This window comes from Allobosea sp. BE125, from assembly GCF_031456075.1.
Classification (GTDB): Bacteria; Pseudomonadota; Alphaproteobacteria; order Rhizobiales; family Beijerinckiaceae; genus Allobosea.
Genome location: NZ_JAVDTY010000005.1, coordinates 282,402 through 336,832, shown reverse-complemented (window position 1 = coordinate 336,832; position 54,431 = coordinate 282,402). Strand labels below are relative to the sequence as shown.

At 64.9% G+C, this 54,431-nt stretch carries 57 protein-coding genes, 2 tRNA genes and 1 pseudogene (2 of these 60 cut by a window edge); 39 read left to right on the top strand and 21 right to left on the bottom strand.

Annotation, left to right across the window (positions count from 1 at the left end):
- Window positions 1-2,765 carry the 5' portion of an efflux RND transporter permease subunit gene (locus J2Y55_RS14430; protein ID WP_310154187.1) on the bottom strand. The gene continues 421 nt to the left of window position 1, outside the view, so 2,765 of the gene's 3,186 nt are visible here — the first part of the coding sequence; it begins with the start codon at window positions 2,763-2,765; its stop codon lies off the left edge, out of view.
- Window positions 2,766-2,836: 71 nt separating this feature from the next.
- Entirely contained in the window at window positions 2,837-3,994 is a 1,158-nt protein-coding gene (locus J2Y55_RS14425; protein WP_310154186.1) for an efflux RND transporter periplasmic adaptor subunit, read from the bottom strand.
- Window positions 3,995-4,223: 229 nt separating this feature from the next.
- Between J2Y55_RS14425 and gatB the strand changes: the two genes are divergently transcribed.
- The 4 genes from gatB to J2Y55_RS14405 all read left to right on the top strand — a co-directional run bounded on the left by gatB (window position 4,224) and on the right by J2Y55_RS14405 (window position 7,117).
- The gene (gatB, locus tag J2Y55_RS14420; protein WP_310154185.1) at window positions 4,224-5,705 is read left to right on the top strand and encodes an Asp-tRNA(Asn)/Glu-tRNA(Gln) amidotransferase subunit GatB; all 1,482 of its coding nucleotides are present in this window, start codon (window positions 4,224-4,226) and stop codon (window positions 5,703-5,705) included.
- Window positions 5,702-6,208 carry a GNAT family N-acetyltransferase gene (locus J2Y55_RS14415; RefSeq protein WP_310154184.1) on the top strand — a complete coding sequence of 169 codons (507 nt, stop codon included), beginning with the start codon at window positions 5,702-5,704 and terminating at the stop codon, window positions 6,206-6,208. The genes gatB and J2Y55_RS14415 overlap by 4 nt, the downstream gene beginning before the upstream one ends.
- Window positions 6,205-6,534 carry a hypothetical protein gene (locus J2Y55_RS14410; RefSeq protein WP_310154183.1) on the top strand — a complete coding sequence of 110 codons (330 nt, stop codon included), beginning with the start codon at window positions 6,205-6,207 and terminating at the stop codon, window positions 6,532-6,534. Before J2Y55_RS14415 ends, J2Y55_RS14410 begins: the two co-directional genes overlap by 4 nt.
- A gap of 94 nt (window positions 6,535-6,628) precedes the next feature.
- On the top strand, window positions 6,629-7,117 hold the full coding sequence (locus tag J2Y55_RS14405) for a GNAT family N-acetyltransferase (protein ID WP_310154182.1): 489 nt from the start codon (window positions 6,629-6,631) through the stop codon (window positions 7,115-7,117).
- An 18-nt stretch (window positions 7,118-7,135) separates the two neighbouring features.
- Here J2Y55_RS14405 and J2Y55_RS14400 read toward each other — a convergent pair whose 3' ends face one another.
- Window positions 7,136-7,711: a hypothetical protein gene (locus tag J2Y55_RS14400; protein ID WP_310154180.1), complete on the bottom strand. Its 576-nt coding sequence runs from the start codon at window positions 7,709-7,711 to the stop codon at window positions 7,136-7,138.
- Window positions 7,712-7,887: 176 nt separating this feature from the next.
- Here J2Y55_RS14400 and J2Y55_RS14395 point away from each other — a divergent pair, with 176 nt between their 5' ends.
- Window positions 7,888-8,595, top strand: a complete 708-nt coding sequence (locus J2Y55_RS14395) for a glutathione S-transferase N-terminal domain-containing protein (protein ID WP_310154178.1) — start codon at window positions 7,888-7,890, stop codon at window positions 8,593-8,595.
- Window positions 8,596-8,729: 134 nt separating this feature from the next.
- Here J2Y55_RS14395 and J2Y55_RS14390 read toward each other — a convergent pair whose 3' ends face one another.
- A complete protein-coding gene (locus J2Y55_RS14390) occupies window positions 8,730-9,137 on the bottom strand; it encodes a DUF2147 domain-containing protein (RefSeq protein ID WP_310154176.1) in 408 nt (135 codons plus the stop codon).
- 355 nt (window positions 9,138-9,492) lie between these two features.
- Between J2Y55_RS14390 and J2Y55_RS14385 the strand changes: the two genes are divergently transcribed.
- Complete coding sequence (locus J2Y55_RS14385; RefSeq protein WP_244546197.1) at window positions 9,493-9,762, top strand: SEL1-like repeat protein; 270 nt, start codon at window positions 9,493-9,495, stop codon at window positions 9,760-9,762.
- Between the two features lie 101 nt (window positions 9,763-9,863).
- A complete protein-coding gene (ndk, locus tag J2Y55_RS14380) occupies window positions 9,864-10,286 on the top strand; it encodes a nucleoside-diphosphate kinase (protein ID WP_310154174.1) in 423 nt (140 codons plus the stop codon).
- A gap of 123 nt (window positions 10,287-10,409) precedes the next feature.
- On the opposite strand, the gene J2Y55_RS14375 is transcribed toward ndk, so the two are convergent.
- Window positions 10,410-10,838: a MerR family transcriptional regulator gene (locus tag J2Y55_RS14375; RefSeq protein WP_092165058.1), complete on the bottom strand. Its 429-nt coding sequence runs from the start codon at window positions 10,836-10,838 to the stop codon at window positions 10,410-10,412.
- Between the two features lie 118 nt (window positions 10,839-10,956).
- Window positions 10,957-11,778 (bottom strand): MipA/OmpV family protein, encoded by an 822-nt coding sequence (locus tag J2Y55_RS14370; protein ID WP_310154171.1) that lies wholly within the window; start codon window positions 11,776-11,778, stop codon window positions 10,957-10,959.
- 176 nt (window positions 11,779-11,954) lie between these two features.
- On the opposite strand from J2Y55_RS14370, the gene J2Y55_RS14365 reads away from it, so the two are divergent.
- Both J2Y55_RS14365 and J2Y55_RS14360 read left to right on the top strand, forming a co-directional pair.
- Entirely contained in the window at window positions 11,955-14,042 is a 2,088-nt protein-coding gene (locus tag J2Y55_RS14365; protein ID WP_310154169.1) for a molybdopterin-containing oxidoreductase family protein, read from the top strand.
- 121 nt (window positions 14,043-14,163) lie between these two features.
- Window positions 14,164-14,511: a hypothetical protein gene (locus tag J2Y55_RS14360; RefSeq protein ID WP_310154167.1), complete on the top strand. Its 348-nt coding sequence runs from the start codon at window positions 14,164-14,166 to the stop codon at window positions 14,509-14,511.
- On the opposite strand, the gene J2Y55_RS14355 is transcribed toward J2Y55_RS14360, so the two are convergent.
- Both J2Y55_RS14355 and J2Y55_RS30095 read right to left on the bottom strand, forming a co-directional pair.
- Entirely contained in the window at window positions 14,495-14,629 is a 135-nt protein-coding gene (locus J2Y55_RS14355; RefSeq protein WP_310154165.1) for a hypothetical protein, read from the bottom strand. The genes J2Y55_RS14360 and J2Y55_RS14355 overlap by 17 nt on opposite strands.
- A 37-nt stretch (window positions 14,630-14,666) precedes the next feature.
- Window positions 14,667-14,852: a thioredoxin domain-containing protein gene (locus J2Y55_RS30095; protein WP_404978917.1), complete on the bottom strand. Its 186-nt coding sequence runs from the start codon at window positions 14,850-14,852 to the stop codon at window positions 14,667-14,669.
- 119 nt (window positions 14,853-14,971) lie between these two features.
- On the opposite strand from J2Y55_RS30095, the gene J2Y55_RS14345 reads away from it, so the two are divergent.
- On the top strand, window positions 14,972-15,760 hold the full coding sequence (locus J2Y55_RS14345; RefSeq protein WP_310154162.1) for a helix-turn-helix transcriptional regulator: 789 nt from the start codon (window positions 14,972-14,974) through the stop codon (window positions 15,758-15,760).
- Here the strand turns inward: J2Y55_RS14345 and purN are convergent.
- Complete coding sequence (gene purN, locus J2Y55_RS14340; protein ID WP_310154160.1) at window positions 15,688-16,311, bottom strand: phosphoribosylglycinamide formyltransferase; 624 nt, start codon at window positions 16,309-16,311, stop codon at window positions 15,688-15,690. The two genes, J2Y55_RS14345 and purN, sit on opposite strands and share 73 nt — an antisense overlap.
- Window positions 16,308-17,381 carry a phosphoribosylformylglycinamidine cyclo-ligase gene (purM, locus tag J2Y55_RS14335; RefSeq protein WP_310154158.1) on the bottom strand — a complete coding sequence of 358 codons (1,074 nt, stop codon included), beginning with the start codon at window positions 17,379-17,381 and terminating at the stop codon, window positions 16,308-16,310. Before purM ends, purN begins: the two co-directional genes overlap by 4 nt.
- Window positions 17,382-17,519: 138 nt before the next feature.
- Between purM and J2Y55_RS14330 the strand changes: the two genes are divergently transcribed.
- The 3 genes from J2Y55_RS14330 to J2Y55_RS14320 all read left to right on the top strand — a co-directional run bounded on the left by J2Y55_RS14330 (window position 17,520) and on the right by J2Y55_RS14320 (window position 20,207).
- Complete coding sequence (locus J2Y55_RS14330) at window positions 17,520-18,050, top strand: CDP-alcohol phosphatidyltransferase family protein (protein ID WP_092165072.1); 531 nt, start codon at window positions 17,520-17,522, stop codon at window positions 18,048-18,050.
- Between the two features lie 348 nt (window positions 18,051-18,398).
- Window positions 18,399-19,508, top strand: coding sequence for an AI-2E family transporter (locus J2Y55_RS14325; protein WP_310154154.1), 1,110 nt, complete (start codon window positions 18,399-18,401; stop codon window positions 19,506-19,508).
- 6 nt (window positions 19,509-19,514) lie between these two features.
- Window positions 19,515-20,207 (top strand): P-loop NTPase family protein, encoded by a 693-nt coding sequence (locus J2Y55_RS14320; RefSeq protein WP_310154152.1) that lies wholly within the window; start codon window positions 19,515-19,517, stop codon window positions 20,205-20,207.
- A 1-nt stretch (window position 20,208) separates the two neighbouring features.
- On the opposite strand, the gene J2Y55_RS14315 is transcribed toward J2Y55_RS14320, so the two are convergent.
- Window positions 20,209-21,444 carry an acyl-CoA desaturase gene (locus J2Y55_RS14315; RefSeq protein ID WP_310154150.1) on the bottom strand — a complete coding sequence of 412 codons (1,236 nt, stop codon included), beginning with the start codon at window positions 21,442-21,444 and terminating at the stop codon, window positions 20,209-20,211.
- A 99-nt stretch (window positions 21,445-21,543) separates the two neighbouring features.
- On the bottom strand, window positions 21,544-22,194 hold the full coding sequence (locus J2Y55_RS14310; RefSeq protein ID WP_310154148.1) for a hypothetical protein: 651 nt from the start codon (window positions 22,192-22,194) through the stop codon (window positions 21,544-21,546).
- A gap of 263 nt (window positions 22,195-22,457) precedes the next feature.
- On the opposite strand from J2Y55_RS14310, the gene J2Y55_RS14305 reads away from it, so the two are divergent.
- From J2Y55_RS14305 to ppx, 3 genes are all read left to right on the top strand, one after another.
- Complete coding sequence (locus tag J2Y55_RS14305) at window positions 22,458-23,054, top strand: TetR/AcrR family transcriptional regulator (protein ID WP_310154143.1); 597 nt, start codon at window positions 22,458-22,460, stop codon at window positions 23,052-23,054.
- 144 nt (window positions 23,055-23,198) lie between these two features.
- Window positions 23,199-25,403, top strand: a complete 2,205-nt coding sequence (locus J2Y55_RS14300; RefSeq protein WP_404978916.1) for an RNA degradosome polyphosphate kinase — start codon at window positions 23,199-23,201, stop codon at window positions 25,401-25,403.
- Between the two features lies 1 nt (window position 25,404).
- On the top strand, window positions 25,405-26,922 hold the full coding sequence (ppx, locus tag J2Y55_RS14295; protein WP_310154139.1) for an exopolyphosphatase: 1,518 nt from the start codon (window positions 25,405-25,407) through the stop codon (window positions 26,920-26,922).
- 187 nt (window positions 26,923-27,109) lie between these two features.
- Here the strand turns inward: ppx and rnd are convergent, their stop codons facing one another.
- Window positions 27,110-28,249, bottom strand: coding sequence for a ribonuclease D (gene rnd, locus J2Y55_RS14290; protein WP_310154136.1), 1,140 nt, complete (start codon window positions 28,247-28,249; stop codon window positions 27,110-27,112).
- 141 nt (window positions 28,250-28,390) lie between these two features.
- On the opposite strand from rnd, the gene aspS reads away from it, so the two are divergent.
- Genes aspS through J2Y55_RS14265 form a run of 5 tightly spaced genes read left to right on the top strand, consistent with a single transcriptional unit; the run spans window position 28,391 to window position 32,843 of the window.
- A complete protein-coding gene (gene aspS / locus J2Y55_RS14285; RefSeq protein WP_310154368.1) occupies window positions 28,391-30,166 on the top strand; it encodes an aspartate--tRNA ligase in 1,776 nt (591 codons plus the stop codon).
- A 6-nt stretch (window positions 30,167-30,172) separates the two neighbouring features.
- Window positions 30,173-30,544 (top strand): hypothetical protein, encoded by a 372-nt coding sequence (locus J2Y55_RS14280; RefSeq protein ID WP_310154133.1) that lies wholly within the window; start codon window positions 30,173-30,175, stop codon window positions 30,542-30,544.
- A 13-nt stretch (window positions 30,545-30,557) separates the two neighbouring features.
- The gene (locus tag J2Y55_RS14275) at window positions 30,558-30,860 is read left to right on the top strand and encodes a hypothetical protein (protein WP_310154130.1); all 303 of its coding nucleotides are present in this window, start codon (window positions 30,558-30,560) and stop codon (window positions 30,858-30,860) included.
- 43 nt (window positions 30,861-30,903) lie between these two features.
- Window positions 30,904-31,794, top strand: a complete 891-nt coding sequence (locus tag J2Y55_RS14270) for a glycosyltransferase family 2 protein (RefSeq protein ID WP_310154126.1) — start codon at window positions 30,904-30,906, stop codon at window positions 31,792-31,794.
- A 32-nt stretch (window positions 31,795-31,826) separates the two neighbouring features.
- Complete coding sequence (locus J2Y55_RS14265; RefSeq protein ID WP_404978927.1) at window positions 31,827-32,843, top strand: acyltransferase family protein; 1,017 nt, start codon at window positions 31,827-31,829, stop codon at window positions 32,841-32,843.
- Here J2Y55_RS14265 and J2Y55_RS14260 read toward each other — a convergent pair.
- The gene (locus J2Y55_RS14260; protein ID WP_310154365.1) at window positions 32,818-33,435 is read right to left on the bottom strand and encodes a CatB-related O-acetyltransferase; all 618 of its coding nucleotides are present in this window, start codon (window positions 33,433-33,435) and stop codon (window positions 32,818-32,820) included. The genes J2Y55_RS14265 and J2Y55_RS14260 overlap by 26 nt on opposite strands.
- A gap of 184 nt (window positions 33,436-33,619) precedes the next feature.
- Entirely contained in the window at window positions 33,620-35,545 is a 1,926-nt protein-coding gene (locus J2Y55_RS14255) for a hypothetical protein (RefSeq protein ID WP_310154121.1), read from the bottom strand.
- A 181-nt stretch (window positions 35,546-35,726) separates the two neighbouring features.
- On the opposite strand from J2Y55_RS14255, the gene J2Y55_RS14250 reads away from it, so the two are divergent.
- The 5 genes from J2Y55_RS14250 (at window position 35,727) to J2Y55_RS14230 (ending at window position 37,200) form a co-directional block, all read left to right on the top strand.
- Complete coding sequence (locus J2Y55_RS14250) at window positions 35,727-36,203, top strand: DUF192 domain-containing protein (RefSeq protein ID WP_310154118.1); 477 nt, start codon at window positions 35,727-35,729, stop codon at window positions 36,201-36,203.
- A 115-nt stretch (window positions 36,204-36,318) separates the two neighbouring features.
- A tRNA-Pro gene (locus J2Y55_RS14245) sits at window positions 36,319-36,395 on the top strand.
- Window positions 36,396-36,463: 68 nt separating this feature from the next.
- Window positions 36,464-36,769, top strand: coding sequence for an ETC complex I subunit (locus J2Y55_RS14240; RefSeq protein ID WP_310154114.1), 306 nt, complete (start codon window positions 36,464-36,466; stop codon window positions 36,767-36,769).
- Window positions 36,770-36,839: 70 nt separating this feature from the next.
- Window positions 36,840-36,916 (top strand) — tRNA-Arg (locus tag J2Y55_RS14235).
- Between the two features lie 68 nt (window positions 36,917-36,984).
- Window positions 36,985-37,200 carry an alkylphosphonate utilization protein gene (locus J2Y55_RS14230; RefSeq protein WP_103720559.1) on the top strand — a complete coding sequence of 72 codons (216 nt, stop codon included), beginning with the start codon at window positions 36,985-36,987 and terminating at the stop codon, window positions 37,198-37,200.
- A gap of 9 nt (window positions 37,201-37,209) precedes the next feature.
- Here J2Y55_RS14230 and J2Y55_RS14225 read toward each other — a convergent pair whose 3' ends face one another.
- Complete coding sequence (locus J2Y55_RS14225; RefSeq protein ID WP_310154109.1) at window positions 37,210-37,497, bottom strand: hypothetical protein; 288 nt, start codon at window positions 37,495-37,497, stop codon at window positions 37,210-37,212.
- A gap of 319 nt (window positions 37,498-37,816) precedes the next feature.
- Here J2Y55_RS14225 and J2Y55_RS14220 point away from each other — a divergent pair, with 319 nt between their 5' ends.
- The 3 genes from J2Y55_RS14220 (at window position 37,817) to J2Y55_RS14210 (ending at window position 40,675) form a co-directional block, all read left to right on the top strand.
- On the top strand, window positions 37,817-39,523 hold the full coding sequence (locus J2Y55_RS14220) for an ArnT family glycosyltransferase (RefSeq protein ID WP_310154106.1): 1,707 nt from the start codon (window positions 37,817-37,819) through the stop codon (window positions 39,521-39,523).
- A gap of 73 nt (window positions 39,524-39,596) precedes the next feature.
- A complete protein-coding gene (locus J2Y55_RS14215) occupies window positions 39,597-40,349 on the top strand; it encodes a glycosyltransferase family 2 protein (RefSeq protein WP_310154104.1) in 753 nt (250 codons plus the stop codon).
- Window positions 40,346-40,675, top strand: coding sequence for a lipid-A-disaccharide synthase N-terminal domain-containing protein (locus tag J2Y55_RS14210; protein ID WP_310154101.1), 330 nt, complete (start codon window positions 40,346-40,348; stop codon window positions 40,673-40,675). The genes J2Y55_RS14215 and J2Y55_RS14210 overlap by 4 nt, the downstream gene beginning before the upstream one ends.
- A gap of 47 nt (window positions 40,676-40,722) precedes the next feature.
- Here the strand turns inward: J2Y55_RS14210 and J2Y55_RS14205 are convergent, their stop codons facing one another.
- Together J2Y55_RS14205 and metC are read right to left on the bottom strand one after the other, a co-directional pair.
- Window positions 40,723-41,451, bottom strand: a complete 729-nt coding sequence (locus J2Y55_RS14205) for a transporter substrate-binding domain-containing protein (protein WP_310154099.1) — start codon at window positions 41,449-41,451, stop codon at window positions 40,723-40,725.
- 3 nt (window positions 41,452-41,454) lie between these two features.
- Complete coding sequence (gene metC / locus J2Y55_RS14200) at window positions 41,455-42,645, bottom strand: cystathionine beta-lyase (RefSeq protein WP_310154095.1); 1,191 nt, start codon at window positions 42,643-42,645, stop codon at window positions 41,455-41,457.
- A gap of 257 nt (window positions 42,646-42,902) precedes the next feature.
- Here metC and J2Y55_RS14195 point away from each other — a divergent pair, with 257 nt between their 5' ends.
- The 8 genes from J2Y55_RS14195 to J2Y55_RS14160 all read left to right on the top strand — a co-directional run bounded on the left by J2Y55_RS14195 (window position 42,903) and on the right by J2Y55_RS14160 (window position 51,545).
- Window positions 42,903-43,928, top strand: a complete 1,026-nt coding sequence (locus tag J2Y55_RS14195) for an amino acid ABC transporter substrate-binding protein (RefSeq protein ID WP_092165120.1) — start codon at window positions 42,903-42,905, stop codon at window positions 43,926-43,928.
- Window positions 43,929-44,076: 148 nt separating this feature from the next.
- Window positions 44,077-45,099, top strand: a complete 1,023-nt coding sequence (locus J2Y55_RS14190; RefSeq protein ID WP_310154091.1) for an amino acid ABC transporter substrate-binding protein — start codon at window positions 44,077-44,079, stop codon at window positions 45,097-45,099.
- Window positions 45,100-45,267: 168 nt separating this feature from the next.
- Window positions 45,268-46,290 (top strand): amino acid ABC transporter substrate-binding protein, encoded by a 1,023-nt coding sequence (locus tag J2Y55_RS14185; RefSeq protein WP_310154088.1) that lies wholly within the window; start codon window positions 45,268-45,270, stop codon window positions 46,288-46,290.
- Window positions 46,291-46,439: 149 nt separating this feature from the next.
- Entirely contained in the window at window positions 46,440-47,462 is a 1,023-nt protein-coding gene (locus J2Y55_RS14180) for an amino acid ABC transporter substrate-binding protein (protein WP_310154085.1), read from the top strand.
- A 205-nt stretch (window positions 47,463-47,667) separates the two neighbouring features.
- On the top strand, window positions 47,668-48,861 hold the full coding sequence (locus tag J2Y55_RS14175; RefSeq protein ID WP_310154082.1) for an amino acid ABC transporter permease: 1,194 nt from the start codon (window positions 47,668-47,670) through the stop codon (window positions 48,859-48,861).
- A gap of 10 nt (window positions 48,862-48,871) precedes the next feature.
- Window positions 48,872-50,251 carry an amino acid ABC transporter permease gene (locus J2Y55_RS14170; protein WP_310154079.1) on the top strand — a complete coding sequence of 460 codons (1,380 nt, stop codon included), beginning with the start codon at window positions 48,872-48,874 and terminating at the stop codon, window positions 50,249-50,251.
- Between the two features lie 20 nt (window positions 50,252-50,271).
- Complete coding sequence (locus tag J2Y55_RS14165; protein WP_175525442.1) at window positions 50,272-51,063, top strand: amino acid ABC transporter ATP-binding protein; 792 nt, start codon at window positions 50,272-50,274, stop codon at window positions 51,061-51,063.
- Between the two features lie 179 nt (window positions 51,064-51,242).
- Window positions 51,243-51,545, top strand: coding sequence for a hypothetical protein (locus tag J2Y55_RS14160; RefSeq protein ID WP_310154076.1), 303 nt, complete (start codon window positions 51,243-51,245; stop codon window positions 51,543-51,545).
- An 82-nt stretch (window positions 51,546-51,627) separates the two neighbouring features.
- Here the strand turns inward: J2Y55_RS14160 and J2Y55_RS14155 are convergent, their stop codons facing one another.
- Window positions 51,628-52,800: a glycerophosphodiester phosphodiesterase gene (locus tag J2Y55_RS14155; protein WP_310154073.1), complete on the bottom strand. Its 1,173-nt coding sequence runs from the start codon at window positions 52,798-52,800 to the stop codon at window positions 51,628-51,630.
- Between the two features lie 205 nt (window positions 52,801-53,005).
- On the opposite strand from J2Y55_RS14155, the pseudogene J2Y55_RS14150 reads away from it, so the two are divergent.
- A pseudogene (locus tag J2Y55_RS14150) lies at window positions 53,006-53,197 on the top strand (Lrp/AsnC ligand binding domain-containing protein); the annotation flags it as partial.
- A 22-nt stretch (window positions 53,198-53,219) separates the two neighbouring features.
- On the opposite strand, the gene J2Y55_RS14145 reads toward J2Y55_RS14150, so the two are convergent.
- Window positions 53,220-53,360: a hypothetical protein gene (locus J2Y55_RS14145; RefSeq protein WP_175525400.1), complete on the bottom strand. Its 141-nt coding sequence runs from the start codon at window positions 53,358-53,360 to the stop codon at window positions 53,220-53,222.
- A gap of 170 nt (window positions 53,361-53,530) precedes the next feature.
- Window positions 53,531-53,800 carry a hypothetical protein gene (locus J2Y55_RS14140; RefSeq protein ID WP_310154066.1) on the bottom strand — a complete coding sequence of 90 codons (270 nt, stop codon included), beginning with the start codon at window positions 53,798-53,800 and terminating at the stop codon, window positions 53,531-53,533.
- 50 nt (window positions 53,801-53,850) lie between these two features.
- Here J2Y55_RS14140 and J2Y55_RS14135 point away from each other — a divergent pair, with 50 nt between their 5' ends.
- Window positions 53,851-54,431 carry the 5' portion of an RsmB/NOP family class I SAM-dependent RNA methyltransferase gene (locus J2Y55_RS14135; RefSeq protein ID WP_310154062.1) on the top strand. Its footprint extends 718 nt past the window's final position, so only the first 581 of its 1,299 coding nucleotides appear in the window; the start codon lies at window positions 53,851-53,853; the stop codon falls past the right edge of the window.

Sequence of the window (54,431 nt, the reverse complement as noted above, 5' to 3'; positions counted from 1 at the left end):
GCCGCGAGAATACACATCGGCACGATCAGGATGACCGCGAGCGGCAAGGTCCAGCTCTCGTACAGCGCTGCCAGCAGCAGGAAGACGAAGACGACAGCGAGGCCAAACGCGATGATCGCGGTGTTGCCGGCGAGCTTCTCCTGCAGCGCAATCTCGGTCCATTCGAAGCCGAAGCCGGACGGCAGAACCTTCTGCGCGATTTGCTCCACGGCTGCGATACCCTGGCCCGTCGAGAAGCCGCGCGCCATCGACAGCTGCACCTCGGCTGCCGGGTAGAGGTTGTAGCGCGGCACGCGATAGGCGCCGGTCGTGTTCGAGAAGGTTGCGACCGAGCCGATCGGCACCATCTCGCCATCGGCATTGCGCGTCTTCAAGGCGGCGACGTCGCGGACGTCGAGCCGGTAGGGGTTATCGGCCTGTGCCGTCACCCGGAAAGTGCGACCGAGGATGTTGAAATCGTTGACATAGGCCGAGCCCATATAGATCGACAGGGTCTCGAACACACGGGTCACCGGTACACCGAGCATTTCCGCCTTGGTCCGGTCGATATCGGCAAAGATCTGCGGCGTCTTGGTCGAGAACAGGGTGAAGGGCTGCTGGATGCCCGGAGACTGCCCTGCGGTGCCCGCCACGGCCCAGGTCGCGCCTTCCAGCGCGGCGAGGCCTCGTCCGCTGCGATCCTGGACGTAGCCCTTGAGACCGCCGCCATTGCCGATGCCGGGAACGGCCGGAGGCTCGATCACCAGCGAGAAGGCCTCGTTGATCTGGAACAGCTGGGTGCGCAGGTCGTTGAGGATGCCTTGGGTCGTCAGGCCAGCCTTGGCCCGTTCCCTGAAGTCCGAGAGGGTGACGAAGGCGACGCCGGCATTGGGCGCCAGGGTGAAGGTCGCGCCGTCAAGACCGGCAAAGGCAACGGCATGGGCGACGCCGGGCCGCTTCAGCAGCATGTCTGTCGCCTTGCGGATGACCGCGTCCGTTCGCGGCAGGGACGAGCCTGCCGGAAGCTGGAAGACGGCGATGAAGTAACCGCGGTCGAGCTGCGGCACCAGGCCTGTCGGGATTGCGACGAGGCGCTGGCCGGCGACCGCGATCAAGGCGGCATAGACCAGCAGCATCAGCACGCTGACGCGAATGAGACGCGAAGTCACCGCGCCATAGCCGCGCGAGAGCCAGTCGAAACCCTTGTTGAAATATTTGAAGAACCAGCGGATCGGCGCGCCGAGCGCCGCGACGAAGCCTTTGGGTTCCTCATGGCTGTGCGGCTTCAGCAGGATCGCCGACAGCGCTGGCGACAAGGTCAGCGAGACGAAGCACGAGATCATCGTCGAGGCTGCGATGGTCACCGCGAACTGCTGGTAGAACGTGCCTTGCAGGCCGGTGATGAAGGCGGTCGGGATGAACACGGCGCAAAGCACGAGGGCGATCGCCAGCAGGGCGCCGCCGACCTCGTCCATGGTCTTGTGCGCAGCGTCCTTGGCGCTCATCCCCTGCGCGAGATAGCGCTCGACATTCTCGACGACGACGATCGCATCGTCGACGACGATGCCGATCGCCAGCACGAGCGCGAGCAGCGAAATCGTGTTGAACGAGATTCCGACCGCGCTCATGACCAGGAAGGTGCCGACCAGCGAAACCGGGATCGCGATGATCGGAATGATCGCGGCGCGCCAAGTCTGCAGGAACAGGATCACGACGATGACGACGAGCACGATCGCCTCGAGCAGCGTCTGCACGACAGCGGAGACGGACTCGCCGATGAACTCCGTCGGATTGTAGACGATCCGGTACTCGAGCCCGCCCGGGAAGTCCTTCGACAGCGTCTGCATCGTCTTGATCAGGGATTCGGAGGCCGCCAGCGCGTTCGAGCCCGGACGCTGGAAGACACCGATCGCGACCGCTTCCTTGTTGTCGAGATAGGAGTTCGACAGATAGTCCTGCGCGCCGAGTTCGACGCGTGCGATGTCGCGGACGCGGATCGTGCCGCCATCGGCGTCGGAGCGCACGACGATGTCGTAGAACTCTTCGATGCTGGTGAGACGTCCCAGCGTGTTGACCGAGAGCTGGAAGGCGCCGTCCGACTTGGCTGGTGGCTGGTTGATCGCGCCCGCCGCGACCTGGATGTTGGCGGCGCGGATCGCGGCGACGACATCGCTGGCGGTCAGGTTGCGCGCCGCGACCTTGGCCGGATCGAGCCAGACCCGCATCGAGTAGTCGCGTGCGCCGAAGACCTGAACGTCGCCGACGCCGTCGACGCGGGTCAGCACGTCCTTGACGTTGAGCGTGGTGTAGTTCGAGACATATTGCTGGTCACGCGAGCCGTCGGGCGACAGCATGTGGATGACCATCAGGAAGTCGGGCGAGGCCTTGCGGACCTGCAGGCCGAGCGTGCGCACATCCTGAGGCAGGCGCGGCTCGGCCGCGGAGACGCGGTTCTGCACCAGCACCTGAGCCTGGTCGACATCGGTGCCGGCCTTGAACACGACGCTGATCGTGACGCGCCCGTCGCCGGTCGATTGCGACGAAATATAGAGCATGTCGTCGACGCCGTTGACCTCCTGCTCGATCGGGGCCGCGACCGTCGAGGCGACGACCTCGGCCGAGGCGCCGGGATAGCTCGCCGTGATCGTGACGGTCGGCGGGGCGATCTCGGGATATTCGGCGATCGGCAGACCGCGCTGGGCGATCGCGCCCGCGATGGTCAGAAGGATCGACAGCACGGTCGCGAAGATCGGCCGGTCGATGAAGAAATGCGCGAAGCGGAACATGGACGTTTCCTGGCCGGAAGGCAGGGCGGACGGCGCGGCGCCGTCCGTGGCTCAGATCGGGTGGCGAACGGTCAATTCGTGGCGGTCGGCTTGATCTCGCCGGGTTGCGGCGTCACCGTTCCGCCCGGACGCACCATCGGGTTGGCGAGGCCGCCGATGATGACCTGGTCCGTGGGGGCGAGGCCCTCGCGAATGACGCGCAGGCCATCGCTGATCTGGCCGAGCACGACGGGCTTGGGCACGACCTTGTTCTCGGGCCCGATGGTCAGGACGATCTTGCTGGCCTGGTCGGAGACGATGACGGTGTCGGGCACGAGCAAGGCATCGGCCTCGCCGGCGAAAAGGCGCAGCCGCCCGAACGTGCCCGGCGTCAGGAACTGGTCCTTGTTCTCGAACACGGCGCGGCCGCGGATGGTGCCGGAGCGGGCGTTCAGAGCGTTATCGACGAAGTCGATCTTACCCCTGCGCTTCCACTCGCGCTCATCCGCCAGGCGCACCTCGGCCGGGCTGCCTTCTTCGCGGCTGGTGACCTTGCGCAGGTCCTTGGTCAGCCGCGAATAGCGCAGATAATCGGCCTCCGAGGCATCGAAGACGAAGTTGATCGGGTCGATGGCGACGATCGTGGTCAAAAGCGTCGCGCCCGACTGTCCGCCGGCGACGAGGTTGCCCGGGTCGACGCGCCGGTTGGAGATGCGGCCTGAGAGGGGCGCGCGCACCTGGGTCCATTCGAGATTGAGCTCGGCCGTCTTGAGGTTGGCCTCGGCTCCCTGCAGGGTGCCGATCGCGCTGTTGAGGTTGGCGCGGCGCTGGTCGATGTCGCGGGCCGTGATGGTCCGGTTCTGGGTCAGGCCCTCGGCGCGCTCGACCTCGTTCTGCGCGAGCTCGACCTGCGCCTTGGCGCGCGCCACATCGGCGCGCGAGACGTCGACCGAGAGCCGGTAGGGGCGCGGATCGATGGTGAAGAGCAGATCGCCCTTCTTGACGAGATCGCCGTCACGGAAATGCAGCGAATCCAGGAAGCCCGAGACCCGGGCGCGAATTTCGACCTGCTCGCTTGCCTCGAAGCGGCCTGTATACTCGTCCCAGTTGGTGACGCGCTTGGCGAGCGGAGCCGAGACCTGCACAGGGGGCGCCGGCGGCGCGCCCTGGGCGAGGGCCGTGGCCGCGGCGAAAGTCAGCACAGCGGAAGCGGCAATGAGTCCGAGACCCGTGGCGCGGCGATATGTCATGGACGGACTCCGGATAGCAGGACCGGCGCAACCAGCGAGGGTTTCCGGATTTTGCTGCAAGAAGGGGATCGGGCTGACGATTGTCAAGATCGTTCACTCGACACTAAGGCAAACAAGGGGCAAATACGCCACAATACGGCCAAGTGGTGACAGGAGGGCAACAGCCGCTTGCCGGCCGCGCGCCGAAATCGTAACCCGTAGCCGAGATTTTCAAGTCGAAAGAGCCAAGATGAACGCGCATGTTCGCCCCGCCGACCCCAAGAAGCTGATCAAGGGAGCGACCGGCGATTGGGAAGTGGTGATCGGCATGGAGATCCATGCACAGGTGACCTCCAATGCGAAACTCTTCTCCGGCGCCTCCACGGCGTTCGGCGCCGAGCCGAACGAGCATGTCAGCCTCGTCGATGCCGCCATGCCGGGCATGCTGCCGGTCATCAATGCCGAGTGCATCCGCCAGGCCGTGCGCACCGGCTTGGGCCTCAACGCCCAGATCAACAACCGTTCGGTCTTCGACCGCAAGAACTACTTCTATCCCGATCTGCCGCAGGGTTACCAGATCAGCCAGTACAAAAGCCCGATTGTCGGTGAGGGTGAGATCGTCGTCGACCTGTCGCCGACCGAGCAGATCACGGTCGGCATCGAGCGCCTCCATCTGGAGCAGGATGCCGGCAAGTCGATCCACGACCAGCATCCGACGATGAGCTTCGTCGATCTCAACCGCTCGGGCGTGGCGCTGATGGAGATCGTCTCGAAGCCGGATCTGCGCTCGGCCGAAGAGGCGCGCGCCTATGTCACCAAGCTGCGCACCATCATGCGCTATCTCGGCACCTGCGACGGCGACATGGAGAAGGGCAATCTGCGCGCCGATGTGAACGTTTCGGTCCGCAAGCCCGGCGCGGAGCTGGGTACGCGCTGTGAGATCAAGAACGTCAACTCGATCCGCTTCATCGGCCAGGCGGTCGAAGTCGAGGCGCGCCGCCAGATCGGCATCATCGAGGATGGCGGCACGATCGACCAGGAGACGCGGCTCTACGACCCCGGCAAGGGCGAGACGCGCTCGATGCGCTCCAAGGAAGAGGCGCATGACTATCGCTATTTCCCGGACCCGGACCTGCTGCCGCTCGAATTCGACGACGCCTTCGTCGCGGAGCTGAAGAGCGTCCTGCCGGAATTGCCTGATGCCAAGAAGGCGCGCTTCATCGCGGAATACGGCCTCTCGGCCTATGACGCCTCGGTGCTGGTGGCAGAGCGCGAGCAGGCCGACTATTTCGAGGCCGTGGCGAAAGGCCGCGACGGCAAGGCCGCAGCGAACTGGGTGATCAACGAGCTCTTCGGCCGGCTGAACAAGGAGGGCCAGGATGTCGGCTCCTCGCCGGTCTCGGCGTCCCAGCTCGGTGGGCTGGTCGAGCTGATCGGCGAGGGTGTCATCTCGGGCCGGATCGCCAAGGATCTGTTCGAGATCCTCTGGTCGGAAGGGGGAGATCCGCGTGAAATCGTCGAGGCCCGCGGCATGAAGCAGGTCACCGACACCGGCGCGATCGAGAAGGCGGTGGATGAGCTGATCGCCGCCAATCCCGACAAGGTCGAGCAGGTCAAGGCGAAGCCGACCATGTTGGGCTGGTTCGTCGGCCAGGCGATGAAAGCTTCGGGCGGAAAGGCCAACCCGCAGGCCCTGAACGAGATCCTGAAAGCCAAGCTGGGCATCGAGTGACGCCAGACGGTCTCATCATCCGCGACGCGCTGCCCGCCGACCTCCCGGCGGTGCGCGGTCTCTTGGTCGAGACCTGGCATGCGACCTATGACGGCATCTATGGCTGGCAGCGCGTCGCCGAGATCACCAATGCCTGGCATTCGCTGGAGAATCTCTCGGCCCAGCTCGGGCGCGAGAGTGGAGCCTTTCTTGTCGCCCTGGTCGGCGAGGAGATCATCGCAACCGCCTCGGCGCGGCTGGAGCGCGACCGTGCAGCGCTGCTGACGAGGCTCTACGTCCTCCCGAGCTATCAGGGCATCGGCGTCGGCCGCACGCTGCTGCAGGTGACGCTGGCCTGTTTTCCGCAGGCCCCGGTCGCGCGATTGGAAGTCGAGAGCCAGAACGAGCCGGCCATCGCCTTCTACGAGCGCATGGGGTTCTTCCTGCAGCGTCAGGCCCGCTTCGACGGACGCGAGGACACCCCGAACACGCTGCTGATGGCGAAGCGGCTCTTCGCCGAGTGAGGGCCTATGACGTAATACCCTTCGGTGAACGGCAGTTCCTGCTCAACTTCTGGCCCGTCGCCGGTTTTTTGCAGCAATTTAGCGCCGGACAATACTACGCGGCTACGTGCAAGATCGTCCTCTCGGATGGACATGCGAGCCTCCACGATTGCATTGTCCGCCGCATTCGTAAGCACAACTTTGCGAATGTGCTTGTGGACAATGTCTATATCCTCGTGAAGACAGATTTCTCCGCCGAGGCTCTTTCTGCTGCGTTCTATCAAATGACGCATGTCGGTAGCGAAATCAGCGAGACCCAGGCGTTAGTCTGGAAAAGTGAGCCATAAGCGAAGACTGCGGGCTTGCAAGCGATGCATTCTCGGCTTGCCCCCTGCGTCGTTGCCCTGCTCGGTAACGGCGAGAAAAACAAGGAATCGTCGGTTGATCCCCTTAAACAATGACACGATCAAGATCCGTCGCGCCCAACCGGAGGACGTCGCGCGCACCGTCGAACTCATCATGCTGGGCGCGGCGCGCGACGCGAAGACGCCCGACGATATCGCGGTTGAGGCCGCCCATCCCGCCTATCGCGAGGCCTTCGCCGAGATCGCGAAGAGCCCGCACAACCTGCTCTTCGTCGCCGAACGCGGGGGCGTCGTCGTCGGAACCTACCAGCTCACCGTGATCCCAGGGCTCGCCGCGCGCGGCCGCAGGCGGGGCAAGATTGAAAGCGTCCATGTCGCGCCGGAGTGCCGCGGGCACGGCATCGGCGCGGTGATGATGCGCCATGCGATCGACACCGCGAAGGCTCAGGGCATCGGCCTTGTCGAGCTGACCTCCGACAAGGCGCGGACCGACGCGCATCGCTTCTACGTCAATCTCGGCTTCGCCCAGAGCCATGAGGGCTTCAAATTCGTGATCGAGCCGTAGCGGTCGATCCGGCAAGTCTCAAAAGGCCTGCAGGATCCAGAGAAACTGCATCGCGAGATGGAGGGCTGCCACGGTGATCTGCACGGATCGCCGTGCGACGAGGAAGCCAAGGAGGCATAGGGCGAGGCCGATGGGAACCTGCAGCAGATAGGCGCTGCTCAGCTGGCTCCAGCGCTCCGAACCCTTGATCAGCGTATCCGTCACGTCGAGGGCGAAGGTCGCCGCCAGCAGGCTGAAGAACCAGCGGCGCCTTTTGATGAAGAAGTCCTCATAGCCCGCATATTCCGAGATGTTGTCGGGAAAGAGCAGGGCCGCCAGCATGTAGAGGACGACGGCATAGCCGATGAGGAAGGTGAAGACGCCGAAATTCCAGACGGGAATCCGCGAGAGTGCGAACTCCCACCACCAGAACAGGATCAGTTCGAGCAGGATCGAGCCGACCCAGAGCAGGTGGATCAGCGACAGGCGGTGCCGGGCGGGATGCTGGATGAAGCCGGCGGTGCCGGTCAGCAGCCGGGTTACGCCCAGCCCGGTGACCATGCCCATGACGATCCGGACATGGGCGAAGAGTTCTTGCGACGCGACGGTCTCCATGGCGCGTCCATAACCCGCTTGCTGCGAGGAGCCTAGAGGGGCTGCTGATTCTGCCGAACGCCTTTCGCCCGACCTCACGACATGGCGAGGTCGCTCGTGGCGCGGGGGCCGGTGCTTCCAGGCCGGCGCGGGTGAGACTAGATCTGTCGCATCCAGCAACCGACGGGAAGCGCAGCATGGCACAGGTTCAGACCAAGCCGATCGATCTCCACTACTGGCCGACGCCGAATGGCTGGAAGATCACCATCATGCTCGAGGAGTGCGGGCTGCCCTACGCCGTCATTCCCGTGAACATCGGCAAGGGCGACCAGTTCAAGCCGGAGTTCCTGGCGATCTCGCCCAATAACCGCATGCCGGCGATCGTTGACCCCGAGGGGCCTGACGGGAAGCCGATCTCGGTCTTCGAATCCGGCGCGATCCTGCAATATCTCGGTCGCAAGACCGGCAAGTTCTATCCCGCCGACGAGCGCGGCCGCGTCGCGGTCGATGAATGGCTGTTCTGGCAGATGGGCGGCTTTGGTCCGATGCTCGGCCAGACCCATCATTTCCGGCTCTACGCGCCCGAGCAGGTGCCCTATGCCATCGAGCGCTATACCAATGAGGCGAACCGCCTCTATGGCGTCCTGAACAAGCGTCTCGCCGGTCGCGACTACATCACCGGCGACTATTCGATCGCCGATATGGCTTGCATCGGTTGGGCGCGCGGTTGGGAGCGCCAGGGCCAGGACATCAAGCAGTTTCCGCATGTCGAGCGCTGGATCGCGACGATGCTGGCACGCCCGGCCGTCGAGCGTGGCCTTGCCGTCGCTTCGGAGCTGCGCAAGCCGCCGGAGCAGCGCACGCCCGAGGAGCACGCGATGCTATTCAACCAAAAGGCGCGCTGAGACCCCTAGGTCACAATCCGTCATTGCGAGCGGAGCGAAGCAATCCAGAAGGTCTCGCTCGACGGCCCTGGATTGCTTCGTCGCTGCGCTTCTCACAATGACGAAACCGCCCGAGGATGACATCCCTTCGCGCGTCAGTTCGCCCGTGACCACTTCACCGAGCGGCAGATCAGGCCGCCGAGCACGCAGCCCGATGTCGTCAGCGCGTCGCCGGCCAGCGTCATCGTGCCCGAATAGGTCTTGCCGTCCTCGGGGTTGAAGGCGCTGCCGCTCCATTTGCCGGCGCCGGCCGGCTTCATGTCGTAGAAGATGCGCTGGCCGATCTTGGCAGGACCGTTGGGATCCTTGAGCCAGGCGATGGTGCCGCAGACCGCTTCGCCGCATTTGGCGAAGCGGACGCGCGAGGCGCCGGTGTCGCGCAACCATGTGCCGGTGACATCCTGGGCCATGGCAGGCGTCGCGGCCATTCCGATCAGGAGCCCAAGACCTAAAAGCCCGAGACCCAGAAGCTTGGGGCGGCCTGTGATTGCATGCTTGTTCATGTCGATCCTCCCTTGTCAGACCAGCTATGCTGCATGGTTCAGATGTGAACCATATCGGAGGCGTGATCCGTCTCCAAGCCTGCTTTAACGGGAGGATGAAGCGGGTATCCGCGCGCCAAGGTGAATAGCGCGTCAACGCGGCGAATGCTGACCCAACGGGAGGCTATTGAAATCACGTGGCTTTTCGCGCTGCCAGCATGAACCGATCGTTGATTTAACCCGGCGATTACATCTCGTTGAGCTTCGATTCATCGCGATTTTTAGCGGCCTCTTTAAGGGCTGAGGCCAAATCTCGTCGTCACAAGCCGCGGCCTTGGACGGGTGCTCGGCGCAACAGGACAAGAGGGTGGCTGTCATGGCACGCATGGAAATGAGCGCGATCCCCGCTTCGCTGGTGATCCCGACGGAAGCTTCCGCCGAGGCCTATTACGAGCTTGGACTGATGTATGCCGCGGGCCGCAATCAGCCGGTCGATCTCGTCGCGGCGCAGAAATGGTTCAACGTCGCCCTGGCGCGTGGTTGTGGCCGGGCCGCTGCCCACCGCCAGGAGCTGGCGCTCGAAATGACGCGCGACGAGATCGCCGAGGCGCTGCGCGAGGCCCGCAGCTTCCTGACGCGCCACTGATTGCCGCAGCGATCCGCTGAAACGCCCGGGAGCCTTGTGGGGTGGAGAGGCGGCCGCTATAAGCGCGCCGCATTCTCCAGAAATTCCCCAAGGATATATCGATGGCTGTCCAGCGTACCTTCTCCATTCTCAAGCCCGATGCGACGCGGCGCAATCTCACCGGCGCGGTCAACGCGGTCATCGAGAAGGCCGGCCTGCGCATCGTCGCGCAGAAGCGCATCCAGATGACCAAGGCCCAGGCCGAGACCTTCTATGCGGTTCACTCGGCACGTCCCTTCTTCGGCGAGCTGGTCGAGTTCATGATCTCCGCCCCGGTCGTGGTGCAGGTTCTCGAAGGCGAGAACGCGATCGCGACCTACCGCGACGTGATGGGCGCCACCAACCCGGCCAATGCGGCTGAGGGCACGATTCGCAAGCTCTTCGCCCAGTCGGTCGGCGAGAACACCGTGCACGGCTCCGACGCGCCCGAGACGGCCGCGATCGAGATCGCGCAGTTCTTCGCCGGCAACGAGATCGTCGGCTGATCTCTCAAAATCCACACCGTCGTCTTGGACAAGCCGCGTAGCGGCGCAGTTTCAGGATGACGGCAGGTTGGATGACGTGCAGGCGGGCTCTCGAGCCCGCCTTTTTTGTTCACGCCAAATTTTTCACGCCACGCGGTGATCGTGCAGACAGTGGCCGTGATCGGCGAGCGATTCGATCACGCGGCATTCGGCCACCCGGCCGTGCTGGCATTCGCCGACCATGCGCTGGAGCTCGCCGCGTAGCGACTGGAGCTGGGCGATGCGCCGTTCGACATCAGCGAGATGGCGCTGCGCGATGCTGTCGGCGCGGTCGCACGACGCCTGCGGCTCGGCCGCCATCGCCAGCAATTCGCGGATATCGTCGACGGCGAAGCCAAGATCGCGCGCATGCCGGATGAAGCGCAGGCGCTGCAGATGGGCGTCGCCATAGCTGCGGCGGTTGCTCTGCGTGCGAATGGGGGCGGGCAGGAGCCCGATCTCCTCGTAGAAGCGGATCGTCGGGACCTTGACGCCTGTCGCCTCCGACAGCGCGCCGATCGGCATCTGTTCCATCGCGGCGGCCTCCTAATCCTCTAGCTTCTAGAGGATATAGCGTGCCGGCCTTGCCGATGAAACCCCGTGGCCTGGTCTCGGCTCACGGGGTTTGGCTCACGGGGGTCGGAGTTCGCGCTCAGAAGCCGAGATCGAAGGCGTAGCTCGCTGAGATGCCGAGCGTGATCGAGTCGCGTGAGCCATAGGTTCTCACGATCGGCGACTTGGCGGCATCGCCGACCAGGCGCTTGTACTCGATATAGGTCGTGGTCGAGAGGCGTTCGGACCAGTTATAGGTCGCCTGCGCGATCGCACCATAGGAATGGATCCCGGCATTGTAGCGCTGCAGCAGCCCGCCAGTGCCGGCGGTGCCGGGATAGGAGCCGAAATAGGTCCGCAGATAATCCGCACCGACGATGCTCATGCGCGGACCGGCGCCGAACGACCACTGGCCGACCCTGGCGATGGCGTCGAGCTTGATTTCGGCGACCAGCGCGTCATGGGCGACGAAGCCGCGCCGCAGATCGACGCGGGCGCGCAGCCAGGAGGCCGGATAGAACTCGGCGAAGCCGCCGGCCTCGACGCCGAATTTCGTATCGGGAACCGCGACCAGAGCGGGATTGGTGCTGGCCTTGCGCTCCCAGAGCAGATTGCCGGAGAAGCCGATGCGCCAGCCCTTGCCGGAGAAGAAGCCGATCGAGAGCGCATCATCCTCTGCCACCCACCAGGTGCTCTTCACGCCCTTGCCGAGCGAGATGATCGGACGCGGCCGGAAGACGTAGTTGTTGGAGCCTGAATAATCGGGCTGGTAGCGCAGGCCGGCTCCCAGCGTCAGATTCCAGTGCTGCGCGGATTCGGGCGAGGTGAGGGTGCTGTAGTCGCTCGACTGCGCAAAAGCGCGCTGGCCGGACGAAAGGGCGAGACAGGCCAGCAGGCCCGCCAGGAACACAACGCAACGCATCGATGAGAACTCCGGCGCCGAGGCGCCTTTACCGAACACAACCTCACTCAACTTGACTCGTTAGTGTTAACCGCCGGTTGACGCGCGCGCGCCGGCTGCGTCGAGAGCCGCCGAGAAAGCTATGGCTGCCCGGGCTCGCCATTTCTCCTGCTCTGAACTTCGTCTAATAAGCAGGTATGACCGAACTTCCCCGCATCGCCCATCTGCCATCCGTTTGCCCGCATGACTGCCCCTCCGCCTGTTCTCTGGAGGTTGAGGTCATCGATGGGCGCAGCATCGGGCGGGTGCGCGGCAGCAAGCGCCAGAGCTACACGGACGGGGTGATCTGCGCCAAGGTCGCGCGCTATTCCGAGCGCATCCACCATCCCGACCGGCTGCTGTATCCCATGCGCAGGACCGGTCCGAAGGGCTCTGGCCAGTTCGAGCGGATATCCTGGGACGAGGCGCTCGACGAGATCGCACGCCGTTTCCTGGCGATAGAGGACGAGCACGGCGCGCAGGCCGTCTGGCCTTATTATTATGCGGGCACCATGGGCCTCGTCATGCGCGACGGCATCAACCGCCTGCGCCACGCCAAGGGCTATTCCGGCCAGTACTCGACGATCTGCACCACCATGGCCTGGACCGGCTTCATCGCCGGCACGGGCCGTCTCGCGGGACCCGATCCGCGCGAGATGGCCAAATCGGATTGCGTGGTGATCTGGGGCACCAACGCCGTGCATACCCAGGTCAATGTGATGCACCACGCCGTCAAGGCGCGGAAGACGCGCGGCGCCAAGATCGTCGCCATCGACATCTATCATAATGCCACGCTCGCCCAGGCAGACCTCGCCTTGGTGCTGCGGCCTGGCACGGATGCGGCGCTCGCCTGCGGGGTGATGCATGTCCTCTTCCGCGATGGTCATGCCGACCGCGACTATCTGGCGCAGCACACCGATGCCCCAGACGAGCTCGAAGCGCATCTCACCAGCCGCACGCCGGAATGGGCGGCTGCGATCACCGGGCTCGAGGTTGCGCAGATCGAGGAGTTCGCGGCCCTCGTCGGCACGCGCAAGAAGAGCTTCTTCCGGCTCGGCTACGGCTTTGCTCGCCAGCGCAACGGCGTGGTCTCGATGCATGCGGCGCTTTGCGTGACGACCGTGACAGGAGCCTGGCAATATGAGGGCGGCGGCGCCTTCCACAGCAACAGCGGCATCTACAAATGGCGCAAGAGCCTGATCGAGGGGCTCGACCTCATCGATCCGAAAATCCGCCAGCTCGATCAGTCGCAGATCGGCCGGGTGCTTACCGGCGATGCAGAGGCGCTGCGGCAGGGCGGGCCGGTCAAGGCGCTCTTCATCCAGAATACCAACCCGGTTTCGGTCGCCCCCGAGCAGGAGCTGGTCAAGCAGGGCTTTGCCCGCGACGACCTCTTCACCGTCGTCCATGAGCAATTCATGACCGAGACGGCCGGGATGGCCGACATCGTGCTGCCGGCGACCCAGTTCATGGAGCATGACGATATCTATCAGGGCGGCGGCCACCAGCACATCATGTGGGGCGGCAAGCTGGTCGACCCGCCCGGTGAATGCCGCTCGAACCATGAGGTCATCTGTGCGCTCGCCGAGCGGCTCGGTGCCCAGCATCGCGGCTTCCAGATGTCGCCGCGCGAGATCGTCGACTGGACGTTGCGCGAGAGCGGGCGCGGCACGCTCGACGAACTGATCGCCAATGACTTCCACGACATACAGCCGGATTATCGTACGGCACATTATCTCGACGGCTTCGGCTACCGCGACAAGAAGTTCCGCTTCAAACCCGATTGGCCGAAGGTGCCCAATGCCAATGCCGGCACGGTCGGCCCTTACCTGCAGATACCGGCGCTGCCCGACCATTGGGCGGTCATCGAGAACGCCGATGCCGCGCATCCCTTCCGCCTGGCGACGAGCCCGGCGCGCAGCTTCCTGAATTCGACCTTCACCGAGACCCCGGGCTCGCAGAAGAAGGAGGGGCGACCGACGCTGATGCTGCATCCCGGCGATGCGGAAAAGCTCGGCATCGCCGCCGATGACGAGGTCATCGTCGGCAACAGCCGCGGCAGCGTATATCTCCACGCCGTGCTGTTCGAGGGGCTGGTGCGCGGCGTCGTCATCGCCGAGTCGATCTGGCCCAATGCGGCGCACAAGCATGGGCGCGGCATCAACACGATTACGGGGGCGGACGCCGTTGCCCCCTTCGGCGGCGCGGCTTTTCATGACGTGAAGGTGTGGATCAAGCGGGCGTGACCTTCCGCGCTCTTGACCTTTGCGAGGCGCTGTGAACCATCGCCGACGCGCGGGCGAGGCATGAATCATGCAATCAGGAGCCCGTTTTCTTAGGGCTTGTGAAATCATGATGATGCGGCGGATGGGTGCGGTCGTTTTGGCCGGTGGATTGTCTGTGCTGATGGGCACGGTCGTACTGGCCGCGAGCAGCTCCGCGCCGCTCCCGCCGCCGGACCCGACGGCGAAGAACCTCACCCCCTATATGATCCAGCTGCGCGCCTTCGACGCCTGCCTGCATACCCAGTCGCAATTGCTGCAGACGACGCGCGAGGCGGTGCATACGCCGTGCAGCTGTTACGCCAAGGGCACGGTCAACGCCATGTCCAAGGACGAGATCCAGGCCTTCCGCGACACCGGCTATTTCAACGACACGGCGCGCGAGAAGGGTCTGCAGTTCCTCGACACGTGCAAGCTCAAGCGGCCGCTTTGACGGCTGCGGCCTCCGGAAAGAAACGCGCCCTGATCCGCGCTTCATAAGCGACGAGATTGGGGTGGCTTTCGACGACGCCGCGGATAGCGGAGTCGAAGATCGCGCTGAGCGCCGACATCGTGAAGGCGCCGCGAGCCGGATGATGTCAGATGGAATCACGGAGTGATCCCATCTGACATCTGAATCCGTCTCTCAACTATCAGTGAGAGCAGGATGCGCATGGTCCCGGTCTCGCGCTCGAACGGTAGCCCCGCCATCCGCAGCAGGATCTCGGCCTTGATGCAGAACGGGCTCGGATCAGGCAGGCCGAAGCCTGGCCCGAAGCTGTGCAGGGTGATCATCTCGCGGTTTCCTCTTGGCATTCTCGCCGGCCTGGCGGCTACTGCCACGCTCCTGACAGGATTCGTCAGCAGGCTGGGCCAATCTGAACCTGACGAAGCTCGGGTGGAAACTGAAGAACATGCAGCGCGCCGAACGATTGCTCGATCTGATCCAGAGCTTGCGCCGCCGGCGCCGGCCCGTGACGGCCGATACGCTCGCCGCCGAGCTCGATGTCTCGGTGCGCACCGTCTATCGCGACATCGCCGCGCTGATGCGCCAGGGCGTGCCGGTCCGGGGTGAGGCCGGCATCGGCTATGTCCTCGATGCCGGCTTCGACCTGCCGCCGCTGATGCTGTCGCCCGACGAGATCGAGGCGGTCCTGGTCGGCATGCGCTGGCTCAGCGAGCGGGCGGACCCTGTTCTGGCGCGCGCGGCCGAGGATGTGGTCAGCAAGGTCGCAGCCGTGCTGCCGACACACCTCAAGCCGATCCTGCTCGATGGCGCCTTGTTCGCTCCCGCCTATGGCTCGGAGAAGCCGGTCGACCAGGTCGATGTCGCCGGCGTCCGCGCCGCGATTCGGCAAGGCCGCAAGCTCTCGATCCGCTATCGCGACGAGGCGGGGCGGGAATCGCAGCGCATGATCTGGCCGATCGGCATGACCTTCTACGAGCGGGTGCGCATCGTCATCGCCTGGTGCGAGTTGCGTGAGGCGTTCCGCCATTTCCGCACCGACCGCATCACCGACCTCGCCTTGCGCGAGGAGCGCTACCCGGCGCGGCGCGCCGATCTGTTGCGACGCTGGCAGCAGCAGGAGGATGAGCGCGACAGGGCCGCCTGCGAGCAGCGGGAGGTGGCTCAGAGCCGCGCGATCGCGCCCTCGACCAGCGTGACACGGCCGGAGGCGACCTCGGCGAGCGCGCGCGGATAAAGCGTGTGCTCCTGCGCCAGCACGCGCTGGCTCAGGCTGTCCTCGTCGTCGCCCGGCAGCACGGGCACCTTGGCCTGGGCGATCACCGGTCCGGCATCGAGCTCGGGCACGACGAAGTGCACGCTGCAGCCATGCTCCGTGACGCCGGCCTCAAGCGCCTGCCGGTGGGTATGCGTGCCCTTGAACAGGGGCAGCAGCGAAGGGTGGATGTTGATCAGTCGCCCTTCCCAGCGCCGGACGAACCAGGGCGTCATGATCCGCATGAAGCCGGCGAGCGCGATCAACTCGATCTGGTTGATGCGCAGGACCTCGTCCATGGCGCGCTCGAAGGCCTCGCGATCCCTGTTGAAGGCGCGGTGGTCCACCGTCGCGGTCGCGATGCCCAAGGCGCTGGCGCGTTCGAGCCCGCCGGCGCCGGGGATGTTCGACAGCACGAGCGCGATCTCGGCGGGGAAATCCTCCGCCTGCGCGGCCTGCGCCAACGACAGCATGTTGGAACCGCGCCCGGAGATCAGGACCGCGGTGCGCTTGCGGACGATCGGCGTGCTCACAGGGCGAGCTTGCCGCGATAGCTGACGGGCTCGTCGCCGGCGGCGAGCGAGACGACCTCGCCGAGCCTGATGGCGGGTTCGCCGGCGGCCTTCAGGGCAGCCTCTACCTCATCGGCCTTGGCGGCGTCGGCTGCGACGATCATGCCGATACCGCAATTGAAGGTGCGCAGCATCTCGCGCTCGACGACACCGCCGGTCGCTGCGAGCCAGGCGAAGACGGGCGGGACGGAGATGGCCGACAGATCGAGCGAGACGCCGAGCCCTTCGGGCAGGACGCGAGGGATGTTGTCGGGAAAGCCGCCGCCGGTGATATGGGCGAGCACCTTGATGCCGTCCGTCGCCTTCAGCGCCGCGAGCAGGGTCTTCACATAGATCCGTGTCGGGGTCAGCAGCGCCTCGGCCAGGCTCTGGCCGGGCGCGAAGGGGGCGGGCGCATCCCAGCTCAATCCGGCAAGCGCAACGATGCGGCGGACGAGCGAATAGCCGTTGGAATGCACGCCGGAGGAGGGCAGGCCGAAGACGACGTCGCCCGGCGCGAGATCGGCACGCGGCAGCAGCGTCCCGCGCTCGGCCGCGCCGACCGCGAAGCCCGCGAGATCGTAATCCTTGTCGGCATACATGCCGGGCATCTCGGCGGTCTCGCCGCCGATCAGCGCGCAGCCCGCTTGCCGGCAGCCATCGGCGATGCCGCGCACGATCTCGACACCGACCTTGGGGTCGAGCTTGCCGGTGGCGTAGTAATCGAGGAAGAGCAGTGGCTCGGCGCCCTGCACGACAAGGTCGTTGACGCACATCGCGACGAGGTCGATGCCGATCGTCGCATGCAGCCCGCTTTCGATGGCGATCTTGACCTTGGTGCCGACGCCGTCATTGGCCGCAACCAGGATCGGATCGTTGAAGCCGGCGGCCTTGAGATCGAACAAACCGCCGAAGCCGCCGATCTCGGCGTCGGCGCCGGGACGGCGCGTCGAGCGCACGAGAGGCTTGATGGCGTCGACCATGGCGTTGCCGGCGTCGATGTCGACGCCTGCCTGCGCATAGGTCAGTCCGTTCGCGCCGGGCTTTGTCATGATCTGCAGCCTCATCCTGTTTGAGGCGAGCGATAGGCAAGCGCGGCGCCGCTTGCAAGCCGGGACAGCGCTTTCGCCCTTGCCGATCCACCGATTCGGGTTCTAGCGTCACAGCCCCGCCTGCGCGAACCCCATCGCATGACGCTTCCCAACCTGATCACCATCGGCCGCCTCATTCTGGTGCCGCTCGTGATCGTCATGATCATCGATGCGCGCTGGCAGCTTGCCTTCATCATCTTCGTGGCGGCGGGCGTGTCGGACGCCGTCGACGGCTTTATTGCCAAGCGTTTCGATATGGCCAGCGAACTCGGCGCCTATCTCGACCCCGTGGCCGACAAGGCGCTGATCGTCTCGATCTACATCACCCTGGCCGTGGTCGGGGCCATACCCTCCTGGCTCGTCATCCTGGTGGTGTCCCGCGACGTCATGATCGTCTCGGCCGTGATCTTGTCCTGGGTGATGGAGCGGCCGGTCGAGATCGCGCCCTTCATCGTCAGCAAGCTCAATACTGCCGCGCAGATCGCCTTCGCGGCGCTGGTGCTGGGCTCGCGCGCCTTCGGTGTCGATCCGGGCCAAGCCATGCAGCTTGGCCAACTTCTGGTGGCTCTGTTGACGCTCGGCTCGATGACCGCCTATCTCACCTTCTGGTTGCGGCACATGGCGGCGTGAGGCTCTGGCGGCGTGAGGCTGCTGGCCGCGGGGAAGGGTAACGACGATCTCGGGCCCCTGGAGCAGGATGCGAAAAAGTGGAGACCGGTTTTTCGCATCGATCCTGCTCTAACTCTTTGATAACAGACGGATTCAGATTTCAGACGGGATCAATTCGTGATTCCATCTGAAATCATCCGGCTCTTGGAACTTTCATCTGCTTCGCCCATTTGTGCAGCGCATGATCGCCGACCCACAAAGCCTTGAGTCCGCTTCTGATAGAAACGTGAGAGCAGGATTGGTGAGAACAGGATTCATGCGAAAGATCGGTTCTCACTTCTTCGCATCCCGCATGAGGGGCCTGGATCGATGACCCTGCAACGTCAAATCGGCTTCTGGCTGGCCTCGCTCGTCGTGTTCGTGCTGCTGCTCGTGTTGCTGCGCGACGTGCTGCTGCCCTTCGTCGCGGCGCTGGCGCTCGCCTATCTGCTCGATCCCTTGGCCGACCGGCTGGAGAGGATGGGGTTGGGCCGGCTCGCGGCGACGATCGTCATCCTCTTTGTCTTCCTGCTGGTCTTCGTGCTGGCGCTGGTGCTGCTCGCACCGCTGCTCGGCCAGCAGCTGGCCGGACTGGTCCAGCGTCTGCCCGCCGACGCGGCAAAGCTCCAGGCGCTCGTGCTTGAGCGCGGCGCTCCCTGGCTGGAGCGGCTTGGCGGTGCGAAGCTCGCCACCGAGGCCCAGAGTTCGCTCGGCAATCTCGTCGGCGAGGGCACCAAATGGGCCGGCAGCGTGCTGCAGTCGCTCTGGACCGGCGGCACCGCCATCATCGGGGTGTTTTCGCTCCTGGTGCTGACGCCGGTGATCGCTTTCTACCTGCTTGTCGATTGGGACCGCATGATCGCGACCGTCGACGGCTGGTTGCCGCTCGACCATCGCGATACCATTCGTGGCCTGCTTCACGAGATGGATGTCGCCATCGCCGGCTTCCTGCGCGGCCAGGCACTGGTCTGCCTGCTGCTCGGTATCTTCTATGCGGTGGGCTTGAGCCTGCTCGGCGTCAATTTCGGCGCGTTGATCGGCATCATCAGCGGCTTCCTCTCCTTCATTCCCTATGTCGGCTCACTGACGGGGCTCGTGCTCGCGGTCGGCGTCGCCATCGTCCAGTTCTGGCCGGACTGGACCTGGCCGCTGGCGACGCTCGCCGTTTTCGCCGCCGGCCAGTTCCTCGAAGGCAACATCTTCCAGCCGAAATTCGTCGGCGGCTCGATCGGTGTGCATCCGGTCTGGCTGATGTTCGCGCTGCTCGCCTTCGGCACGCTGTTCGGCTTCGTCGGCCTGTTGCTGGCGGTGCCGCTGGCGGCCGTCATGGGCGTGCTCTGTCGCTTCGCGCTCAGGCAATACCTCGCCAGCAACATCTATCATGGCGGCGACACGACCAAGGCCGCGAAACTCCGCGCGCGCGCCGGGGCGGATGTCTGATCAATCATGTCTGATCTGCCCAGCCGCCCCCGCCAGCTTGCGCTCGACCTGCCGGTCGATAGCCGCCACGGGATCGAGGATTTCTTGATCGGCCCCTCGAACGAGGCCGCCTATGGCCTGGTCGAGGCTTGGCCCAACTGGCCTGAATCCTGGCTGCGGCTCGTCGGGCCCGAGGGCGCCGGCAAGACCCATCTCGCCGCGATCTGGGCGAAGATCGCCCATGCCTGGACGGTTTCGGTCGCCGAGGTCACGCAGGAGAGCGTCCCGCATCTGATCTCCGGCGGCGCTCTCGTGGTCGAGGATTGCGACCAGGGCGTCCGCGACGAGCCGGCGCTGTTCCACCTGATGAATGCGATGAAGGCGAAAGGCGGCTTCCTGCTGCTGACGGCGCGCAGTGCCCCCGATCTCTGGGGCCTGCGCGTGCCCGATCTGCTGTCGCGCCTGAGGCTGGCGCCGCAGGCGACGATCGCGCCACCCGACGACGCGCTGCTGCGGGCGGTGCTGGTCAAGCTCTTCATCGACCGGCAGCTCATCATCGATGCCGGCATCATCGAGATGCTGGCGCTCAGGATGGAGCGCTCCTTCGCGGCAGCGCGCGCGCTGGTCGATACGCTCGACCGGCTTTCGCTTGAACGCGGCCGGCGCGTCACCCGCGCGCTCGCGGCCGAGGCGCTGGCGGCACTGTTCCCGGCCGAGTGAATCAGCCGCGCGGCGGGGCCGCCGATGGCTGCGAGACCAACCGGGCGTACATCGCCTCGGTCAGCAGGTCATGGGCGCGTGCCGCGATGGCATCGAGTGAGGGCGTCTTGACGAACATGGCGGCAGCTTTCTCCGTCAATTCCTCGCGCGTCGGCAGGACCGGCAGATGCAGTTGTGCCAGCGCCTCATGCGCCTGCTGCTGCATTTCGACCAGGCGATCTCCGGCGCGATGCTGCAGATCGGCCAGCGCTGTGCGCAGGTCGGCCAGCGTCATGGTCGGCAGATGCAGATCCGAAAGGCTCGGCGTCGCGGCATAGGCCTCCCAGAAGGCTGCAATGGCGCGTTCCAGAGGCACGGAAGCAGCCAGTCGCTCGGCCGAGCGCTCGATCACGCGCGGCGGCAGCGCCTGGGAGCGCTCGATGACCGCTTGCGGCGGCTCCTTCAGTTCCCAGACCAGCCGGAGCTTCGAGAGCCCGAGGATGATGTAATAGGTCGGATCCCACTGCCACCAGCGAAAGCCCTGGCGCACGCTGTACTGATAGGCGTGATGGTTGTTGTGCCAGCCTTCGCCCATGGTGATGACCGCCAGCCACCAATTGTTGCGGCTCTCGTCGCCGGTGACATAGTCCTTGTCGCCATGCACATGCGCCAGGGAGTTGATGCAGAAGGTGGCGTGGAAGACGCAGACCGTCGACCAGAAGAAGCCGACGAACAGCCCGGCCCAGCCATCGATGGCAAAGCAGATCAAGGCGAGCAGGATCGCGGGCGCGATCTCGAAACGATGGAGCAGGCGCAATTCCTGAAACTTCGTCAGGTCCGTGATCGTCGACGGGTCGAAGCGGTCATGGCCGCGGGCGAAGATCCAGCCGAGATGCGAATAGGCGAAGGAGGTCAGCACCGGCGAATGCACGTCGTGCTCGGTGTCGGCGTAGCGGTGATGGTGCCTGTGCTTGGAGGCCCACCAGAGCACGCTCTTCTGCGCCGTCGACTGCGCCAGCAGCGCCAGCAGGAACTGCCCGAAGCGGCTGGTCTTGTAGGTCCGGTGCGAGAAATAGCGGTGATAGCCGCCCGTCACGGCAAACATCCGCAGCCAGTACAGGCCGATCGCCAGCCAGACCGAGGTCCAGGTCACGCCGCTCCAGATCGCGCCCAGACAGGCGAGATGCGCCAGCACGAAGGGGATGGCGGCGGGGTAGACGATGTCGCCATCGTCGTGAGGGGTCTCGATCTGGGACAAGTCATTTCTCTGATCTGAATGGCAGGCTGCGAGGGTGGCGCTGTAAGGGTGGCGCTGCACGACAAGAACAGGACCGGCAAGGCTCGCGCAAGTGCGGTATTATGATCCAGCCATCGCCGTCGCGGCGTTCAGCGGCTTCCTGCGCAGGCAAAGCCGGAGAGCCAGGGCAGCGATCAGCACTGTGATGAAAGGCCAGTAGAACGGGTCCATGACCGCGCGCTTGCCGAAGGTTACCATGAAGCTGAGCCAGATGTAATAAGCCCCGCACAGATGGAGCCAGCGCCAGGCTTTCGGGCCGATCATGGCGGCGGTTCTGTCGAACGATGTTGCGGCCATGGCGAGGATGAAAAGATAGGCGAGCCCGCCCGAGATCAGAGTTCCCGTGTTGCTGAGCTGCTCGAACAGGGTCGGGGCCGTGCTGGCCAGGGCGATGATGGCAAGCCCGTGCAGGCCATGGGACAGGGCGAAGGACAGTCCGAGATAACGCCGGTTCCGCCTTTGCCAGCGTGTCCAGATAGTGGGGCAGGCCTGGAACAGGGCCGAGGCCGTGAAAGCCAGGCAGAACAATACCAGGGACGTCCGCGCCGTGATGCGGATGACCAGCCTGATGCCGTCGCTTCCGCCCGACGAGGTGGCAAGCGCGGCAAGCACGCCCAAAACCAGCCCGGATGCGAGCAGCCCAAGGAGGGGCCAGCCTTCCAGCAGGCCTGCCGGAAATGATGGCTTCGGCTGGTTGCGTGCGATTGTCATGTCGGGGCCGTTTCGTGAGAGGTGTGCGTCGCTGTAAGCGACGATTGCATCCGCGGTCGCTCCAGGCAATGAATGTAATCGATGATTACATGATTGTGATGCAAGGGCGCTTCTCCTATTTTCGGAACGGGTTTCCGGCTTTACTGGCGGGTTTCCTCCTGCGGCGGAACGTGCACTAGCTTCGCTCCATGAGCACCGTGAAACCGACTCGGACAGGAGACCGCGAGGCGGGTGAGGGCGGTTCGGCCTATCATCACGGCAATTTGCGCGAGGAACTCGTCGAGCAGGCGCTCAAGCTGGCTGAGGAGGGGGGCCTCTCGGCGGTGAGTGTCCGGGCGGCGGCGCGATTGGCCGGGGTCTCGCCGGCAGCTCCGTTCCGCCACTTCCCGGACAAGATGACGCTGATGACGGCGGTGGCCGAGGAGGCTATGCGGCGCTTCAGGGCCGAAATCGCGCTGGCGCTCGCGCAGGAGGTGGCTGACGATCCGATGCTGCGCATCCGCGCCATCGGGCGGGCTTATCTCGATTGGGCCAGACGCAATCCGACCCATTTCGAAATCATCTCGTCACGGCGCTCGATCGATTTCGAGGGATCGCCGTCGCTGGGGCGGGAGAACGCCGAAATCCAAGCTCAGATCGAAGCCCTGTTGCTGGAGGCGGCGCAACGCGGGCTTCTGCGTTGCAACGACAGGCACCTGATCCAGATCGCGGCGCGTGCGTTGGTGTATGGTCTGGCGCGCATGCTGGTCGATGGCCATTTCCCGAGTTGGCAGGTCGCCGATGCGGAGATCGAAGGAACCATGGCCAAAGTGCTCGATTTGTTTGTGGACGGGCTGGTCAAGGAGCGGGCCGCGTCCTGAACCGTGATCCGGCAGATGCAATGGACATGAAGGCCGGGATCGAATGTCATCGAAGCGTCACGCTAGGGTGGCTTCAAGAGCGGACGGGATCGAAGCGGCGGAACTGACGCGGCAAGAGCGGCGGCAGGGGCAAAAGCGAAGCAGATGAACGCGCAAACGGCAGAAATCATGGACCTCGACATCCCCGCCATTGACGCCCTCGGCGCTGATACCCCGCTGCGGCAATCGCCCGCCCGCTTCATGAACCGCGAGCTGTCCTGGCTGCAGTTCAACCGCCGCGTCATGGAAGAGGCCTCGAACCGCAATCACCCCCTGCTGGAGCAGCTGCGCTTCCTCTCGATCTCGGCCGCCAACCTCGATGAATTTTTCATGGTCCGCGTCTCGGGCCTGCGTGAACAGCTCAAGGCCGGCGTGGTCACGCGCAGCCAAGATGGCCTGACGCCGGCCGAGCAGCTCGCAGAGCTGGGCAAGGCGGTCTCGGCGCTGACGGACGACCAGCAGGCGCGCTGGGTCGAACTGAAGCGCGATCTGCATGAGAACAAGATTCACCTGCTCGAGCCGAGCGAGGTCGGCAAGCAGGAGCGGGTCTGGCTGGAGGATTATTTCCTCCACTACATCTTTCCGGTGCTGACGCCGCTGGCGATCGATCCCGCGCATCCGTTCCCCTTCATCCCCAATCTCGGCTTCACGCTCGCGCTGGCGCTGGAGAGGATCAGCGACGGACGCCAGCTCGACGCGCTGATCCGCGTGCCGATCAAGATGGACCGCTTCATCGAACTGCCGGATCTCGGCCGCGAGGGGCTGCATCGCTTCATCACGCTGGAGGATGCGGTCTCGCTGTTCATCGGCAAGCTCTTCCCGGGCTATGACGTCAAGGGCACCGGCTCGTTCCGTGTCATCCGCGACACCGATCTCGACATCGAGGAGGAGGCCGAGGATCTGGTGCGCGTCTTCGAGACCATGCTGAAGCTGCGTCGGCGCGGCGTCGTCATCCGGCTCGAGGTCTCGACCGGCATGCCGGCGCATCTGCGCAAGCTGATCGTGCGCGAGCTCAAGGTCGACGCCGACGAGATCGTCGATGTCGCCGGCATGATCGGCCTCAACGAGCTCTCGCAGCTCGTCGGCGTCGACCGCTCCGACCTCAAGTTCAAGCCCTACAACGCCCGCTTCCCGGAGCGCATCCGCGAACATGCCGGCGACTGCTTCGCCGCGATCCGCCAGAAAGACCTGATCGTCCACCATCCCTATGAGAGCTTCGACGTCGTCGTGCAGTTCCTGCAGCAGGCGGCACGCGATCCCAGCGTGGTCGCGATCAAGCAGACGCTCTATCGCACCTCGTCGAACTCCCCGATCGTGCATGCTCTGGCCGAAGCGGCGGAGGCCGGCAAGTCGGTGACCGCGCTGGTCGAGCTCAAGGCGCGCTTCGACGAGGAGGCCAATATCCGCTGGGCCAAGGATCTGGAGCGCGCCGGCGTCCAGGTCGTTTACGGCTTCATCGAGCTCAAGACCCACGCCAAGCTGTCGATGGTGGTGCGCCGCGAGGCCGGCCAGCTGGTGACCTATTGCCATATCGCAACCGGCAACTACCACCCGATCACGGCGCGCATCTACACCGACGTATCCTTCTTCACCGCCGACCCGGTGATGTCGCAGGATGTCGCGCGCATCTTCAACTTCATCACCGGCTATGCCGAGCCGGCCGAACTGGAGAAGATGTCGGTGTCGCCGGTGGGGCTGAAGCAGCGCCTGCTCTCCGACATCGCCGAGGAGGTCGCCCATGTGAAGGCCGGACGCAAGGGCGCGATCTGGGGCAAGTGCAATTCGCTGGTCGATCCCGAGATCATCGACGCGCTCTATGATGCGAGCCAGGCCGGGGTCGAGATCGACTTCGTCGTGCGCGGCATCTGCTGCCTGAGGCCCGGCGTTCCCGGGCTGTCCGAGAACATCCGCGTCAAGTCGATCGTCGGCCGCTTCCTGGAGCACACCCGGGTCTACGCCTTCGGGGCAGGCCACGGCCTGCCTTCGGCCAAGGCCAAGCTCTACATCTCCTCGGCCGATCTGATGCCGCGCAATCTCGACCGTCGCGTCGAGGCGCTGACGCCGATTCTGAACGCCACGGTCCACCAGCAGTTGCTCGAACAGATCATGCAGGCCAATTTCCTCGACAATGAACAGAGCTGGACGATCTTGCCCGATGGCGGTTCCCAACGCATTGTCCCGGCCCCGGGCGACGAGTCGTTCAACGCCCATAAATATTTCATGACCAATCCGAGCCTGTCCGGACGTGGAAAATCCCTCTCCAACTCCAGCCCCAGGAGCCTCCCCAAGCGGGCGGCCAAGAAGAGCTGAGATGACCGGCATGGGCCTCGTTGCGGGGCGGTTGAGCCTTGGCGAGACGATCGCCATCATCGACATCGGTTCGAACTCGGTTCGCCTCGTCGTCTATGAGATGCTGGCGCGCTCGCCCGCTCAGGTCTTCAACGAGAAGGAAATGGCGGGGCTCGGCCGGCAGGTCGCCACCACCGGCCGGTTGGCCGAGGACGCGATGGAACGTGCGCTCGAGGCGCTGCTGCGCTTCCGCATCCTTTGCGAGGCGATGCAGGTCGGCGAGATCCGCGTCATCGCCACCGCCGCCGCGCGTGAGGCCGCCAATGGACCGGCCTTCCTCGCCAAGGCGGAGCAGGCGATCGGCCAGCGGATCGAACTGATCTCCGGCGGTCGTGAGGCTTATCTCTCCGGGCTTGGCGTGATTTCCGGATTCGCCGAGCCGCATGGCGTCGCCGGCGATCTCGGTGGTGGCTCGCTCGAACTTGTCGGGGTCGATGGCGACCGCGTCGGACCCGGCATCAGCCTGCCGATCGGCGGCCTCGCGCTGATGGACAAGGCGAAGGGCCAGATCAAGCTGGCCGAGAAGATCGTTCGTGAACAGCTCGATCATCACCCGCAATTGGCGGCGATGCGCGGCAAGGATTTTTTTGCTGTCGGCGGCACCTGGCGGGCGCTTGCGACCCTGCACCAGCGCCAGTCCGGCTATCCGCTCAGCGTCATGCATGGTTATACCGTGCCGGCCCGTGATGTCGCCGATTTCGCCCGGCTGGTCGAGCGCGCCGATGCCTCGGTCCTGGAAGCGATCGACGCCGTCTCCTCCGCGCGCCGGCCGCTCCTGGCCTATGGCGCGCTCGTGCTCGATCTGCTGATCAAGCGCGGCCGTCCGCGCGCGGTGGTGATCTCGGCGAGCGGTGTGCGCGAGGGCCTGCTATACGACATGCTCCCGGAGGATGAGCGCCGGGTCGACCCGCTGCTGCGCGGCGCACAGGACTACAACCAGCTGCGCGCCCGCGAGCCGCGCCATGCCGCCGATCTGATCGAGTGGGTGCAGCGCCTGGTCGCAAGTGCCGGCTTGCCGGACGATCCCGCCGGTCGCCGCCTGCAGGATGCGGCCTGTCTGCTGTCCGATATCGGCTGGCGCGCCCATCCCGATTATCGCGGCGAGCAGAGCCTCAACGTGATCGCGCATGCCGCCTTCAGCGGCGTCGATCACGCCGGCCGCGCCTTCCTGGCGCTGACCGTGTTCCATCGCTATGCCGGCGCCAAGAGCGATTCTCCCGCTGCCGCCGGCTTGAGGCAGTTGCTGACGCCGCGCCTGCTGGAGCGCTCGCAGCTTCTCGCCGGTGCCTTCCGCGTCGCCTATCTGCTCTCGGCCGGGATGCCCGGCATTCTGCCGCGCGCGACGCTGGCCTGCGTCGACAGCCGGCTCGTCCTGCGCCTCTCCAGCGAACTCCATGCCTTGTCGAGCGAGCGCGTGACGGGCCGATTGAAGCAACTCGCCAAGCTGCTCGGCCGCGAGTACGAGATCAGCCTCGGCTGACAAGGCCTTCCAGGTTCGGATCACAGGGATCCGAGAGGCTGTTTGGACACCTCCCGAGCCCTCATCCTGAGGAGCGGGCGTAGCCCGCGTCTCGAAGGATGCTCCAGCAGTCTCCGGAACCATCTGGAGCATCCTTCGAGACGCCGCTTCGCGGCTGCTCAGGATGAGGGCTGGAGTAAATGGATCCCTAAGCGACGGAAACCCGGCCGCGCACGATCCTGAGGCCCAGATTGCCGTTCTTGAGCGCGATCGCCTTCTCGCCGAAGACCTCGCGCCGCCAGCCCTTCAGCGCCGGCACGTCGGCGTCGTCGTCGAAGGAGATGGCTTCCAGATCGTCGGAGGAGGCGATGATCTTCGGCGCCACGCGCTCCGCATCCGCGACCGCCTTGAGCAGCACCTTGAGCAGATCGAGCACGGCGCCGTTCGTGGCGCGGCCGCGCTCCCGCTCCAGCCGGGGCAAGGTCTTGGGATCGAGAGCAAGCCCGCGCGCGACCGCCGCCAGCACCTCACCGCCGGCGCGCGAGCGCTCAAAGCCGTTGGGCACCGAGCGCAGCTCCGCCAGCGCCTCGACCGAGATGGGTGCGCGCTGCACGATGTCCATCAGCGCATCGTCCTTGAGCACGCGCTGGCGCGGCACGTCGCGGCTCTGCGCCTCGCGCTCGCGCCAGGCCGCGAGCTCCATCAGCAGCGCCAGCTCCTTGGGCTTGCGGATCCGGCCCTTCAGACGCTGCCAGGCGTTCTCCGGCTTGACCTCATAAGTGCCGGGCGAGTTCAGGACCGCCATTTCCTCGGCGACCCAATTCTCGCGGCCGCTGGCTTTGATGTCGGCGTCGAGCGCGAGATAGATGTCGCGCAGATGGGTGACGTCGGATTCCGCATAGACCAATTGGGCGTCGCTGAGCGGGCGGCGCGACCAGTCGGTGAAGCGCGAGGATTTGTCGATCCGCGCCTTGGCGAGGTCATTGGCGAGCTGCTCGTAGCCGACCGAGTCGCCATAGCCGCAGACCATGGCGGCGACCTGCGTGTCGAAGAGCGGCTTGGGGATCAGCTTGCCGATGATCCAGACGATCTCGAGATCCTGCCTCGCCGCATGGAAGACCTTGACCACGGCCTCATCGGCCATCAGCGCCAGGAAGGGCGCGAGATCGATGCCGGGCGCCAGTGGATCGACCAACACGGCCTCGTCCGGCGAGGCGAGCTGGACCAGGCAGAGCTTTGGATAATAGGTCGTCTCCCGCAGGAACTCGGTGTCGACCGTGACGAAGGGATGCGTAGCCAGGCGCGCGCAGGCGTCGGCCAGATCCTGGGTGGTTGTGATGAGGCTCATGAGGTCGGCTCATAGCAGACAGAGTATCGCCATGTCGCGGGCGTTCTTGACAATCTGCGCCGCGGCGTGTGCTTACCCCCGAAACCGTGCGCGCGCCTGCGGCGGACGGCCTTGACCTCCGAAGAGACCAGTACCGTGACCTTGCATCGTTACCGTTCCCACACCTGCGGCGCCCTTCGCGAGAGCGACATCGGGGCTCAGGTCCGCATCTCCGGCTGGTGCCACCGCATCCGCGACCATGGCGGCGTGCTGTTCATCGATCTGCGTGACCATTACGGCATGACCCAGGTGGTCATCGATCCAGATTCTCCGGCCTTCGCCGATGCCGCTGCGGTGCGCTCGGAATGGGTCGTGCGCATCGACGGCAAGGTCAAGGCGCGCTTCACGGGCACCGAGAACGCCAATCTGGCAACCGGCGCCGTCGAGGTCTTCGCGACCGGCATCGAGGTTCTCGGCGCTTCCGGCGAATTGCCGTTGCCGGTCTTCGGCGATCTCGAATATCCCGAGGACACCCGGCTGAAGTACCGCTTCCTCGATCTGCGCCGCGAAAAGCTCCACAACAACATCATGTTGCGGACGAAGGTGATCGACTCGCTGCGCAACCGGATGAAGACCTCCGGCTTCTCCGAGTTCCAGACGCCGATCCTGACGGCGTCCTCGCCCGAGGGCGCACGCGACTTCCTGGTGCCGAGCCGGCTGCATCCCGGCAAATTCTACGCGCTGCCGCAGGCGCCGCAGCAGTACAAGCAGCTCCTGATGATGGCGGGCTTCGACCGCTATTTCCAGATCGCGCCCTGCTTCCGCGACGAGGACCCGCGCGCCGACCGTCTGCCGGGCGAGTTCTACCAGCTCGACGTCGAGATGAGCTTCGTCGAGCAGGAAGACGTCTTCGCCACGATGGAGCCGGTGATCGCCGGCGTCTTCGAGGAGTTCGGCGGCGGCAAGTCGGTGACCAAGAACTGGCCGCGCATCCCTTATGCGGAAGCGATCAGCAAATATGGTTCCGACAAGCCGGACCTGCGCAACCCGCTGGTGATGCAGGACGTCTCCGCGCATTTCCGCGGCTCGGCCTTCAAGGTCTTCGCGCGCATCCTCGAGGATGAGAAGAACCAGGTCTGGGCGATTCCCGCGCCCGCCGGCGGCTCCAGGGCCTTCTGCGACCGGATGAACTCCTGGGCGCAAGGGGAAGGACAGCCGGGCCTCGGCTACATCATGTGGCGTGAAGGCGCGGGTGCGGGGCCGATCGCCAACAATATCGGTCCTGAGCGGGTCGAGGCGATCCGCGTCGCGCTCGGCTTGAAGGATGGCGACGCGGCCTTCTTCGCCGCCGGCAACCCCGACAAGTTCTACAAATTCGCCGGAAACGCCCGCAACAAGGTCGGCCAGGAACTCGGCTTGATCGACGAGAACGCGTTCGCCTTCGCCTGGATCGTCGATTTCCCGATGTACGAGTACAACGAGGACGACAAGAAGGTCGATTTCTCGCACAACCCGTTCTCGATGCCCCAGGGCGGCCTCGCGTCGCTGAAGAATGACGATCCGCTGGCGATCAAGGCTTTCCAGTACGACATCGCCTGCAACGGCTATGAGCTGGCCTCGGGCGGCATCCGCAATCATCGCCCCGAGGCGATGGTGAAGGCCTTCGAGATCGCAGGTTATGGCGAGGAGACGGTGATCGAGCGTTTTGGCGGCATGTATCGTGCCTTCCAATACGGCGCGCCGCCCCATGGCGGCATGGCGGCGGGCATCGACCGCATCATCATGCTCCTGGCCGGGGCGACGAATCTGCGCGAGGTCGCGCTGTTCCCGATGAACCAGCAGGCCGTCGATCTGCTGATGGGGGCGCCGTCCGAAGCCTCGCCCAAGCAGCTGCGCGAGGCGCATCTGCGCGTGAACCTCACCGAAAAGAACGGCTGACCCTCGATGCCTGCCTCTGTCGTCGTGCGCCCGCTGGCGCTCGCCTGTCTGCTTGCGCTGCCGCTGGGGGCTTGCGTCCAGGGTTCGGCCAATCCGGGCGCGGGGAGGGGGGCGGAATTGGCCAGCCTCGTCTCGCGCTCGATCGCCTGCCGGGCGGGAAACCCGCGCGCCAGCACGCTGGAGCGTTTCATCGCCTCCGAACGCGAGCGCGGCGCGACGCCCGATCAGGTCGCCAGCGCGCGCTCGGCCTATGTCACCGTCTCCGAGGCGGAGACGATCAACCAGGATATCCGCCCGCAGGCCTGCACGCCGGAGGAACGCGCCGCGCTCAAGGAGCGGATGGCGCGGGTCCGGGCCGGGCGCTTCGACGCGCTGTGAGCGGGGCTGCTCGATGTTCTTCGCCAAGCCGTGCCTTGCGGCGCTGTCCCTGCTTGCTCTCGCCGCCTGCACCAGCACCATCACAGCCTTGCCCGGTACGCCCGAATTCGCGGCGGCCCAGGTGTCGCGCGGCTATGATTGCGGGCTGAAGGTGGATCGACAGGGCGTGCTGGTACGGGTCGCGCGCGAAGACCGTCAGCGCTTCCTCTCGACCTCGGCGAGCCTTGCGGTGAAATCCTACAAGGCGCCACGCCGCTGCGAGGCGGCGGAGCGTCTTGCTGTGCAGCGCGAGCTGGCGCTCTTGACCCGGCGCTGAATTTCGCTTGCCTGCGGCCGCGCCTTGCGGCCAAACAGCCATCATGTCGCAGGCTTTCGCAGACGCCGTCACAGCCATCGTGGTCGCCTATGACAGCGCCCTAGTCCTGCCTGCCTGCCTGGCGGCGCTGGCGAGCGAGGGCGTGCCGGCGATCGTGGTCGATAATGCCAGTCAGGACGAGACTTGCGCCATCGCGCAGGCGCAAGGCGCCCGGGTACTCGCCAACGCCTTGAACGAAGGCTATGGCCGCGCCAATAATCGCGGTGTCAACGCAGCCGAGACGCCCTACGTGCTGATCGTCAATCCCGATCTCGAGCTACAGCACGGCGCGGTGGCGGCGCTGCTGGCGGCCGCGGAGCGCTATCCCGATGCCGGCATGCTCGCGCCGCGCATCGTCGAACCCTCCGGCCGCGTCTTCCTGCAGCCGCGCTCTTTACTCTCGCCGCCCTATCTCAATCATCCCGGCGAGGCCGTTATTCCGGAAGGGGATGCCTGCCTGCCTTTCCTCTCGGGTGCTTGCCTCCTGATTCGCCGCGACGCCTTCCTGGCGCTGGGCGGCTTCGATCCAGCGATCTTCCTGTTTTATGAGGATGACGACCTCTGCCGCCGCATGCGCGACGCTGGCTACAGCCTCGTCCATGTCGATGCGGCGGAAGCCCGGCATGGTCGGGGCCGCTCCAGCGCACCCTCGCCGCAGCGCCGCCTCGCGGCCCGCTGGCACCTCGCCTGGTCGGAACGCTATGTCGCCAGCAAATACGGCCTGCCGGCTCCGGGGCGGCTCAAGATTCTCGAAAATGCCTTTAAAACAATTGGCTACGGGCTGATCTTGAATCGAGACAAGATGTTCGCCCATGCCGGCTCCGTCGCTGGCGCGCTGGCCTGGCTGCGGGGCGCAAGTGCGCTCTCGCGGCAAGGGCTGGAGGCGAGGTCGTGAGGTCTTCGCGCTTCTGCTGCGTTGGCGACGGGATGGTCTGCGGCTCGAATAACTTTGGAATTCTGCGCCTCGTCCTGGCGCTCGCGGTGGTCGTCTCGCACGCTTTCAGCGTGGCGACGGGCCATCTCGATGAGGAGCCGCTCATGCACGCCACCGGCTTCACGCTCGGCGAGCATGCGGTCAACGGCTTCTTCGCCATTTCCGGCTTCCTGGTGACGATGAGCTACGAACAGCGCGGCTGGCGCGATTATGGGCTGGCCCGCCTGCTCAGGATCGTGCCCGGCCTGATCGCGGCGACCCTGTTCGTTTCACTCGTCATCGGAACCGTGATGACACGCCTCGATTGGGCGTCCTATTTCGCGGATGGACAGCTCTGGCGTTTCATCTGGGGCACGCTGACCACCTTCAAGAGCGCGGCAGCGCTACCAGGCGTCTTCGACCGGAATCCGCTGTCCTTCCCCATGGGGACGGTCTGGACCCTGAAATATGAATGCCTCTGCTATCTCGGCGTCCTTGTCGCGGGTCTGGTCGGGTTGCTGTGTCGGCGCAACTGGGTGCTTTGCCTCTGGGGCGCGCTGCTGGCCGCCGTCATCCTGCGCGAGATCATCGCTCCCAATGGCGCCAAGGGCGTGGAGACCGGGTTGCGGTTGCCGCTGATCTTCGTGACCGGGGGCTTGATCTATCTCTGGCGCGAGCGCGTGCCGCTGTCCGTATGGGGGCTTTGCGGGCTTGCCGTCCTTGTCGCGCTGCTGGCGAGGACGCCGCTCTACAAGGCCGCGCTCTTCTCGGTCACGGCCTGGGGCGTGATCGTACTGGCTCTGGCGCCGGCCCTGACGGCCTGGCGCAGCACCCCTGCGGCCGATTTCTCCTATGGCGTCTATCTCTATGGCTGGCCCGTACAGCAGGTCTTCTATGCGCTGTTTCCTGCGGCCGGCGCGCTGACGCTGCTCGCGCCTTCCTTGTTGCTGACCCTGCTCCTGGCCGCGGCGAGCTGGTACGCCGTCGAGAGACCGGCGCTCGAGCTCAAGCGCCGCCTGCTCTGCGGTTGATCTCGGCCACGAGTTCTTCGACCTGCCCGGACATCAGGAGCGGCAGGAGGTCGGCGACCTGGTCCCGGGGCAGCTCCCACCAGCGCGTCGCCAATAGCGCCGCGACCTGCGCATCCTCGAAGCGCATCCTGACCACTCGTGCCGGATTGCCGGCGACGATGGCATAGGCCGGCACGTCGCGCGTCACCACGGCGCGCGCCGCCACCACCGCGCCATGGCCGATCGTGACGCCCGACATCACCATGCATTGCGAGCCGAGCCAGACATCGTGCCCGATGATGACGTCGCCGCGCGAGGTGTCGCTGCCGGCGATTCCGGCAGCCTCTGGCCAGAGCCGGGGCAGGGCCGGGAAAGGATAGGTCGTCGCCCAATCGAGCCGGTGATTGCCGCCGAGCAGGATTTCGACGCCGTCGGCGATCGAGCCGTAGCGGCCGATGCGCAGGCGGACGCCGCTCTCGGGAAAGCGCAGCTTCGGCCGGCCATAGGTATAGGCTCCGACCGCGATCTGGCCGGGCCGCCGCGCGATCAGCCGCGCCAGATGCAGCCGTGTCTGGTTGTCGGGGTTGACGTGGCGGCGCAGGGCGCCGCGCAGCGCCGGGGCTAGACCCGACCACCAGGCCGCGAGCGGGCCTGGCCGCCAGTCCGCGTCTTCCGGCGACAGAACGCCGGCTAAAGCAGTTTCCGATCCGGTTGGATCGTTCAATTGCTCTAACCCATTGTTCGACCGCGCTTTTTTCACGCGAACCGGTGTCCGTTTCGCCCGAAAACGCTCTGGCTCACTCGGCATTGGCTTTGAGATCGATCTTGTCGAAGATCTCGGTCGGATCCGTGAGCGTGATCACATCGGCGAGACCGAGCCCGCTGCCGGACTTCGCGTTGGCCTGGACGGTGAGCGTGCCGGGCTTGGCGACGAAACGCGAGACCGCCGCCGTCAGCGTCTTGGCGGCGTCGGACGGGCCCAGGATGGCGGCAAGACCGAGGGTCGCCATCATGGCGTATTCGCGGCGCAAATCCTCGGGCTTGCGCTTGGCCTTGCGCGCCTCGTTGTCGAGCAGCTTCTCGAACAGACCCTGATTCAGCAGCTTCGCCTCGACCAGGCGCGCGGTCGCGCCCAACGCCGCGACCTGCGCCAGGGCGAGATCGCTCGAGAACAGATCCTTGGTGACGTTGCCCAGCGTGCCCTTGGCCTCGAGCTTGCCCATGCCGGCTCCGCCGAACGAGATCGCGCGGATGGCGAGTTCGTTGCGCGCCGCTTCCCAGGCGAGGTCGATCTTGGCGGAGAGGTCGAGCATGCGGTAGCCCATGGCGATCAGGTCGCGCGCGGCGGGATTGCCGCTCGCTTCCGTGACCGGGGCCAGCAGGTTGTCGATCGTCAGGCCCAGGCTGGTGGGAACGCCGTTGAGCTGTTCGCCGGCCTTCAGCTCGAAGGTCTTCAACCCGACCTTCAATGGCGCCAGGGCAGGCTGCCCGGGCTTGCCCGGTTGCGGCACATCGACCGAAAGCCCGTCCAGGCGCAGCGTCCCGATGGTCGGGATGAACTTACGGAAATCGATGGTGTCGATCTCGGCATCGGGCTTGGCGAGCAGCGCCTTCAATTCGCTGAGGACAGAGCCCATCGCGAAGCCGGAATGGCTTAGCGAATCGATCTGGCCCTTGGCACCGCCGGCGGCGAATTGCAGGCCCTCGACGGCGAAGCCCGATTTTGCCGGCGCGTCCTCGCCGAAGGCGATTCGCGCGATCTTCATGTCGACGGTCTCGGATTTGGCGCTGGGCGTCGCCGGTGTGACGATGGTCATCGCCATGTCGCGCGCCTCGCCGCTGCCATAGGAGAAATTGTCGTAGAGCGAGAGTAGGGACAGGCCCATGCGCCGGTCTTCATCGCTCTTCAGCGAAGGTGGCTTGGCTCCGGGTTCCTTGGCGGCTTTTGCCTGAGCCTCCGACATGGCGATGAGCCGCGTGATCACCTCGCCGAGTGGCTCGTCGCCGACCCTGGCGGCAAAACCGCGCCCCGTCGTCTTGCCGAGCGAGATCTTGCCCGCCTTGCCCATGTCGAGCGTGTAACCGTCCTGCTCGAATCGGCCGAATACCGGCAGCATCGCTTCAGTGACGCCAGGTTGCGCCTTCTCGGTCAGCACGCGCGCCATGTGCTTCAGGTCGAGCGCCTCAAAGCTGGTGCGAAGCAACTGCCCGCTGATGGACGTCGGGCCGGCGCTTGCGCCGCCGGCGACGGCCTTGGCCGCGTCGCCGAGCGCGCCGCCAGCGGAGGGCGGCGTCGCTGGGCTTCCGCTGGCGGGAAGCGTCGCCGTAACCGTGCCGCTCGCTGCGGTGCCGCGACCGATCTTGCCGTCCTTCGCATCGGAAAAGCGGATGTCGCGATAGCGCGTGACCTGCTTTTGATTGCCGAACGTCTGCTCGATGGTCAGTTCCGGCGCGCTGATCTCGGCGGCGTTGAGCTTGCTCATCCGGGAGACGGCGCTTTCGCCGGTGCTGCCGTTGAACAGGGCGACGAAGGCCTCGCGCTCCAGCGCCGAGCCCTTCACGTCGATCTTGGGCGCGGTGATCACCACGGCGCCGAAATCGAACTTCAGCCCGTCGATCTGGAAATCGGCCGCCCAGGCCGGCTGCTGCGCGAGCGCGATGAGGATGGTGGCAAGAGCCGCGCTGCGGTAGCTCGTTAGCCGTTGGAGGGGCAAAGCGATCATGAAACTCTCCCGTTTGGGTGCGCGACCCTGCCGCAACGCCGCGACGAAGGGAAGCGGGGCGACAGGCTGTGCGAGACGAAATACTTGACCAATTCCGGGCGATCGCCGGTATCTGTCGGAAATTCGCCATCTCCCGGGTCGAGAGAGGGCGTCGTTTGCCGCAGCCGGGGAGCACTAAGCCATGCGGGCCGCCTTGTCTTTCATTACTGCTTGCCTTGCCTGGGTCGCCCTGGCCACGGGGCCGTCTCCCGCTCTGGCGCAAGCCGCGGCTCCCGCAGCCGGGCTCGAGCAGCTCGTCATCGTCAGCGGCGGCACGCGCCATGTCTTCCAGGTTGAGGTCATGCGCACGCCCGACCAGCGGGCCAAGGGGCTGATGTACCGCAACTATATGCCCGAGGATCGCGGCATGCTGTTCGATTTCGCCCGCACCGAACCCGTCGCGATGTGGATGCAGAACACCTATATCCCGCTCGACATGCTCTTCATCCGCGCCAATGGCACGATCTCGCGCATCGCGGAGCGCACAGAGCCGCTATCGACTCGCACGATTCCCTCGGGCGAGCCGGTGCTGTCGGTGCTGGAGATCAATGGCGGCGTCGCCGAGAAGCTCGGCATCAAGCCCGGCGACAAGGTTGAGCATGTCTTGTTCAAGCGCTGAGCGGTTTGCGCGCTGATGTGTTCCTCGCTTGATTCTTGGTTTTTGATTCTTGGCTTTCGCTTGCGGCGCAAGCCCGCGCCGTGATAGCCAACCGCGACGCGAGGAATGGCTTAGTCGGGGTATAGCGCAGCCCGGTAGCGCATCTGCTTTGGGAGCAGAGGGTCCCAGGTTCGAATCCTGGTGCCCCGACCAGCCTTCTCGTTTCGAAACGGTTCGCCGCAGGCGGGCCTGGGCAATTCTGGTGACGGCCGAGCGAGACCATGACCGCACGCATTTACCGCCCCGCCCGCACTGCGATGCAGTCCGGCACCGCCAAGACCGATCGCTGGCTGCTGGAATATGAGCCGGAGCGTCCGCGCGAGATCGAGCCACTGATGGGCTGGACCTCGTCTGGCGACATGAAGAGCCAGCTCAAGCTCTGGTTCGACACGCAGGCGGAAGCCGTCGCCTACGCCACGCGCAACGGCATCGCCTACCGGGTCGAGCAGCCCCATGAGGCCAAGCGCCGCTCGATGGCCTATGCCGATAATTTCAAGTTCAGCCGCGTCGGACAGTGGACGCACTGAGCAATACGCGCCGCCCCCGCGCGGCGTGCGAGCTTTCCAGACAGGCGAGGGCGCTTGCGCCTAAGCCCACGGGCCCGTAGCTCAGATGGATAGAGCAGCAGCCTTCTAAGCTGCTGGTCGCTGGTTCGAATCCAGCCGGGCTCGCCATTTCATCCGCCTTTACGTGAAAGTGCTGCGCCTTTCGCGCGCCAAGGCTTCAGCTTTCGGGAATTGCCATGAGCGACGTCAGGGACAGCAACGGCACGGTGCTGAAGGACGGCGATTCCGTGACCTTGATCAAGGATCTCAAGGTCAAAGGCACGTCGGTCACGCTCAAGCGCGGCACGCTGGTCAAGAACATTCGTCTGACGGACGATCCGGGCGAGATCGAATGCAATGCCGAGAAGGTGAAGGGCCTCGTGCTGAAGACCGAGTTCCTCAAGCGCGCCTGAGTTCGGCTCTCAATCGTCCCGGCCCCAATTGCGCAGGCGCTCGATCGACGCCCGAAGATCACGCGGCCGCTGCCGCCACAGGCCGCGCGCCAGCGCGATTGCGAAAAACAACCCGAAACTCGGCAGGGCGGTGGCCAGTGGCGCCGTTACCAGCCCCATGGCGCAGCCGCCGGAATCGCCCACGCCGCATTTCGGGTCGAAGATCATCGCAGCGATCACGAGCAACACGGCGATCAACGGCCCCAGCAGCAAGCCCCAGAGGCCGCTGCGTACCGCCCCGAGAAGAAGCCTGCCCATTGCCGTCTCCAGTTCGGCTCAGGCTAGAGCATCGACCCGAAAAGTGGGAACCGGTTTTCGGGACAAGCCGATGCATAGTCAAAGCTCTACAGCATCAGACCGAATACGATATTCGGTCTGATGCTGTAGAGCCGGATGGGCCTGTCATGGCGTTTGGCTTGCAGCGCCGCGGCAGGCGGCGTAAACCGCGCCGGTCATGGCTTTCGGGGCATGGCTCCGCCTTGATCGTGCCCGAAAGGCTCGTCATCCGGGCACGGCTCCGCTACGGGCTTTCGCTCGTGATGAGGGGTTGCCACACCGGCACGTCACGAGCGCGACCTTGGTCGCAAGGATCACCATGGTTTCGCTGACCCCTGCGATCGAGCGCATCACGAGCTTTGCTTCGGCGAGCCATCTGCGCGCCTGTGCCCTGCTGTTCCTGCTGGCGCTCGCCGCCTTCCTGCCCGGCTTCAGCACGCTCCAGCCGCTTGACCGCGACGAGCCGCGCTTCGCGCAAGCCTCCAAGCAGATGCTGGAGAGCGGTGATTTCGTCGATATCCGCTTTCAGGCCGAGGCGCGTCATAAGAAGCCGGTCGGCATCTACTGGCTGCAGAGCGCGGCGGTCTCGGCCGGCGAGGCGCTCGGCGTGCCGCAGGCGCGGACCCAGATCTGGCTTTACCGCTTGCCCTCGCTGGTTGGCGCCGTAGCGGCGGTGCTCCTGACCTATTGGGCGCTGCTCGCTTTTGTCAGCCCGCCATTGGCCCTGCTCGGCGGCGCCTTGATGGCTGCTTGCGTGCTGCTCGGCGTCGAGGCGCGCATTGCCAAGACCGATGCGGTGCTGGCCGCCTGCGCGGTCGCGACCATGGGCGCGCTCGCGCGGACCTGGCTCGACTGGACGCGCTCGCTCGCCTTCGTGCCGAGCCGCTGGAACTGGCTCATCTTCTGGGGCGCCACCGCGATCGGCTTGCTGATCAAGGGGCCGATCGTGCCGATGGTCTGGGGCCTCGCCATGATCGTGCTCTGCGTGAGCGAGCGTGGCGTCCGCTGGCTGAAGCCGCTGCGCTTCGGCCCCGGCCTGCTGCTCTGCCTCATCGTCGTGCTGCCCTGGTTCATCGCCATTATGATGAAGACGGGCGGCTCCTTCTTCGCTGAGAGCGTCGGCCAGGACATGCTCGGCAAGGTCGCCGAGGGCCAGGAGAAGCATTGGGGGCCGCCTGGGCTCTATCTGCTGGTCTTCTTTGGCACCTATTGGCCGGCGGCGGCATTCGCGGCGATGGCGATCCCCTTCGCCTGGGTTCGCCGGCGCGAGCCGCAGATCCTGTTCCTGCTGGCCTGGATCATCCCGTCCTGGATCGTCTTCGAGGCGGTGCCGACCAAGCTGCCGCATTATGTCTTGCCGCTCTACCCGGCGATCACGGCCCTGCTGCTGCTGGCGCTCGTCAATGGCGGCATCGACCGCTTCCGGCGTGGCGCCGTGGCGACCGCCGCGCTGGTGCTTCTGGTCCCGCTCGCTCTTGTCGGGGTGATCCTCTACGGCAACTGGACGCTCGACCAGGCCTTGCCTTATCTGGCGCTGCCGCTGCTTGTCCTGATGCTGCTCGTCGCCTGGCGCGTGGTCGCGGCCTTCCGTCGTGGCGATCTCGAAGGCGCGCTCTGGCGCTGCGTGCTGGCAAGCCTGCTGCTCGGCGCCGGTGTCTATGGTTTCGCGGTCGAAAGCCTGCGCTCGCTGAAACTGTCGCCGCGGCTGGCCGCGACCGTCGCCACGGCCGGCTGTACCGATCCCAAGGTCATCACGGCGGGTTATCGCGAGCCGAGCCTGGTCTTCCTGACCGGAACCGATCTCGCCATGGCGCCGGATGGTGCGGCGGCTGCGTCCTTCCTGGGCCAGCCGGGCTGCCGCATCGCCTTCGTCGAGAAGCGCTTCGCGGCCGAGTTCCAGACGGCGATCTCCCAGGCCGGCATGACGCCGCGGCTGCTGACCACGCTGAATGGTTTCAATCTCAATGGCGGCCGCCGGCTCGAGATCGCGGTGTTCGTGCGCCCATGAGCCAGACGAATGTTCCTTGCCCCGCAGCCGCGCTTGACGCAGGTTGCGCGCCGTTTTCCCGGATGATGTTCCGTTGACTGATAGCCCCGCAGCTCCTCCCCCGATTCTCAGCGTCGTTGTCCCCGTCCGCAACGAGGTCGGCAATGTCGGCCCCTTGCTGGCCGACATCGAGACCGCCTGCGCCACGATCAATGGTTTCGAGGTGATCTTCGTCAATGACGGTTCGAGCGACGGCACCGCGCAGGCGCTGGCGGGGCTGATAGTGAGCCGGCCCTGGCTGCGCGTTGTCACCCATGCCCAATCCTGCGGCCAGAGCGCAGCCGTGCGCAGCGGCGTGCGCCATGCCCGCTCGGCGATCGTCGCGACGCTCGACGGCGACGGCCAGAACGATCCGGCCTTCCTGCCGCGCATGCTGGAGGCGCTGCAGCAGGCGGGCCTCCAGGCCGGGCTCGTGCAGGGGCAGCGCGTCGGGCGCAAGGACACTGGCTTCAAGAAGCTGCAATCGCGCATCGCCAATGGCGTTCGCGGGCGCATCCTCAAGGACGGCACACGCGACACCGGCTGCGGCCTGAAATGCTTCCGCCGCGAGGCCTATCTCGCCTTGCCCTATTTCGACGCGCTGCACCGCTTCATGCCGGCTCTTATGGCACGCGAGGGCTATGGCATCGTGCATGTCGAGGTCCGTGACCGGCCTCGGCTCACCGGCGTCTCGAATTACGGCTTCTTCGACCGGCTTTGGGTCGGTATTCTAGACCTTGCCGGCGTCTGGTGGTTGATCCGCCGGCGTAAGCGCATTCCTCAGATCGTGCCGGACACGCAATCATGATCATCTCGATCGGCCACGCCGTATCCGACTATATCTACGACGTCTTCGTGCTGAAGTTCGACTTCTGGCTCGCCTTCGGCATTATCGCGCAGTTGCTCTTCACGGCGCGCTTCCTGGTGCAGTGGCTCGTCAGTGAGCGCGAGGGCAACTCCGTGATGCCGCTCTCCTTCTGGTATTTTTCGATGGCCGGCGGCGCGATGACGCTGGTTTACGGCATCGTCAAGCGCGAACCGATCATCATCATGGGCCAGGCGCTGGCGGTGGTGATCTATGTGCGCAATCTCATGCTGATCTTCAGCAGCCGCAAAAAGCGCTCGGCCTCATAGAGCATTGCGCGAAAAAGTGGGTACCGGTTTTTCGCAGAAGCAATGCTCTAAACTCTATCGAGCGTCAGGTCGTCGGGCGAAAACCCGTAGCGCGCCATCATGCTGCGGTGCCAGGCGCTGCCGAGCTGACCGCGCAGGGCTTCATCGAAACGCCGCCTGAAGCCGGCCGCCGATTTGGCGAAGGCAAAAGCGCCACGAGCCGGCATCGCGGCCCCCACCGTGACGACGGCAAGCTTGGGGTCGGGGTAGAGCGCGAGGTAGCCGCGATGCGCCATGGCGACGCTGGCATAGGCATCGGCGCGTCCCGATCGCACCAGATCCACGGCATCCTCCTGCGTGGCGACCCGCAGGATGCGATCATCGGGGATGCCTGCTTTCAATCCGGTCTGTTCCTGGACCTGATCGGACACGACGGCGAGCCGTGAGCGCCCATCGCGCGCCAGGGCTTCATAACCTGTCAGACGCGCGCGATCCACCAGCCTTGTCATCAGGCCGTCGGACAGAGCCCAGACCGGATGGCTGAAATCAACGAGTTCCAGCCGCTCCTGCGAGATGAAGAGCGGGGTGGTGATCGTCCAGCGCCCGTCGACGAGCCCGGGCAACAGCTCGGCGAAGCTCGTCAGCCGCGTCTCGAACGAAGCGATGCCGAGCGCCTTCAGCACGGCCGTCACCAGTTCGACATCACTGCCTCCCGCCGCTCCGCCTGCTCCGGGAAAGCAGAAAGGCGGTTCGTCGAGATAGGCGAAGACGATCGGGCCCGATGGGCTACTCGCCACGCCTCAGCTCGCCGCGCGCAGCCGGGCGAAGCCGGCGTCGAGATCGGCCTTCAGATCCTCGAGGTCTTCCAGCCCGATATGCAGGCGGATCGTCGGCCCCGCGAAGTTGGGCGTCGTCGCCGTGCGGTAGGGCTTGCAATCGAAGGGCAGGACGAGGCTCTCATAGCCGCCCCAGGACGCGCCCATGCCGAACAGGGTCAGGCCGTCCAGCATAGCGCCGACGGCCTTCATCGCCACGGGCTTCAGCTCGATCGCGAACAGCGAGGACGCGCCGGTGAAGTCGCGCTTCCAGAGCGCGTGGCCGGGGTCGCTCGGCAGCGCCGGATGCAGCACCCGCGCCACTTCCGGGCGCGCGCTCAGCCACTGCGCCATGTCCAGGCCGGCCGGCATCTGCTCCTTCAAGCGAATATGCATGGTGCGGATGCCGCGCAATGTCAGGAAGGCGTCCTCGGGCGCGATGATGACACCGAGCGTCTCCCAGCAGTCCCGGACCAGCTTGTAGAGCTCGGGCGTGCGCGCAGAGACGGTGCCGATCAGCACGTCGGAGTGTCCGGCATAATATTTCGTGCCGGCCTGTACCGAGATGTCGACACCGAATTTGTGGCTGTCGAAGAACAGCGGCGTCGCCCAGGTGTTGTCCATCAGCACCAGCACGTCGCGGGCATGTGCGGCTTCCACGATGGCTGGAATATCCTGCATCTCGAAGGTCTGCGAGCCCGGCGCCTCGGTCCAGACAGCCTTGGTGTTCGGCTTGAACAGCGCTGCGATATCGCCGCCGACGGCGGGATCGTAATAGCTGACCTCGATACCCAGGCGCGGCAGCATCTTGTCGCAGAAATTGCGCGTCGGCCGGTAGACGCTGTCGGTCACCAGAAGATGATCGCCGGCCGAGAGCACTGCCAGCATCGGCAAGGTGCAGGCGAGCAGGCCTGAGGGGCAGACGACGACGCCCGCTCCGCCTTCCATGGTGTTCAGCGCCGCGATCAGCGCATCGATCGTCGGGTTGCCCTGCGTGCCGTAGGTATAGCGCGCCTTCCGGGCGAGGAAGTCCTCCATATTGGGATAGATCACCGTCGAGCCGCGCACGATCGGGGGATTGACGAAGCCATAGCTGTCGGCCGGATCGCGGCCTGCAAGGACGAGGCGGGTCTTTTCGCGCAGGCGCGCGAAGTCAGGCGGGGACAGCTTTTTCATGGATGGAATCGCTAGGCCGTTTTCTGGTTCCGGGTCAGGCTTGACCACCCTTGGAAACTTGCATGTGATGCGAAGGCGGGAAAGAGGCGTGCCGGATATGGGCCGTTGCTTGACGCTCATGAGCGTCTCTGGCAATCGACTTTGGGGACGCCGCTTAATTCCTGTGCAATCGGAGCGGGCAAAATGCCTGCAAGCGGCGAAGCCGATGACGGCCTGCCGGCCCGGCCGGACAGGAGACCTCAATGGGAGAGAGTGCAATGAAGAAATTTTTGGCAGCCGCGATCGCAGGGCTTGGGCTCGCGGTCACCGCCACAGCGGTTTCGGCGCAGGCGCCTGCGACTTTGGCCCAGGTCAAGTCGCGCAACATCCTCAACTGCGGCTCCAACACCGGCCTCGCCGGCTTTGGCGTGCCGGATGCCCAGGGCAACTGGGTCGGCCTCGATGTCGACTACTGCCGTGCTGTCGCCGCGGCGATCTTCAATGACCCGGCCAAGGTGAAGTTCATCCCGCTTTCCGCGAAGGATCGCTTCACCGCGTTGCAGTCGGGCGAGGTCGATCTGCTCGTCCGCAACTCGACCTGGACGATGTCGCGCGACGCTTCGCTCGGCCTGCTCTTCACCGGCGTGAACTATTATGACGGCCAGGGCTTCATGGTCCGCAAGAAGCTCGGCGTCACCTCGGCGCTGCAGCTTTCGGGCGCCTCGGTCTGCACCCAGCAGGGCACCACGACCGAGCTGAATCTGGCCGACTTCTTCCGCGCCAACAACCTGAAATACGAGGTTGTCGCCTTCGCCTCGTCCGACGAGACGGTCAAGGCTTATGACGCCGGCCGCTGCGACGCCTTCACCACCGACGCCTCGGGCCTCTATGCCGAGCGCCTGAAGCTGACGGCGCCGGACGATCACATGGTCCTGCCCGAGATCATCTCCAAGGAGCCGCTCGGCCCGTCCGTCCGCAACACCGACGCGCAGTGGTTCAACCTGGTGAAGTGGGTGCACTACGCCATGCTGAACGCCGAGGAACTCGGTGTGACCAAGGCCAATGTCGACGAGATGCTGAAGTCGCCCAATCCCGAGATCAAGCGTCTGCTCGGTGTCGAGGGCAAGTTCGGCGAAGGCATCGGCCTCACCGCCGATTGGGCCTACCGCATCGTCAAGCTGGTCGGCAATTACGGCGAATCCTTCGAGAAGAACGTCGGCCAGGGCTCGCTGCTGAAGATCGCGCGCGGCCAGAATGGACTCTGGACCAAGGGCGGCCTGCAATACGCCCCGCCGGTTCGCTGACATCAAACCAAAACCGGGCGCCGACATTGTTCGGCGCCCGGGCTGCTTTACGCCAATGCCGAATTGATCCTCATAAACCGCAGAATATGCGGCTCTGGGCGCCCAGAATACGCGAGAGCGGATGAACCGCTCCGGATAGGGGACTACCATGAAACGATTGCTCGTCGCGGCGCTCGCGCTTGCCGCATTCCTTCCTGGCGTGGAACACGCCCAGGCGCAGACCTCCTCGCTCGCAACGGTCAAGAACCGCGGCGAACTTATTTGCGGCGTCAGCCCTGGCTTGGCCGGCTTCGGCATCCCGGATGCGCAGGGGACCTGGGTCGGCCTCGATGTCGATCTGTGTCGCGCCGTCGCAGCCGAGATCTTCAACGATGCCGGCAAGGTCAAATTCGTTCCGCTGTCGTCGAAGGACCGCTTCACCGCGCTTCAGTCGGGCGAGGTCGATCTGCTCTCGCGGACCAGCACCTGGACGATGGCGCGCGACACGGCGCTCGGCCTGAGCTTCTCGACCGTGAACTATTATGACGGCCAGGCCTTCCTGGTTCAGAAGAAGCTCGGCGTCCAATCCGCCCTGAAGCTCGATGGCGCGTCGATCTGCCTGCAGCAGGGCACGACGACCGAGTTGAACGTCGCGGATTTCTTCCGCGCCAACAAGATCAAGTATGAGGTCGTCGCCTTCGACAAGGGCGACGAGGCGATCAAGGCCTTCGAATCCGGGCGCTGCGATGCGCTGACCGACGACTCCTCCGCGCTCTACGCTCTGCGCCTGAAGCTGACCGCGCCCGAGGATGCCGTCGTCCTCCCCGAGATCATCTCGAAGGAACCACTCGGCCCGGTCGTTCGCAGCAGCGACATGCAGTGGATCAACCTGGTGAAATGGACGCATTTCGCGATGCTGAACGCGGAAGAGTTCGGCATCACCAAGGCGAATGTCGACGAGATGCTCAAATCGGCCAATCCCGAGATCCGGCGCCTGCTCGGCGTCGAGGGCAAGTTCGGCGAAGGCATCGGCCTGAGCAATGACTGGGCCTACCGGGCCATCAAGCTCGTCGGCAATTACGGCGAGGCATTCGAGCGCAATGTCGGCGCCGGTTCCGTGCTCAAGATTGCCCGTGGAAAGAATGCGCTGTGGACTAATGGAGGATTGCAATACGCTCCTCCGATCCGTTGATCGTATGAGCGGAGCGTCGGTTCTGCTGGCGCTCCGTTCGCGGTTTGGTCGCGACGGCTTTATTTTGTGGGGGAAGGAGGGGAGGATACCGGGCGAGGATCGTTTGGTCCGGGACTTGCTAGCATTCGAGAACGGGAAGAACCCGTTCCGCCAACAGGGGAAACAACCATGAATAAGTTTTTCGCAGCCGCGCTCGTCGCGGCGGCAACTGCAGCTTGCATCGGCGGAGCGCAAGCGCAGACCGGCACGCTTGGCCAGGTCAAGAGCCGCGGGATACTCCATTGCGGTTCGGGGACGGGCCTTGCCGGCTTCGGCATTCCCGATGCTCAGGGCAACTGGACGGGCTTGGACGTCGATCTCTGCCGCGCGGTCGCAGCAGCGATCTTCAACGATCCGCAGAAGGTCAAGTTCATCCCGCTCTCGGCCAAGGACCGGTTCACCTCGCTGCAATCGGGCGAGGTCGATCTGCTTTCGCGCACGACGACCTGGACGCTGTCGCGCGACACCTCGCTTGGGCTCAATTTCGCAGGCGTGAACTATTATGACGGCCAAGGCTTCCTGGTCCGCAAGAAACTCGGCGTCGACTCCGCGCTGAAGCTGGCTGGCGGCTCCATCTGCACGCAGCAGGGCACGACCACGGAGCTCAACCTCGCGGACTATTTCCGGTCCAACAAGATGAAGTACGAGGTCGTTGCCTTCGCGAGCAACACCGAGACCGTCAAGGCCTATGAGGCAGGCCGCTGCGACGCCTTCACCACGGACGCCTCGGGTCTTTATGCCGAGCGCCTGAACCTGACGACGCCTGCCGACCACATCGTCCTGCCCGAGATCATCTCGAAGGAGCCGCTCGGCCCGGTCGTTCGGCATGGTGACGACAACTGGCTCGACATCGTCAAATGGACGCACTTTGCCATGCTGAATGCCGAAGAACTCGGTATCACCCAGGCGAATGTCGACGAGATGCTGAAATCGGACAATCCCGAGATCAAGCGCTTCATCGGCACCGAGGGCAAATTCGGCGAACCGATGGGCCTGACGAATGACTGGGCCTACCGGATCATCAAGCATGTCGGCAATTACGGCGAGGTCTTCGAGAAGAACGTCGGCCAGGGCTCGCTCCTGAAGATCGCGCGCGGCCAGAACGCGCTCTGGACCAAGGGGGGGCTGCAATACGCTCCGCCGATCCGCTGAGGCATCGCGAGCGATCGGCGCCGGCCCCGTGCCGGCGCCGTAGCGATCCCGGCCCCGCGCCGTCCGTTGCGCATCGAAAGCGCATGGTCCGGGACTTGCTAAGCGTTTTGGGTACGGGCGTAAGCCCGCACCTAAAACAGGGGAACGCAATGAAAAAAGCCGTTACGTCCGCACTGGTGCTCGCATCGCTCGCTCTAGGCGCGGGGGGTGCCCAGGCCCAGACAGGGCTGCTTCCGCAGATCAAGGCGAGGGGCGTCGTCACATGCGGCACGAGCCCGGGCCTCGCCGGTTTCGCGATGCCCGATGCGCAGGGCAATTATACCGGCATCGACGTCGATCTTTGCCGCGCGTTGGCGGCCGCGATCTTCAACGACCCGCAGAAGGTCAAGTTCGTGCCGCTCTCGTCGAAGGACCGCTTCACGGCGCTTCAGGCCGGCGAGGTCGATCTGCTCTCGCGCACCACGACCTGGACCTTGTCGCGTGACACCTCGCTTGGCCTCAATTTCGCGGGCATCAATTATTTCGACGGCCAGGGCTTCATGGTCCGCAAGAAGCTCGGCATCGATTCCGCGCTCAAGCTCGCCGGCGCCTCCGTCTGCGTTGCGCAAGGCACGACTACCGAGCTGAACCTTGCCGACTTCTTCCGCGCCAACAAGATGAAGTACGAGGTCGTGGCCTTCAGCGGCGGCGACGAGACGATCAAGGCCTATGAATCCGGCCGCTGTGACGCCTTCACCACGGATTCGTCAGGTCTTTACGCCGAGCGCCTGAAGCTTCAGGTTCCGACGGACCATATCGTTCTGCCCGAGATCATCTCGAAGGAGCCGCTCGGCCCGGTAGTCCGCCATGGCGACGACAACTGGCTCGATATCGTCAAATGGACGCATAACGCGATGGTGAACGCCGAGGAGCTTGGCATCACCAAGGCCAATGTCGATGAGATGCTGAAATCGGAGAACCCCGAGATCAAGCGCTTCGTCGGCACCGAGGGCAAGTTCGGCGAGCCGATGGGCTTGAGCAATGACTGGGCTTATCGCATCGTCAAACTTGTCGGGAACTATGGCGAGGTTTTCGAGAAGAATGTCGGTGCGGGCTCGCCGCTGAAGATCGCGCGCGGTCAGAACGCGCTCTGGACCAAAGGGGGGTTGCAATACGCGCCGCCGATCCGTTGAGGCGCTCTAGCGCGTTTTCGAGCGAAGCGGACACCGGTTCGCGTGAAGACAACGCGCTAAAACAAGGCGCTAGAGCAATTGAACGATCCAATCGGATCGGAAATTGATCTGGCGCAACGGTCTGAGATCAGAAGGAAACATCCGGCGGCGGTTCTGGCCGCTGCCGGTTCAGCTGCCGCAATCAAAACAAAAAAGGGCGTAACACGTGTCGACCATTCCGACCGAGACGGTTCAGCCGGGCAAGGCCTCGCTGCTCTACGATCCCAAGATAAGGGGCTATGTCTACCAGCTCGCCCTGCTCGCCGTTGTCGGCTTCCTGCTCTATTCGGCCGCGTCGAACGCCATCACCAATCTGCGTGCGCAAAAGATCGCGTCCGGCTTCGGCTTCTGGCACAATGCCGCGGGTTTCGACGTCAACCAGAAGCTGATCCCATTCAGCGCCTCGGGCTCGACCTATGGCGAGGCTTTCTATGTCGGCCTTCTGAACACGCTGCTGGTCGCTTCGATCGGCATCGTGCTGTCGACTTTCCTCGGCTTCTTCGTCGGCGTGGCGCGGCTCTCCAGCAATTGGGTGCTGTCGAAGCTCGCGATGATCTATGTCGAGGTCATCCGCAACCTGCCGCTGCTGCTGCAATTGTTCTTCTGGTACAATGCGGTGCTGAAGCCGCTGCCCAATCCGCGCCAGTCGATCGAATTGCCGGCGGGTGCGTTGCTCAACAATCGCGGCCTCTACCTTCCTGATCCTCAGCTCGGCCCCGGTGGCTCTCTGATCGTCTGGACCTTCCTGATCGGCATCGTCGCCTCGATCATCTTCCGCGTCTGGGCCCGCAAGCAGCAGGAGGCCACGGGCAAGCAGTATCCTGTCGGTTGGATCGCGCTCGGCTTGATCGTGGTGCTGCCGTTCTTCGTCTATCTCGTCACGGGCCGCCCGATCTCGTTCGTCTATCCGGAGATCGCCGGCTTCAACCTGCGCGGCGGCATCCAGATCTTCCCGGAATTCGTCGCGCTGCTGCTGGGTCTGACGACCTACACCGCGGGCTTCATCGCCGAGGTCGTGCGCGCCGGCATTCTTGCCGTCTCGAAAGGTCAGACCGAGGCAGCCAATGCGCTGGGTCTGCGCGCCGGGCCGACCTTGAAGCTCGTCGTCATCCCGCAAGCCATGCGGGTGATCATCCCGCCTTTGACCTCGAACTACCTCAACCTGACCAAGAACTCCTCGCTGGCGGTCGCGATCGGCTATCCCGATCTCGTCCAGGTCTTCACCGGCACGGTGCTGAACCAGACCGGGCAGGCGGTCGAGGTGGTCGCGATCACCATGGCGGTCTATCTCACGATCTCGCTCGTCACCTCGTTTTTCATGAATATCTACAACAAGCGCATGGCGCTGGTGGAACGGTGAGGGCGCCACGATGACCGACGCAACGCTCGAAAACTCACCTTACGCCTTCGTCCGCAAGGAGACGCTGCCTCAGGAAACCGCGCCGCTTTCGGTCGCGGGGCCTGTCGCCTGGGTCCGCGCCAATCTGTTCTCCGGCCCGGTCAATTCGATCCTGACGCTGCTCTGCGTCTACATCGTCGTGACCAGCGTGCCGGAGATGGTGCGGTTCTACTTCATCGATGCCGTCTGGAGCGGCACCAATCGCGACGCATGCCTTGCCGACAAGATCGGCCGGCCGGTCGGCGCATGCTGGGCCTATATCGCCGACCGCTTCCAATACTTCATCTATGGTTCCTATCCGGTGCCGCAACGCTGGCGCGTCAACATCGTTTTCGCGATGTTCGCACTCGGCGTGGTCTGGCTGCTCTGGGAAAGGGCGCCACTGAAGAAGGTCGGCCTGTTCTTCTTCTTCGTCATGCTGCCGATCGGCGCCTATGTGCTGCTGCTCGGCGGCCCCAATGCCGAAGGCTTCCTGCGCTGGCTCATCGGCCTGACGCTGGTGCTGATGGTGGTCTATCTGGTGCTGTCCTTCGTGCCGGCCCTGGCGCGTTTCTGGATCGGCCCCGCCTTCCTCGCCGTCGAGGAGGCGCTGCCGCCCTGGAAGCGCTTCTACCGGCCCAAGCGCCTGATCCTGCTGTCGCTGGTCGTCTTCGGCCTGATCGCGATCCTGGCTGACTCGATCGGCCTGCCGCGTGTCGACACCGGGCTTTGGGGCGGCATGACGGTGACCTTCCTGATCGCGGCGGTCGGCATCGTCTTCTCGCTGCCGCTCGGTGTCATCCTGGCGCTGGGACGGCGCTCGAAGCTGCCGATCATCCAGCTTCTCTCGGTGGTCTTTATCGAGTTCGTCCGTGGCGTGCCGCTGATCACGGTGCTGTTCATGGCCAACACCATGCTGCCGCTGTTCGTGCCGCAGGAATATTCGCCCGACCGGCTGCTGCGGCCGCTGGTCGGCGTCGCACTCTTCGCCGCCGCCTATATGGCGGAGGTTATTCGCGGCGGCCTGCAGGCCATGCCGAAGGGCCAATATGAAGGAGCGATGTCGCTCGGTCTGGGTTATTGGCAGATGATGCGGCTGATCATCCTGCCCCAGGCGCTGCGCATCGTCATTCCGGGCATCGTCAATACGTTCATCGGGCTGTTCAAGGATACGACGCTGGTCACCATCGTCGGCATCTTCGACTTCCTGCGCACCATCGAAGCGACCCTGGTCGATCCGACCTGGGCGACGCCGACCACACGCGCGACAGGCTATGCCTTCGCCGCGATGTTCTATTTCCTGTGTTGCTGGGGCATGTCGCGCTACTCGATCTCGGTCGAGAAGCGGATGGCCGCCGGTCAAAAGCGCTGAAGGGACAAACCAACATGACCATGGCAGAAACGAATACCGCGAGCCGCCCCGCCGCGCTGAAGCAGACCTCGCTGAACACACCGACCGCGGTCGAGATGATCGGCGTCAACAAGTGGTACGGCGAGTTCCACGTGCTGCGCGACATCAACCTGAAGGTCGAGCGCGGCGAGAAACTGGTGATCTGCGGACCGTCGGGCTCCGGTAAGTCGACGATGATCCGCTGCATCAATCGCCTGGAAGAGCACCAGAAGGGCTCGATCATCGTCGACGGTACCGAACTCACCAACGATCTGAAGAAGATCGACGAGATCCGCCGCGATGTCGGCATGGTGTTCCAGCACTTCAACCTGTTCCCGCATCTGACGATCCTCGAGAACCTGACGCTGGCGCCGATCTGGGTCCGCAAGATGCCCAAGAAGGACGCCGAGGAGATCGGGATGCACTATCTCAAGCGCGTCAAGATTCCCGAGCAGGCCGCGAAATATCCCGGCCAGCTTTCGGGCGGCCAGCAGCAGCGTGTCGCCATCGCACGCTCGCTCTGCATGAGCCCCAAGATCATGCTGTTCGACGAGCCGACCTCGGCGCTCGATCCCGAGATGGTCAAGGAAGTGCTCGACACCATGGTCTCGCTCGCCGATGAGGGCATGACCATGCTCTGCGTCACCCACGAAATGGGCTTCGCCCGCCAGGTCGCCGATCGGGTCATCTTCATGGATGCCGGGCAGATCGTCGAAATGAACGAGCCCAACGCCTTCTTCAAGAACCCGCAGCATGAGCGCACGAAGCTCTTCCTGAGCCAGATTCTGCACTGATCTGCGTTGGATAAGACAACATGGCGCACCGATTCTTTCGGTGCGCCATTTTTAGTCGTGATTGAATAATCGTCGACGCGGATTTTATTTTCGCCTTGGGGGCAGGGCGGTAGATAAACTGCGCCTAATCGGAACAAAGCGGTGTCCGGCAAGTTCTTCATTGAACCGGAGGAAACACCATGAACCGCTTCATTCCCGCTCTCATTGCCACTCTCGTGATGACAGGCGGTGCCTATGCCCAGTCGATCAACATCGGTCCCGGCGGCGTCGGTGTCGATACGCGCGGACCGAGCGAGCGCGTCATCGAGCGCGAAGTTCGCCGTGATGACCGCGACGGTTACGATCGCCGCTCGGACCGCGGTTATCGACGCGACGATCGTCGTCGCGTCGAGTTCCGTGACCGCCCGCGCTGCCGCACGGTCATCACGCGCGAGGAGACGCGGCGTGGCGTGATCAAGACGAGGCAGCGCGTCTGCAGCTGATCGACAGCCCAGCTTCGGCGAAACCCGAATCGAAAGGCCGTCCCGCTCGCGCGGGGCGGCCTTTTTTGCGCCGTTTGGCAGCCTATTTGCCGTCACGCGCCTTCACGGCCGCGTCCGGGAAATCCGAGAACAGCCCGTCGATGCCGAGGTCGAAGAACGCCTTGTATTCGGCGCCCGGATCGCCCTTGTAGTTCGAGGCCAGGCGCTTGGGCTCGCTGCGGAAGGTCCAGCTATGGACGAAGAGCCCGGCAGCGTGGGCATTCTTGATGACATCAGTCGCCGGCAGCAACACGCGGTCGCGCTCGTCGATCACGCCGTCCTTGTTCAAATCCTGAGGCTTGCCGTCATCGCCCAGGACCTGCTTGGCTGGCAGGATGTAGGGCTTCCAGGGGGCGACGCCGTCGGCATAGGTCTTGATCTCCTTCAGCCCTTCAGCCGTGACGAGATCCTTGAAGGTGCGCTTGTCGCCGGTGACGACGAAATCATAGGGCTTGTCGAAGGGAGCGGCCAGAACGATGCCGCCATCCTTGTCGACATCGTCGGCATCGACGAGCTGGATCAGGCGCAGCTGTGTCTTGCCGCGGAGATACTTCAAATTCGCGGTCTCGAAGCTCTGGATGATCACGGGCGAGGATTTCTCGGTCCAGCCTGCAGCCTTGAGCGCATCGAGCAGGCGATCCTCGAGCGGCAGGCCGATCGCGGCATGGAAGATCGAATGCTTGGTCTCGGGATAGATGCCGATGATGCGCCCAAGCCGGGTGCTCTCGGTCTTGGCGAGGTCAATGATCTCCTGAAGCGTCGGAATCTCGTATTTGCCGTTATGGGACTGGTCACGATCGGCAAAGGCCTGCTTGGCGCGCAGGGTCTTGATCTCGGCAAGCGTGAAGTCGCTGGCGAACCAGTCGGTGGTGTCCACGCCGTCGATCTTGCGCGTGGTCTTGCGTCCCGCGAATTCCGGCCTGGTCGAGACATCGGTTGTGCCGCTCATGATCGGCTCGTGCCGGGCGACCAGCACGCCGTCCTTCGTCGCTACGAGGTCGGGCTCGATGAAGTCCGCGCCCATCTCGATCGCGAGCTTGTAGGATTCGAGCGTATGCTCGGGCCGGTGGCCGCTGGCACCGCGGTGGCCGACGATCAGCGGTTTCTGGCCCGACAAGGTCGGGACGGCGGCCTGAGCCATGGCTTCAGGGGCGCCCAGCACGCCGCAGGCGAGGCCGGCCAGCATCGTGGCACAGAGCAAGGTCGTTTTCATCATCGGTCCGGTCCTTGGTCGCGTTATCTTGGGCGCGACCATGATCAGGCGATGTGACAGGCCGGTGAAGTCGAGGGCCTGGGCCTATTCGGCCGGGGCGGCCTGCACTGGGGCCGCCGGATGGGCGCTGCGGCGATCCATGTCGGCGACCATCCTGCGCGCCATGGTGCTCGCGGTCTTCTCGAAGCAGAAGGGCAGCAAGGCCCTGCCGGAGATCGTGGGCACCTATCGCAGCTCGGGCGAGGTCGATTACATCCTGTGGGCGCGTGTGCCCGACGTCGCGGCCTATGACAGGCTCTATCAGCGTCTCATCGCCCGCATCGACATGGTCGATGTCGCGGCGAGCTTCGTCATAGAGGAGATCAAGGACACGACCGAAGTGCCGCTCGGCTATGCCTGAGCGGCGCTTCGGTCGGCATTCGTCAGTAGCGGTTCTCGAGCGTCGTCTTGGCGTCGAGGCGCTTCTTGGCCGGCGGCGTCAAATCCGGCGGCGGCGTGGTGGCGCAGGCGGCGAGCGCCAGCGTCATGAGCGCAGCAAGGGTGAGGCGGCTGAGGCGGATCATCGGCGGTTCCATTCGGTGGGAGCGGATCGCTTCTTCTTTCCGCCGATGCTGACGCTTCGTCAAGCAAGCTGTTTTACGTTTGGACCAATCACAAACACGTGCGGGAAGGGGTCCTGCCGCCGATTCCATATCGGCGGCAGGCGCGCCCTCCAGTCGCGCGGGCGGGACGGTTAGAAGGTCCGGTTCTCCATCCGGATGGTCGCATCCGGCGAGCTTGCCGAAGGCTTCAGCGGTGTCGCCAGCGCCTGGCCTTGAGTTTTCGACGTGCTCGTAAATGACGGATTCGAGCCCATGCTGGCGTGGAACCCGTCGCTCTCGATGCACCCTGCCAGTGACAGGGCAAAAGCGGTCAAGATTGTGATAGGGATGATGCGGATCATGACTGTACCTCGCGAAATACCGGCATTGCCGGTCTCGCCCCCGCCGATTAATTGTGCCATCACCGCGTCAATTTTGTGTCGCGTATGCCGGCACGACACGGATCCGAAATATGACGCCCGCCGCCCGCATCAGCGCCGCCATCGAGGTGCTGGATGACCTCATCCAGCGCCGCCGCCCAGCCTCCGACGCGCTGAAGGATTGGGGCCTTTCACGGCGTTTCGCAGGCTCCAAGGACCGTGCCGCGATCGCCTCGCTCGTCTATGACGCATTGCGCCGCAGGGCGTCCTCGGCCTTCGCCATGGCCGCGGAGACGCCGCGCGCGCTGGTGCTCGGCATGCTCGCCGGCCTGCGCGGCCTCAGCGCCGAGGAGATCGCGCTGCTCTGCTCGGGCGAAAATCACGCCCCCATGCCGCTCGATGCCGAGGAGCAGGCAAGGCTCGCCGCCTTCTCGCTCGACGGAGCGCCCGACTGGATCCGCGCCGACGTACCGGAATGGCTCTGGTCGGCTTTCGCCGCGGGCTTCGGTAGGGATGCGGTGGGCGAGGGCCAGGCGCTGGCCGGGCGCGCGCCGATCGACATCCGCGCCAACCGCCTGCAAGCGACGCGCGATGCGCTGATGGCGGATTTGGCCCATGCCTCGCCCGAACCCGGCTCCTGGTCGCCCGATGCGCTGCGCTTCCAGCCCGGCCA

What these genes read in the sequence shown, in the direction of transcription:
- J2Y55_RS14165 (WP_175525442.1), top strand. Translation starts at nt 50,272, where the DNA reads ATGGCAGAAACGAATACCGCGAGCCGCCCCGCCGCGCTGAAGCAGACC.
- J2Y55_RS14255 (WP_310154121.1), bottom strand. Translation starts at nt 35,545, where the DNA reads ATGATCGCTTTGCCCCTCCAACGGCTAACGAGCTACCGCAGCGCGGCT.
- J2Y55_RS14270 (WP_310154126.1), top strand. Translation starts at nt 30,904, where the DNA reads ATGTCGCAGGCTTTCGCAGACGCCGTCACAGCCATCGTGGTCGCCTAT.
- J2Y55_RS14360 (WP_310154167.1), top strand. Translation starts at nt 14,164, where the DNA reads ATGGGTGCGGTCGTTTTGGCCGGTGGATTGTCTGTGCTGATGGGCACG.
- J2Y55_RS14325 (WP_310154154.1), top strand. Translation starts at nt 18,399, where the DNA reads ATGACCCTGCAACGTCAAATCGGCTTCTGGCTGGCCTCGCTCGTCGTG.
- ndk (WP_310154174.1), top strand. Translation starts at nt 9,864, where the DNA reads ATGGCTGTCCAGCGTACCTTCTCCATTCTCAAGCCCGATGCGACGCGG.
- J2Y55_RS14180 (WP_310154085.1), top strand. Translation starts at nt 46,440, where the DNA reads ATGAAAAAAGCCGTTACGTCCGCACTGGTGCTCGCATCGCTCGCTCTA.
- J2Y55_RS14355 (WP_310154165.1), bottom strand. Translation starts at nt 14,629, where the DNA reads ATGTCGGCGCTCAGCGCGATCTTCGACTCCGCTATCCGCGGCGTCGTC.
- J2Y55_RS14140 (WP_310154066.1), bottom strand. Translation starts at nt 53,800, where the DNA reads ATGGCACAATTAATCGGCGGGGGCGAGACCGGCAATGCCGGTATTTCG.
- J2Y55_RS30095 (WP_404978917.1), bottom strand. Translation starts at nt 14,852, where the DNA reads ATGATCACCCTGCACAGCTTCGGGCCAGGCTTCGGCCTGCCTGATCCG.
- J2Y55_RS14390 (WP_310154176.1), bottom strand. Translation starts at nt 9,137, where the DNA reads ATGAACAAGCATGCAATCACAGGCCGCCCCAAGCTTCTGGGTCTCGGG.
- J2Y55_RS14275 (WP_310154130.1), top strand. Translation starts at nt 30,558, where the DNA reads ATGTTCTTCGCCAAGCCGTGCCTTGCGGCGCTGTCCCTGCTTGCTCTC.
- gatB (WP_310154185.1), top strand. Translation starts at nt 4,224, where the DNA reads ATGAACGCGCATGTTCGCCCCGCCGACCCCAAGAAGCTGATCAAGGGA.
- J2Y55_RS14185 (WP_310154088.1), top strand. Translation starts at nt 45,268, where the DNA reads ATGAATAAGTTTTTCGCAGCCGCGCTCGTCGCGGCGGCAACTGCAGCT.
- J2Y55_RS14195 (WP_092165120.1), top strand. Translation starts at nt 42,903, where the DNA reads ATGAAGAAATTTTTGGCAGCCGCGATCGCAGGGCTTGGGCTCGCGGTC.
- J2Y55_RS14370 (WP_310154171.1), bottom strand. Translation starts at nt 11,778, where the DNA reads ATGCGTTGCGTTGTGTTCCTGGCGGGCCTGCTGGCCTGTCTCGCCCTT.
- J2Y55_RS14365 (WP_310154169.1), top strand. Translation starts at nt 11,955, where the DNA reads ATGACCGAACTTCCCCGCATCGCCCATCTGCCATCCGTTTGCCCGCAT.
- rnd (WP_310154136.1), bottom strand. Translation starts at nt 28,249, where the DNA reads ATGAGCCTCATCACAACCACCCAGGATCTGGCCGACGCCTGCGCGCGC.
- J2Y55_RS14240 (WP_310154114.1), top strand. Translation starts at nt 36,464, where the DNA reads ATGACCGCACGCATTTACCGCCCCGCCCGCACTGCGATGCAGTCCGGC.
- J2Y55_RS14345 (WP_310154162.1), top strand. Translation starts at nt 14,972, where the DNA reads ATGCAGCGCGCCGAACGATTGCTCGATCTGATCCAGAGCTTGCGCCGC.
- J2Y55_RS14330 (WP_092165072.1), top strand. Translation starts at nt 17,520, where the DNA reads ATGACGCTTCCCAACCTGATCACCATCGGCCGCCTCATTCTGGTGCCG.
- purM (WP_310154158.1), bottom strand. Translation starts at nt 17,381, where the DNA reads ATGACAAAGCCCGGCGCGAACGGACTGACCTATGCGCAGGCAGGCGTC.
- J2Y55_RS14225 (WP_310154109.1), bottom strand. Translation starts at nt 37,497, where the DNA reads ATGGGCAGGCTTCTTCTCGGGGCGGTACGCAGCGGCCTCTGGGGCTTG.
- J2Y55_RS14400 (WP_310154180.1), bottom strand. Translation starts at nt 7,711, where the DNA reads ATGGAGACCGTCGCGTCGCAAGAACTCTTCGCCCATGTCCGGATCGTC.
- ppx (WP_310154139.1), top strand. Translation starts at nt 25,405, where the DNA reads ATGACCGGCATGGGCCTCGTTGCGGGGCGGTTGAGCCTTGGCGAGACG.
- J2Y55_RS14155 (WP_310154073.1), bottom strand. Translation starts at nt 52,800, where the DNA reads ATGATGAAAACGACCTTGCTCTGTGCCACGATGCTGGCCGGCCTCGCC.
- J2Y55_RS14145 (WP_175525400.1), bottom strand. Translation starts at nt 53,360, where the DNA reads ATGATCCGCCTCAGCCGCCTCACCCTTGCTGCGCTCATGACGCTGGCG.
- J2Y55_RS14320 (WP_310154152.1), top strand. Translation starts at nt 19,515, where the DNA reads ATGTCTGATCTGCCCAGCCGCCCCCGCCAGCTTGCGCTCGACCTGCCG.
- J2Y55_RS14250 (WP_310154118.1), top strand. Translation starts at nt 35,727, where the DNA reads ATGCGGGCCGCCTTGTCTTTCATTACTGCTTGCCTTGCCTGGGTCGCC.
- J2Y55_RS14300 (WP_404978916.1), top strand. Translation starts at nt 23,199, where the DNA reads ATGAACGCGCAAACGGCAGAAATCATGGACCTCGACATCCCCGCCATT.
- J2Y55_RS14160 (WP_310154076.1), top strand. Translation starts at nt 51,243, where the DNA reads ATGAACCGCTTCATTCCCGCTCTCATTGCCACTCTCGTGATGACAGGC.
- J2Y55_RS14265 (WP_404978927.1), top strand. Translation starts at nt 31,827, where the DNA reads ATGGTCTGCGGCTCGAATAACTTTGGAATTCTGCGCCTCGTCCTGGCG.
- metC (WP_310154095.1), bottom strand. Translation starts at nt 42,645, where the DNA reads ATGAAAAAGCTGTCCCCGCCTGACTTCGCGCGCCTGCGCGAAAAGACC.
- J2Y55_RS14170 (WP_310154079.1), top strand. Translation starts at nt 48,872, where the DNA reads ATGACCGACGCAACGCTCGAAAACTCACCTTACGCCTTCGTCCGCAAG.
- J2Y55_RS14310 (WP_310154148.1), bottom strand. Translation starts at nt 22,194, where the DNA reads ATGACAATCGCACGCAACCAGCCGAAGCCATCATTTCCGGCAGGCCTG.
- J2Y55_RS14375 (WP_092165058.1), bottom strand. Translation starts at nt 10,838, where the DNA reads ATGGAACAGATGCCGATCGGCGCGCTGTCGGAGGCGACAGGCGTCAAG.
- J2Y55_RS14210 (WP_310154101.1), top strand. Translation starts at nt 40,346, where the DNA reads ATGATCATCTCGATCGGCCACGCCGTATCCGACTATATCTACGACGTC.
- J2Y55_RS14230 (WP_103720559.1), top strand. Translation starts at nt 36,985, where the DNA reads ATGAGCGACGTCAGGGACAGCAACGGCACGGTGCTGAAGGACGGCGAT.
- J2Y55_RS14190 (WP_310154091.1), top strand. Translation starts at nt 44,077, where the DNA reads ATGAAACGATTGCTCGTCGCGGCGCTCGCGCTTGCCGCATTCCTTCCT.
- J2Y55_RS14395 (WP_310154178.1), top strand. Translation starts at nt 7,888, where the DNA reads ATGGCACAGGTTCAGACCAAGCCGATCGATCTCCACTACTGGCCGACG.
- J2Y55_RS14385 (WP_244546197.1), top strand. Translation starts at nt 9,493, where the DNA reads ATGGCACGCATGGAAATGAGCGCGATCCCCGCTTCGCTGGTGATCCCG.
- J2Y55_RS14280 (WP_310154133.1), top strand. Translation starts at nt 30,173, where the DNA reads ATGCCTGCCTCTGTCGTCGTGCGCCCGCTGGCGCTCGCCTGTCTGCTT.
- J2Y55_RS14425 (WP_310154186.1), bottom strand. Translation starts at nt 3,994, where the DNA reads ATGACATATCGCCGCGCCACGGGTCTCGGACTCATTGCCGCTTCCGCT.